The sequence below is a fragment of the Ruegeria sp. CDSC079 genome, from assembly GCF_059610505.1.
In genome coordinates this window covers 107,685-163,837 of the sequence record NZ_JBXWNT010000009.1, presented here as the reverse complement: position 1 = coordinate 163,837, position 56,153 = coordinate 107,685, and the positions used below count along the sequence as shown (strand labels likewise).

Sequence of the window (56,153 nt, the reverse complement as noted above, 5' to 3'; positions counted from 1 at the left end):
GACTTCAGGCGGGCCTCTTCGGCCTCGTCGAATTTGCCAAGCTGCCACAGAAGACAGCCCTGAATGGCAAAGAACGACGCGCTGGTCGAGGACTGGGTCATCGGCATCATGGCCATGTCAAGCTCGGGCGTGATCAGGGCAAGGCCCCGTTCAAGCTGTCTTTCGCAATCGGCAAACTCACCGCGGAAATAATGAGTATAGCTGAGCGCCCGAGCAGCAAGGACGTTTGTAACCGGATCCGGTGCAAGGCTGGCCATGCCGTCAAGAGCCTGCGCCATCTCAAGTGCGCGGTTCATCTGGCCCGACACAAAGAAATGCGTCCATCGGCAGAAGGTTGCGGCAAACAGGGTTTCGCCCGCACCCAGCGCCTGTGCAAGATGCATCGCACGGGCTGCGGTCTGCCCAACCTGTGTGGATGACCAACCGTGTATCGCCATGAACGCAGGCAATACATTCATCTGAACGCCAAGCTCTACCCCATCTCGTTCGGGACCGCCGGGCATCGTTTCGATATTGCGCAATGCGGCCTGAAAAGCGGCAATCGCCGGTAGGTTCGCAAGGCGGCTGAGGGCCTGTTCACCCGCCAGAACCCAGTGGGTAACAGCCTCGCCCTTAAGACCGCCTAGATCGCAGTGATGCGCCACGGTATCCGGTGTAGGGTTACCAAAAGCCTTGTGACCGGCCAGCAATTCTTTGGCGATTTTCAGGTGAATCTGTTCCCGGTCTTCAAGTAAAAGCGACTGGTACGCTGTGTCCTGCACCAGCGCATGGTGGAACGTGTAAGTCGGCGCCCCGGCTTCGCTGGTGATGGATACCAGACCTGCACCGATCAGTTGGATCAATGCCGATTCCACATCCGTGTCCTTGGGTGCTACCGCATGGATCATCGCCGACGTGAAGCTGCGGCCAATCACGGATCCCAACTGCGCTACAGGTCGCGCATTTTCCATCCGGTCCAGCCGCGACATCAGCGAGTCATGAAGAGTTGCGGGGATACTGAGGGTTCCCATTACCCCGGCGTCGATGGGCACGTCCTGCGGCAGCTGATCCAGAACCGCCTTGGTCATTTCCTCGATATAAAGCGGCACACCATCGGCTTTTTCGACAATCTGTCTGACCAAAGTGACCGGCAGGCTGCGCGGTACGGCAACACGGCGCACCAGTTCAGACGCTTCGAGAACCGAAAGAGGTGTCAATTCGACGATTGACGCGCGGCCTTCAAAATGTTCCGGAGGCTCGTATTCAGGGCGGTGCGTCAGAACCACAAGGATGGGCAACTGGTCCAAGGCGTCGATCAGCGCGTCCAAGGCATCCAGCGTGGTTGCGTCCGCCCAGTGCACATCTTCGAATACCAACAGCAATGACCCGCGTTCATCGCAGATGCTCCCGGCACAGCGGATCAGCAAGTCCAAAGATTTGCGGGCTTTCTTGATCGGATCGGGTTCGACCGGAGCGTCAGTTTCAAACCCGGCCAAATCCAATAGCAGCGCAGCATCTTCTTCGGTCAAACGAGAGGCGTTTTCCGCGTATTTCCTGATCGACTCGGTTACCTTGTCGGTATCAGTCTCATCCCCTGCAAACCGCCGAAGCTCGGCACGCAGCGGGTGCAGGGGCAAACTGGCAAGATGCGGGACACATTGCAGGGTCATAGGCCTTTGTCCCAGCGTTTTGCTGAGGGAATTGATCAGGCGCGATTTCCCGATACCGGCCGGGCCACCAACCAGCGCAACCTGACCCGATCCGCGCAGCACATGATCCCAAAGCCCTGTCAGGCCGGTCAGGTCGTCTTCGCGGGCAACCAATTTGACCGTGGACTTGCCGGTGCGCGCGTCGAACCGGCTGGCGGCGATCTTTTCGTCAATAACGCGGAAGACCGAGCGCTCACCATCAAATCCCTTCAATTCGTGATTGCCGCGCGGTTCAAAGTTAAAGGCCCCTTTTGTCAGGCGCCATGTCTCGGACGAGACGACAACTTCACCGGGATTGGCCAATCCCTGAAGGCGTGAGGCAAGGTTGGCCGTTTCGCCAACAATGAAATCCTGTGTTCCCAGGCTGGCAGAGGAAACAACCCCGACAACGACAACTCCGGTTGCGATTCCCGCGCGCAGGTCCAGGTTTTCACCGAACTTGTTTTCCAGATTCTGAACCGCTTCGATGGTTTCCAAAACCGCACGCACCGCGCGCTCGGTATCATCTTCAGTGGCTTTCGGATATCCGAAATACATCATGATGCCATCGCCCTGCTTATAAGCCAGGTGGCATCCGTGTTGTTTCATCGTGCCGATGGCGGTGTCCAGATACAGATTCATGATCTGCATCAACTCTTCCGGATCATGCCGCTGTGCTAATTGTGTGGACCCGACCAGATCGCAGAATACAAGCGTCAGCTGTCGCCGTTCGGCCACACGGGACATTGCGGGTTTGTCGGACGCTTCCTGAAGCTTGAGTTCTGCCTGTGTTTGCCGAAAACGTTTCCTTTGACCGACCGTCAAACCCAGATCTCGAAGTTCCGGATCTGTCAATTCGTCCAATATTACGTCGTCTATCCCTTCTTCGAGAAACCGCGCGCTGAAGTCATGTAGATCGGCGTTTTGCAGAATAGTTGAAAGGCGTGTGGATTTCCCGATGACAGTCGTCATTGATCAGCGCTTGCCCCCTGGTACTTCTTCGGCACATCGTTGCATGCCTCATTCGCGTCAATATCGCGCCGAATCCAAAAGATTGACGTGGTATCAGACCAATTTGGTAACAAGTGTGGCAGATGTCGGGCCGAATTGCTATGATATTGCGGTCAAGCCTCCCAAATGAATGGTTTTGTTGTCAAATCGGAACCAGCCCGGTGTGGTCGCACCACTCAGAGGCAATTTCGGTCGGTCCGAGGTTGATTGGCACCAGGTACAAGGCCTCAGGGGTTCAGGTTAATCCGGCCGGAAACCAGTGGCCTGACCGGATGGCCGTAAATATGCCGGTTGGTCACAAATGCGTCGCGAGCCCTTTCGCGGGCCATAGCTCTTGGATAAAAGAATAACGCGCCAGCACCGAAACGCCGGCCTTCGATGTCTTCATTGAATTACCGGGAGAATACCTGTGACGTCTTTCCGCCTGGCGAAACTCGCGATCCTTTGTCTTGGCATTCCAACCATGTCCCCTGCGCAATCCGCCGAGGACCCAAGCGCTGGGCTGTTGATGGAACTGAACAATCTGCAACAGGTCGAAGGCAACTGCCGACTGTCATTTCTGTTGCAAAATCAGACCGGTGCCGAGATTGAGGCCGCCAATTTTGAAACCGTTATCTTTAACGCGGAGGGCAATGTTGTCAGCCTGTCGCTGTATAATTTCCGCGATATTCCTGCGGGACGTCTGCGGGTGCGGCAGTTCAGCATCGCGGACATGATCTGCGGCGATGTTGGCCGGATTCTGATCAACGGATCCAATACATGTACGGTCGAAGGCGCCGAAAGCGATCTTTGCGACGAAGCCCTTACGCTAAACAACCGAACAGATGTGGAGTTTCTCAGATGAGCCCGCTTGATGCTTTGCGTGAAATTGTTGCCCTTGGCGGGCCGGTGGTTGCGGTCCTGATCGCCATGTCGATCGTGACGCTGGCCGTCACGCTGTACAAGCTTTGGCAATTCACGGTTTCCGGTGTCGGTCGGCACAAGATCCTGTCCCAGGCGCTTGCGGCCTGGGATGCCGGTGACACGCAGGCCGCAAGGGCCAAGCTGGCGGAAAGCCGCAGCTATCTTGCGCCGCTGGTCAACTCTGCCATGGATGCGCCCATCGTGCCGGGGCTGGACCAAAGGCTGGATGCCGAGGCCGGGTTGGCCCTGGCGGGCCTTGAGCGCGGCTTTCGTCTGTTGGACACCGTGGCACAGCTGGCACCGCTGCTGGGCCTGTTCGGCACCGTACTTGGCATGATCGAAGCGTTCCAGAGCCTGCAGACTGCCGGATCATCCGTTGATCCCTCGCTGCTTGCGGGCGGTATCTGGGTAGCGCTGGTCACCACAGCGGTTGGTCTGGCCGTGGCGATGCCGACCTCGATGGTTCTGTCCTGGTTCGAAAGTCGCACTGCGCGCGAACGGGTTTTTGCCGACAAGGCCTTGAGGACCGTTCTTGTTCCGGGGCGGGGATCGTCAGACTCTGCCCAGGTGGCCGCTGTCCCAACGACAGCAGATCATGCGTAATTCTGCACCATTTGTGCGACGGCCAATGTCGATGACGCCGCTCATCGACATCATATTTCTCTTGTTGCTCTTTTTCATGCTGACCTCGACATTCTCGAAATATGCCGAGATCGAATTAAGCAGCGCCACCGATGGCGCCTCTGTCGACGAAGTTACGGGTCAGCGGGTGTTTCTGCAGCTGGGATCAGAGCGCCTGATCCTGAACGGCGTTCCGGTCACATTGGACGAGGTGGTCGAGCAGGTGAACACAGGGCAGGTCCTGGTCAGCCTTGACCCCGATACAACCTCACAAAGGCTGGTCAATCTGCTGGTGCGGCTGCGTGGCCGTGACGGGTTGAGCGTTCTGGTGCTGGAGTGAGGCGATGATCCGCAATATTCGACCCCGCCGCAAACGCGATTCGACCATTGCTTTGATCAATGTCGTGTTTCTGATGCTGATCTTCTTTTTGATCACCGGAACGATAGCGCCGCCGCTGGATCCGGATCTGCAACTTGTGGATACCTCGGAACTGGAGGGTAGTGAGCCCCCCGACGCGTTGGTTCTGCACAAGAACGGATTGCTCAGCTTTCGGGGCCAGCCGATGACTCCCGAAGCCTATATGACCGGCCGCGACCCCGCGCCGGTGCGGATCGTGCCCGACCGGGATGCACCCGGCCACCGGCTGATCGAGGTGACAGGTACTCTGCGGCGGTTGGGGGCGACGTCGGTCTTTGTCGTGACCGAAAAGGCGCTGGAATGATCAGACGCTCGGTTGTCATTGCGATTATTGCGGTGCTGGTGTCGCTGTTGATTCACTTAGGCGGGTTGAGCGTGACGGCGCCCCATCTGACGGAAACCGCAGAACCCGCAGGCCCGGCCGATGCCATCGCGCTGGGCAATGAGTTCGAAGAGATTGCCGATGTCGTTGCGGACCCGGTTGAGCCCGAGCCCGCCCCCGAATCCGAACCGGAACCGGAAGAGCCACTGGAGCCCGAACCGGCACCCGAACCCGAAGAAGTGCCGGTCAGCGAAGCATTGGTCGCCTCTGATAACCCTCAGCAGGTCCCTTCACCCGATCTGGGCAAGTCCGAAATCGTGCGCCCGGTGGTGACGGAAACGGTTGAGCCGTCGGAAACCACGTCTGAGACACCTTCGGACGCAAATGAAGCCGCCAGCCAGGACGAAGATTCCACGCCTCAGGCCGAACCCAGTGAGCAGGCCGAAACACCCGAAGGAGTGCCCGAGGCCAGCCCGGTGCAAGCCGAAGAACAGGCAGCGGTTGACCCGGCCCCGGCCGAAGTTCCCACGCCCGAGCCATCGCCGGTTCCCGACATACCGCTGATAGCTGACATTCCCGACGTCGACATCCCACTTGTCGAGCCCGAACCCGAACCTGAGGCGGAGGAAGAGACAGAGACGGCACTGACCTCTTCGGTGCGTCCGAAGCTACCGGATCAACGGCCTAGTTCCAAACCGCAGGGCGTCTTGCCGGGCTCCAACGATTTCAGTGATCTGCGGTTCCCTGAGAAAGAGGTCGAATCCCCGCTGTCGCAGTACAAACGCGCGGGAATTGACCCGTTCACACGCGGCAACACCAGTGCCGGTTCAGGGGGAAGGGGGCCAGGCAATTCCACCAAAACCAATTATGCTGGCCGTGTGCTCATGCATCTGAACCGGGCGCCTTTGGTCTATGTTTCGGCGCGCGGTTTCGCTCAGGTCTTTTTTCAGATCAACCCGGATGGAACCTTGGCCTTTGTCGATGTGGTCGACAGCTCTGGATCCCCCGAAGTCGACCGTGCTGCCAAGGCGCAGGTTCGCGCGGCGTCGCCTTTCCCGTTGCCCCCTGGCGGTGTCAGCCGCAGCCTGTCATTTTTCTATAGCAGCAACTAGCATATGGTGCCGTAGCAGGATCGCATCCGACCCGAGGCGCGGCTGGGCATTATGCCGTCTGAATGGGCGTGCTCTTGGACGAGGCAATACCCGGAACGCGGAATCTCAGATTGCGACTCACCTGAAATTGGGCTGCAGTCACAACAGGGCTAGGGACCGAGAATCCCTGAATCATGCGACCTGTCAATAATTCCCGGTTTAAAGAGGTGGTCTGGCTTTTTTGCGTTCAAATTTTTGTAACGTTTCCAATGGGCGAACAAAGTGCTCGAAAAGCTTGAATATCTGCGCCCTGCGGCCTTTTTGCCCGGTGCAAAGTGGCAACACCGTTGCAGGCAGAGGGCGTGGAAAATCCCGTCTCGCTATTGTGCCCATGTTGAAATTATTCGACGAATTTAGCCGCCGCTTCGGTGGCACTACTCCTCTCAAAACTTATGGATTAACCATGAAAAACGTACTCATCGCATCGACCGCGCTGATTGCAACCGCCAGTGTTGCTGCCGCGGAAGTCAAATTCAGCGGCTATGGCCGCTTTGGTCTGGGCTATGAAGAAGACCGTTCAGCAACCACCACCACAACGACCGCGTCTGGTGCGGTCAATTCAAACAACGCCTCGACCGACGATACCATTTTGGTGTCGCGTTTTCGTCTGAACATCGACGCCAGTGCCGAAACAGATGGCGGCGTTGAATTCCAGGGCCGTGTTCGTCTGCAGGCGGATGACGATTCAAGCACCGGCGAGCAGAACGAAGCTGGCCTGAATGGCGCCCGTTTCTCGGTTATCTATGGCGGCCTGCGTGTTGACGCCGGTAACGTTTCGGGTTCGTTCGACAACCTGGATGACTACTTCGGTACCGAGCCGGGCCTGGAAGAATTCCTGGGTCAGTATTCGGGCGTGAACTATTCCTTCCTGGAATACAGCTCAACCGGCACGGGCGCGAATGCTGTGTTCTTCCGCTACACCGTTGGCGATCTGGCATTCTCGGCATCCTATGACCAGGACACGAAATTCCTGGGCGCAGGCATCACTGACGACCGTGATCGCTGGGACGTAAGCGCATCTTACACCTTCAACAACTTCACAGCCTCGCTGGCATATGGTGAAACTGATGAAGGCGCAGGCGTTGACAAGGAAAGCCTGACTGTTCTGACCCTTGGTGCAGAACTGGGCGATTTCTACGGCACCCTGTTCGTGGCTGACGATGACGTCAACAACGACGCCGAAGATGGCACCGCTTATGGTTTCTCGGTCGCCTATGATCTGGGTGCGGCAACCACGCTGCAGCTGGTTTACGGTGACGGTTCGGCTGACGACGACACCCGCAATATCGGTGTTGGCGCCATCTATGACCTGGGCGGCGGTGTATCGCTGCGTGGTGCAGTTGGCGAGATCAAAGATGGCGACGACGACGGCAAGATCCGTGCCGACTTTGGTGCTCAGTTCAACTTCTAAGCTGATCTGAACCAGATTGATCTAAGGGCGGGCCTTCGGGTTCGCCCTTTTTCTGTCTGACTATTTCTTTTCAAAGAACAAAATGACCTCACCCAGCCGGATGCCATAGCGCGAGACATAGGCCCGGTTCAGCAGCCGGTCATCGCTCAGCATCCACATCCAGTCATCGAAATCGACCCGCATGGTCCCATCCTTGACGGGCAGGTCGATCTTGTAGGTCCAGTTGAACGTATCGCCACGCTCGATCCCGCTGGCGGTGCCCAGCACGCCAGGGGCTGTGCCGGTCCAGCTATCCTTGCCGGTTTTGGTCAGGGTCCAGACGCGCTGCTCGGTTGCGCCGTCGTCATAGACGAAATCCTCGATCAGGGTCAGCGTCTCGCCATCCCATGTACCATTGATATCAACAGTGAACCGGCGTGGCACATTGCCCAGAACATCCTGAAATTGACCATAGGCCACAGTCTGACCCTCAAAGAACTCTTCCAGGTTCAACTGCCGATCGGACAAAAAGGTCTTGGGGGTTCGGGGTTTCGCGGAGCAGGCAGCCAGAACGGTCAGCCCCAGAACAACAAGGCCAGCGATGAAAACACGACGTGGTTTCATTGCAGCACCCGTGTTTCAGCGGCGGTGTCATGGCCATTCGCCCGGTCCAGATAGGCCGATTTGGTGGAGGGCGCCGGGCGCATGGTGGCGATCAGCTCGGCGACTTTGATGCCGAACTTTCGCATCTCGGATCGGTTCATGATCACGCCACTTTCCGTCAGGTACATCCAGTCGGTTACGTCCAGCGTGTGTCCCCCTGCGTCCTCGGGCAGGATGATCTTGTAGGTCAGCTTTACGGTCGAGCCCGAGACCGTGCCGCGCCCTTCGCCCACGATGTCATCTGCTGTCGCGATGAATGTGTTTCCTGTGCCCAGAGTCAGATACCATTTGCGGGCCATCTTCTTGCCGTTGGAATAGGTGAAATTCTCGGTCAGGGTGCCTGTGTTGCCGTCCCATTCCCCGACCATACGGGCGACAAAGCTGTTCGACATCTTACCGTCGGGGCCATAGATCAGCCCTTCGGACAGGATTTCCCCGTTCAGGTTTTCCTTCATCTCAAAGGCGGGACCGGTGCCGCTGTAATCCTCAGGCGATTGGGCCCGAAAGCTAAGATAGCGCCCCTTTGCAATGGACAGGGCGAAGATGATGAGCAGGGCTATAGCAAGTAGTTTCATTTGGCTGAGACCTCAGTTGGCAGCGTCAGGACCATTCCAAACGCGCCGAGTTTCAGGATGCACGGCAAAATGGCATAGGCGAGGTTGAGCGTTCGCAGCGCCTCGGCTGAATTTGCCTGTCCCGGAGTGAATCCGCTGCGTTCCAGCAATGGAAGGGTGAAAAAGGCCGCCAGGGCCAGCCCCAGCTTGCCCGCGAATGACCAGATGCCGAATGCGGCGGATGCGTTCAGACCTGCGCGTGTCAGAGCGACCGAGAACATGGCCGGCAGCACCACCATATCCGCCCCAAGTGCGGCGCCCGATGCAATGCAGATCAGGGCGAACCCGGCTAGGCTGCCGGTTGACAGCGTCGCGGCGCTGACAAAGGCCGCAATCGACAGCGGCATGGCGATCATTAGGGTCTGTTTCGGGCCAATCCGATTGCTGAGCCGCGCCCAAAGGGGCACGCTTGCCCCCGCGCTGAGGAAGAACAAGATCAACAGCGGTCCTGCCATGCCTGGCAGTTGCAGCCGGTCTTCGACAAAAAACAGAAACAGGGTAGAGGTGATGGCGACCGGCAAGCTGTTGATCAGCGCAAGAACCAGCAGGCGCAACGCACCGGCATCGCCGAGCCCGGAAAAGGTCAGGGCTTGTCCGGTTATCGGCGCGCGTCGCCAGATCGGGGCCGTCAGGACAAAGGTCAGAATGGCGATGAGGCCCAAAAACAGCCCGAACGCAGGATAGCCCTGCGCCTGCGCGCCAAAGGCGACAAACAGCGCGGGGGCACTTGCGGCAAGTATCACGCCGGTTAGCTGCCCGCCCTCGCGATAGGCGGCGAGTGTCATCAGCTCGGACGGGGTGGGCGTTTTGGCCAACGTGGCGCTGCGGCCATAGAGCAGGATGGTTCCCAGGCTGTAGGCTGAAAACAGCAGGATAAGGATGGCCACCAAACTGGCAACGGACGCGCCCTCAGACAGAGTGAACAGCAGCGGGAAGCCAACGGCCAGCCCAAGTGCGGCGAGGGCAGCAAACAAAAGCTGGCCACCAGGCCACCGGTCAATCGCCCAGCCAATCAGGGGATCCTGCACAAGGTCAACCAGACGGATCAGCAACAGGACGGCGCCGATCACCCCAAGGCCAATGCCCAGATTGACCGCCGCAAAACGCGGCAGGTGAATGTAAAGCGGGATGCCTGCAGCGGCGAGCATCAACGCATAGAGACTGACCCGGGGATACAGCATCACTGACCCTTCAACTGCCGGGTAAAGTTGGCCGATCTGGTGTTGCTGCCAAGAAAGATCGACATGAATGCGCGCGTGATGCCCGGGCTCGACAAGGTGCAGGTTCTGCTGCCATTGCGCCAGAACCCGATCCTGTCCGGCCCCTCCGGGATTGCCAGATAGCTGTCGCCTTTGCTGACGGCCTGAAAACAGGCCTGCAACTGATCGGCGGTTGGAGTCGGGTTGCCCTGTCGCACCATTTCGTCAAGCGTCGACTTGATCAGAGCCTTCTGCGCGATGGATTTGCGGTATGTCAGTTTCAGCCCGAACTTTTGATTCCAGTTAAACGGTGCGCCGCCGGGCGTATAAAGCCTGGCGTCGTAAACCGGCAAACCCAGGAACCGGAACGTAGAGCTGCCCAGAACCTTTGGATCGCCCAACCGTTCAGCCAAAGGTGACGCCGCTAAACCGCTGGGCAGCACCATCGCCAGCGCCAGAATGGCCTGGCGCAACAGCTCAAAGATCGGCCGCAACAGGGATGGCCGCGATCTGTTCAGGGGTGCCATTGTCTGCTCCGATGGTTTGCGAGCCGCCAGTGATCCGCTCGACGACATGCATGGCGCTGGCAATCCCGTCTTCGTGAAACCCGTGCCGGTTATAGGCGCCCGCAAACCAGGTGCGGTTCTGTCCCTGCATCTCGCGGATTTGCCCCTGTGCCCAAAGTGCGGCCTTGTCAAAAACCGGATGGGCGAATTCGACCTTATCATAGATCTTGTCGGCGGCGATCTCGGATGAGGCGTTCAGCGTCACAAACAGCGGGTCACTGTCGGGAATATTCTGCAGCCTGTTCATCCAATAGGTCACCCCGACATTCCCGGCCTGCGAGCGATAGGTCCAGCTGGACCAGCAGGCCCGGCGTTTGGGCATCTGCGACGGATCGCAATGCAGGATGGCCGTGTTGGGCTGATACTGGATCGCGCCAAGCGCGGCTGCTTCGGCTGGGGTGGCATCCTGGCCCAGAATGGCAAGGGATTGATCCGAGTGGGTGGCCAGAATGATCTCATCATACTGATCCGACTGGCCTTGGCTGTGAACGGTCACGCCTATCTCATTGCGCTGAACCCTCTGAACGGGGCTGGCCAGACGTATTTCGGCCCCGCGGGCACGCAGGGTGGCGTCAATCCGGCGGACATATTCAATGCTGCCGCCCTTGACCGTGTACCATTGGTGCTGATTGGCGCGGCCATTGGCCAGCAGAGCGTGATTGCGAAAGAACTGCACCAGCGACCGCGCCGGGAATTGATCCACAAATTCAACCGGGGTCGACCAGATCGCCCCGCACATGGGCATCAGGTAATTGTGCCGAAACCAGTGCCCCAACCGCAGCTGATCAACCAGCTCTCCGATGGTTGTGTCATCGTCCTTGGCTGCGTCCGGGGCCTCTCTGCCAAAACGCAGGATGTCGGCGATCATCTTGTAATAGGCCGGCCGCGCAAGATTGCGTTTCTGCGCCGTAAGAGTGCGCAGGTTGTTCAGCCCGTATTCGATGCGCCCGTTGTCGATGGTCGCACCAAAGCTCATCTCGGATTTTTCGACAGGCACGTTCAGCGTATCGAACAACCGTGTCAGGTAAGGGTAGGTGGCATAGTTGAAGACGATAAAACCGGTATCGACGGGTTGATCGCCATTTTTGCCCGCCATGACCGTGCGGGCATGCCCGCCAAGCCTGGGTTCAGCCTCAAAGAGTGTCACGTCATTGTTTTCGGAAAGATAATAAGCCGCTGAAAGGCCTGAAATGCCTGCGCCAACTATGGCGATTTTTTTCCTGCCCCTTTGGGTTTCGTCGAACATGATAGCCTCGTTACGTGACGTTTTGATAATGAATACGCAGTAGGAGCAGGATTGGATCATTCAAGACAGGGGTTTTTCAGGTGCGGCTGCAATTTAGCGGCCTCACCGCGAGCAACCGAAGGTGATCCAAACTGGCCGTGTAACCGTATTGAAATAACACAATTCAGAAATGGTCGGCATGAACAGCTTTGACGGGAAAACTTATTGGATAGTTGGCGCAAGCGAAGGTTTGGGTCGTGCATTGGCGCAAGCTCTAAGCAATCGCGGCGCCCGGGTGATCCTGTCGGCGCGAAACGCGAAACGCCTGGATGAAATCTGCAGCATTCTGCCAAATTCAAAAGCCATTCGTTGCGATGTCGCCGATTTAGACTCTGTTCGACGTGCCGCTTCCGCTGCCGGAAAGGTGGATGGCCTTATCTATAATGCCGGAGCTTATGACCCGATACGCAGCACTGAGTGGAACACCGAGGCCGCTCTTCGGATGTCCGATGTGAATTTTCAGGGCGCTTTGCGGGTTCTGGGCGAAATACTTCCTGGGTTTGTTAAGGCCGGGCAGGGGGAGATCACGCTGATCGGGTCGCTGTCCGGCTATCATGGCCTGCCATCTGCAGTCGGGTATGGTGCCAGCAAGGCGGCTTTGATTTCACTGGCAGAAACCATGCGGCATGATCTGGCGGGTTCGGGCGTCACGGTTCGGATCGTAAATCCCGGCTTTATCAAGACTCGCCTGACCGAAAAGAACAGTTTCAGGATGCCGATGCTGATGACGCCTCAGGGCGCGGCCCAGCATGTGGTTCGGGCAATGTCCCGCCACAGATTCCGCACAGACTTCCCAGCGCCGTTTTCATGGCTGATCCGCCTTGTGGGCTATTTGCCGGATTGGGTGATATATCGCGGAAGATAGGCCCTAACATTGGGGTTTTGAGCTTCTGCCAGGCTTAACCGCAGGTCAGATTCTGTATGATCCCCGAGCCGTCCACAAAGACGTTCAACCGGTCGATGCGATAATCCTGTGTGGCGATGTCATCGGGGCCTAAAACGCGCGACCGTTCGGGTAATTGCGACTGAATGGTCGATACAGGCTTGCCAATCGCATCGGCAAATGGCTCTCCTCTGCAAAAAGCCAAATCGACCGGGGCGGGTTCAAGTGGCAGTGGCGCGTCCTCAGGAGCGGGCGACTCCGTACATGCGACCAGCAAAATCAAAACAGGGGTCAAACGGCGCATTGGCGCTCCTCTTTCTGGCAATGTCGTTTCTGTAATATCAAATATTTAGCATTGCTGCCATCAAAGCGCAGTTGAAAAAACCCTGCATTTAACGCAGGGTCAGGCCAAATTTGACTGGGAGAAGTACATCATGCGCACCCGTGCCGCTGTCGCCGTTCAGGCCGGCAAACCTTTGGAAGTGATGGATGTGAACCTCGAAGGCCCCAAGGCGGGCGAGGTTCTGGTCGAGATCAAGGCGACCGGCATTTGCCACACCGACGAATTCACCCTGTCGGGTGCAGACCCCGAAGGCCTGTTCCCCGCCATTCTGGGCCATGAAGGCGCAGGTGTGGTGGTCGAGGTCGGCCCGGGCGTGACCAGCCTGAAGCCGGGCGATCATGTGATCCCGCTTTACACCCCCGAGTGTCGCGAATGTGAATACTGCCTGCATCCCAAAACCAACCTGTGTCAGGCGATCCGTTCGACGCAGGGCCAAGGGTTGATGCCCGATGGCACCTCTCGGTTCTCGACGCTGGATGGTGATCCGATCCTGCATTACATGGGCTGCTCGACCTTTGCCAACCACACGGTCCTGCCGGAAATCGCGCTTGCCAAAGTGCGCCCGGACGCGCCTTTCGACAAGATCTGCTATATCGGTTGCGGCGTGACCACCGGCATCGGCGCGGTGATCAACACCGCCAAGGTCGAGATCGGCAGCCGCGCCATTGTCTTTGGTCTGGGTGGCATCGGCCTGAACGTGATCCAGGGCCTGCGACTGGCAGGGGCCGACCAGATCGTCGGCGTCGACTTGAACCCCTCCAAGGTGGAAATGGCCACCCGGTTCGGTATGACCGATTTCGTGAACCCGTCCGAGATCGAAGGCGATCTGGTGCCTTATCTGGTCAATCTGACCAAGGGCGGCGCAGATTACACCTTTGACGCAACGGGCAATGTCGGCGTGATGCGCACGGCGCTGGAATCGGCGCATAAGGGCTGGGGCGAGTCGATCATAATCGGCGTGGCACCTGCAGGGGCCGAGATCTCGACCCGCCCGTTCCAGTTGGTCACCGGTCGGTCCTGGCGCGGTACGGCCTTTGGCGGCGCCCGTGGCCGCACGGATGTGCCCAAGATCGTCGATTGGTACATGGAAGGTAAGATCGAGATCGACCCGATGATCACCCACACCATGGGCCTGGACGACATCAACCATGGGTTCGACCTGATGCATAAGGGCGAAAGCATCCGCTCGGTTGTGGTATACTGAGAAAACCGAAATAGTTTCCGAGGGCGGGCTTTTGCTCGCCCTTTTTGGGTCTTACATTCCTCACTATGAATTAAATTTAAGGTTGAGGATTTCAGGTGACGACAGGAAAGACAGACCGTCTGGCGGTTCTGATCGATGCGGACAATGTCTCTGCAAAACATGCAGCAGAGATTTTCGAAGAAATTGCCACGCTCGGTGAGGCTGGTTTAAGGCGGATATACGGGGATTTCTCGAACGGATCACCGCAGGGATGGGAGGCCAAATCTCTGGCCGAATACGCCATCGTTCCGCATCAGCAATTCGCCAACACATCCGGCAAGAACTCCAGCGACATTGCCTTGGTCATTGATGCCATGGATATTCTACATTCGGGTCGGTTCAGCGGCTTTGTGTTGGTCTCGTCAGACAGCGACTTCACGCGCCTTGCCAGTCGGATACGCGAGCAGGGGTTGGATGTGTTCGGAATAGGAGAACGCAAAGCCCCCAAGGCCTTTGTGGCAGCGTGCAATCGGTTCATCTATATTGATAATATTGAGAAGCCAGCGGCACATAACCCACAGGCCAAAAAGTCCGAAAGCCCAAAGCCAAAGCAAGAGCTGAACCATGCCTATCAGCTTATTCGCAATGTCGTTCAGAATACCAATGAGCCGGACGGCTGGACCAGCCTTGGGATTGTCGGAAGTCAGCTGGGTAAGATGTATCCGGATTTTGATTCCCGCTCTTATGGCCACAAAAGGCTGAGCGATCTGGTGCGTGCCATAGACCGGTTTGAAAAGAGCGGCGAAAATGGTGGTCTCAGGATCAGATGCAAAGAGCCGTAAAGGCAGGGGTCATTCTCCTGGTCGCGTCGCCCCTGTATCCGAACGCGGTGAGCGAACCCGCAGAACCGGGGTGTTGGCTGAGGTGGTGTTCGACCGGCTCTCGCGCCAGACGACGAAGACACCAGATGCGATGATGATGCTGGCGCCGACGGCAACCCAGCCGTCTGGCTTTTCGCCGAAAAACGCCATGCCAAAGATCGTGGCCCAGATGATCTGGCTGTATTGGCTGGGGGCGATGACCCCCGCTGGCGCGGCACGATAAGCCAGAATAATCAGGTGTTGGGCAATGACAGAAAATACTCCGACCAGTGCCATCATGGCCAGATGCAACAAGGACGGAGGCTGATAAACGGCCGGTTGCGCGATGCTCATGACCACTATGGCCAGCAGCATCGGATAAAGGATCAGAACGGCCGAGCGTTCCTCATTGCCGATCTTACGGACCAAAACTGACGCGAAAGCGCTGCAGAACGCGGCCGACAGCGCCGCCAGATGGCCTAGCGTGATGTCCGTGGTACCCGGGCGCAGAACGATCAACACGCCGATCAGGCCCACGCCAACCGCGGCCCAACGCTGGGCGCGGACCACCTCACCCAATATGGGGATCGACAGGACCGTGACGATCAGCGGGAAAGAGAACAGGAGTGAATATACCTCGGCCAAAGGCAGGACCGAAAAGGAATAAAATGCGCAGGACATGCCTGTGACCATCAACCCCGACCGCAGCAGGACCAGCCAGGGATGGTGCGGAAGGAAGTTGCCGGTAGAGCGGTCTGTCAGGATTGTCACGGCCATCGGTACAAAGGAAAACAGCGTGGCGAAAAAGATGATTTGCATCACCGAATAGGTTCCGCCCAGCACCTTGATCAGCGCATCGTGGCTGGCAAAGACAGCAAATCCCAGAAACGCATAGCCAAGGCCCCTGAGGGTGGTGTTTTGAGTGCTCATGGGTCTGACCTTGGGCAGCGGAATGGTGGGTTCATCCGTTGCATAAACCCATTTTTCAGAGTCTGATAGCCCTTATTTTACCGCTAACATGGCAACCGGCCATGATCTGAGATCATCGCAGGATCGGTGGCGCGTCCTTTGGCTGGCGCGCGGATTGTACACCCACTTTCATCCCTACGCCGATGCGCCGGGCCAGCGCCACCCAGGGCAGCGCGGTTTCTGCGGGCAGGGTGCTATGGGCCACCTCCTCGAACAGGTCCAGCCAATGATCGAACAATTCGGGCCTGATATCGGGCCTTTCGATGTGAATACGCTGCGGATTTCCGTCATAACAACGCTCATGCAGAATGGCGTTGCGCCAGAACGCGGCGATCTTGTTCTCGTGCGGGGGCCAGTCGCTGACATGGTTTGCAAAGACCGGCGCCAGTGCCTCGTCCTGCCGGACGCGGGCGTAGAATGCGCTCACCTGCGACATGATCTGTTCAGCGGTGGCGGGAAACCTCGGAGGAATTCCTGGGCGGGCAGGAGAGGTAGGTTTGGACATGGGCGTTCCGAAACTGAATTGCGTCCCGTTCAGATCGGATTGTAGCCCGTGCTGTCAAGCCACGGCGCGTATATGTCGCGCTGTCTCAAAGAAGCGTTTGCGCAGGAAACGGGTCGGTTCCCCTCGCCGGGTCAGGCATCTTTTGTACAAAGAAGGAGACCTAACATGCACAAAATATCTGCCCTCCCCACCGCGCAGGTTCAGGCCTATCGCCAAGGCGCGCCTGATGGTTATGGCAACCCGCCCGAAAGGGCGATATCGAACGGGGAAGGAAACCCCTGCCGTCATTGCCTGACCTATATTCCCAAGGGAGAGGAAATGCTGGTGCTGGCCCACCGGCCCTTTCCAGCGACACAACCTTTTGCTGAAACCGGGCCGATTTACCTTTGTGTAGAGCCTTGTCAGCGCTATGAGGATCTCACCAACCTGCCCGAGGCGCTGACCGCCTCACCCACTTATCTGATTAAAGGGTACGGATCGGACGACAGGATTGTTTACGGCACCGGGATCATTACGCCGCAGTCGGAATTGCAAAACGCTGCCGGGGATATCTTTGCCCGCGCTGATGTCGCCTATATCCACATCAGATCCGCGTCGAATAACTGCTATCACGCGCGGATCGACCGCGCCTAAAGCTTAACCCGGTGCAATCCCCGGCGCGGCTGATCAAGATCAGCTGCCGGGACATCGCCCGCCCGGGTCGAGGTCAGGGCCAGGAACACATCCTCAAGATCTGCTTCTTCGGTGCGAACGTCCCGGATACGCATGCCCACGGCCCTGACGGATTCCAGAACCTGTTCGGCACTGGTCTGGGCACTGCGATAGCGCAGCACCAGGCTGCCATCGTCGCGCAGTGTGGCCTCGACTCCCTCGGTCGCAGGCAGTTCAGTGACGGGGCCATCCGGAATAATTACCATCGTCCGACCATCCATGCGGCCCAGCAGGTCTGCCGTGCTGTCCTGTGCGATCTTTTCGCCATGATTGATGATGGCGATCTGGTCGCACATCTCCTGTGCTTCTTCCAGGTAATGCGTCGTCAGGATGATGGTCATGCCCTGCTGGTTCAGCTTGCGCACGTTGGCCCAGAGCATTTGGCGCAGCTCGATATCCACGCCCGCTGTGGGTTCGTCCAGAACCAGCACTTTGGGGTTATGCACCAAAGCCTTGGCCAACAGCAACCGGCGCCGCATCCCGCCGGACAGGGTGCGGGCATAGGCCTCGGCCTTGTCGCTGAGGCCAACCAGTTCGAGGATTTCATCACTGCGCCGCTGCGCCTTTGGTACACCATATAGGCCAGCTTGAACCTCCAAAGCACCGCGCGGGGTAAAGAAAGGGTCCAGGTTCAGCTCTTGCGGCATAACGCCGATGGCAGCGCGAGATTGGCGCGGGTTGCGGTCTTGGTCATGACCCCAGATCGACACATGGCCTGCAGATTTCACCACCAACCCGGCCAGAATGTTGATCAGGGTCGATTTCCCAGCCCCGTTCGGCCCCAGCAATCCAAAGACTGAACCGCGCGGGATTGTCAGGTCGATGCCCTTCAGCGCCTGCTTTTCAGGCTGGCCCTTGCTGCCGCGATAGGTCTTGCGCAGCCCTTCGATCCTGATTGCCGCATTGTCCATGTGGCTCTTGCCCCCGGTTTGCTCATCGCTCATAAACGCACCTAATGCATGCCCGCGAGGCCGACAACCAGTGAAGGATCGCCAGCCGTGACAATCGAAGCGCCGGAAACCAAGATCGTCGAAACCTCTCGTGTCGCCTGTGATGGCGGCGAAGGTGCATTGGGCCACCCACGTGTTTGGTTACAGATCCCCGAAGACACCGGCTGGGTCGAGTGCCCCTATTGCGACTGCAAATTTGTCTTAAAAGGGCACGAGGCCAGCGCCTGAATGTGCAAAGCCGCGGGCAGGTTTTACCTCTGCCTAATCATTGGAGCTGTTGGCTATTTTCTGGCCGCCGCTATCGGAATGCTTCTAACCGGATCGGGAAATCGGGCGCAGGGCGATGATACGATCGAAATCGCCTGGTCAGCGGGCCGATCTACAGGCCTCCTGGCTGCCGGGTTTTTCCAACCACAATCAGTTTTAAGGCCAGAGGGCGTTTCAACGCGCTGCGAACCTGCCATGTCTGGGCCGGTGAGGTGCTGTGGGCTGCGAATGAAGACTTCGGCACTTGGGTTCCATTGCCTTACTCGATCACTTTGTCCCGCTTGATAAACCAATCAGGCAAGGTCTAACCTGCCCAACTAATGTCGTGTTCTGACGATAGCTTTGCGCCGGCTCAATGGAGGAAGTGTGTTGATGGACGCCAGTATCCAAAATACCAACCAACCGGTCTTCGGATGGATTGGTTTTAGTGTTTCCGCGATGGCCCTGTTGGGCGCCCTGTTCCTGTTCTGGGCCGGGCCATTCGCACCGCAACAATCGACTGGCGTGTCTTTGGGAGAGCTTGCAGCCGAGCTTGGAAAATCCACCCTGCGCTCGGCCGCCGGGCTGGACCAACCCGAGCCGGTGGCCCGGGTCCGTGATCTGGACGACTTTCTGCAGATCGGCGTAGCCCTTTTGGGAGGATTGGCCGTCATCCTGTCGGCCATAGGCATTCTGCGCCACGAAAAACTGCGCCCGGCCATTGCGGGTATCGCAATCGGCATCGGCGCAATCCTGTTTCAGTTCTTTGCTTTTGCGTTTTTCGCTTTCCTCGGTGTGCTGGTCATCATGGCGCTGCTCAACAGCTTTTCGGATGTATTTGGCGGCCTGTTCGGCGGATAGTTCACCTTCTGTACTGGTCACCCGTGCGCCCCTGTGGCAGAACCATCCCTGACCGACAGGGAGCGCGCGCATGAGCAATTTCGGAAAAGGGTGTCACCTTCATCTTATTGACGGATCGGCCTTTATCTTCAGGGCCTATCACGCGCTGCCGCCGCTGACGCGGAAGTCCGATGGGTTGCCGATTGGGGCCGTGTCTGGGTTCTGTAACATGCTGCAGAAATATGTCGAGGGGAACACTGGGCCAGACGCGCCGACCCATGTGGCGGTGATCTTTGACAAGGGCTCTCATACGTTCCGCAACGATATGTATGACCTTTACAAGGCCAATCGCGAGGCCATGCCCGAGGATCTGCGCCCTCAGATGCCGCTGACCCGCGAGGCGACCCGCGCCTTCAATATCGCCTGCAAAGAGCTTGAGGGCTATGAGGCCGACGACATCATTGCCACCCTTGCCATACAGGCGCGTGAGGCCGGTGGTCGCGTCACGATCGTCAGTTCCGACAAGGACCTGATGCAGCTGGTCGGCGATGGGGTCGAAATGCTGGATGCGATGAAGAACAAGCGCATCGACCGCGATGGTGTGTTCGAGAAATTCGGCGTCGGGCCGGAACGTGTGGTGGACGTGCAGGCGCTGGCCGGGGACAGCGTGGACAATGTGCCGGGGGCCCCGGGCATTGGGATCAAGACGGCGGCGCTTTTGATCAATGAATTTGGTGATCTGGAAACCCTGCTGGACCGCGCCGAAGAGATCAAACAACCCAAACGCCGCCAAACCCTGATCGACAAACGCGACCAGATTGAGCTGTCGAAAAGACTGGTGCAGTTGGATGAGAACACGCCGCTGGATTTCACCTTAGACGATCTTGAGGTGCAAGACCCTGAACCGGACACTCTGCTGGGCTTTCTGGCTGAGATGGAGTTCCGCACCCTCACCAAGCGCATAGCGGACAAGCTGGGGGCCGAGGCACCGGTGATTGCAGACGCGCCTGCGCCCGTTGCAGATGTGGCCGATGCTGAAGACATTCCATTCGACGCGTCGAAGTATGAATGCGTCCGCGACGCGGGGGCTTTGCAGAAATGGATAGACCAGGCCTACGAGCGTGGGTGGGTTGCAGTGGACACCGAGACCACCGGGCTGAACGAGATGATCGCAGATCTGGTTGGCATTTCGCTCTGCATCGAGGCGGGCGAGGCCTGCTATATCCCATTGATCCATCGTCAAAGCGCCACCGACGATCTGTTCGGCTCGGACGCGCTGGCCGAGGGGCAAATGCCGATTGAACAGGCTCTAACACTGATAAAACCGATGTTAGAGGACCCGTCGATCCTCAAGATCGGGCAAAACATGAAATACGATGCCAAGATTTTTGCCCGCTATGGCGTGGATGTGGCGCCGATTGATGACACGATGTTGATGTCCTATGCGATGCATGGCGGCGAGCATGGGCATGGCATGGACACCCTGTCCGAGCGTTATCTGAACCACACGCCGATTCCGATCAAACCGCTGCTGGGATCCGGCAAATCCGCGATCACCTTCGACAAGGTTCCGATTGACGAGGCCACGGCATATGCCGCCGAGGACGCCGATATCACCCAGCGGCTGTGGAAACTGTTCAAACCTCAGCTGCATCAGGTTCAGGTAACGACCGTCTATGAAACGCTGGAGCGCCCTCTGGTGCCGGTTCTGGCCGAAATGGAGATGCATGGCATCAAGGTTGACCGCGATGTCCTCAGCCGCATGTCCAACGCGTTTGCCCAGAAAATGGCCGGGTTAGAGGCTGAAATCCACGAATTGGCTGGTGAAAGCTTCAATGTCGGCTCCCCCGCTCAGCTGGGCGAGATTCTGTTCGACAAGATGAGTCTGGAAGGCGGCAAAAAGGGCAAAACGGGTAAGTACTCGACCGGTGCCGATATCCTTGAAGATCTGGCAACCGAGCATGAATTGCCGCGTCGGGTGCTGGATTGGCGGCAGCTATCAAAACTGAAATCGACCTATACGGACGCGCTGCAGACCCATATCAACCCCGATACGGGCCGGGTGCATACAGCCTATTCGATCACCGGGGCGAACACGGGTCGTTTGGCCTCGACCGATCCGAACCTGCAGAACATCCCCGTGCGCACCGAGGAAGGTCGTCGCATCCGCGAGGCGTTCATTGCCGAACCGGGAAATGTGTTGGTCAGCCTGGATTATAGCCAGATCGAGCTGCGGATTCTGGCGCATATTGCCGATATTCCGGCCTTGAAGCAGGCGTTTACCGATGGGCTGGACATTCACGCCATGACTGCGTCGGAAATGTTCGACGTGCCGCTGGATGAGATGACGCCGGATATTCGCCGTCAGGCCAAGGCGATCAACTTCGGTGTGATCTATGGCATCTCGGGTTTTGGTCTGGCGCGCAACCTGCGCATTCCACGGGCCGAGGCGCAGGGCTTCATCGACCGCTATTTCGAACGCTTCCCCGGCATTCGGACCTATATGGACGACACCGTCGCCTTTGCCAAAGAGAATGGCTATGTGCAGACCCTATTCGGGCGCAAAATCCATACGCCCGAAATCAATGCCAAGGGGCCGCATGCGGGATTTTCGCGTCGGGCGGCGATCAACGCTCCGATTCAAGGCACCGCGGCCGACGTGATCCGACGCGCCATGGTGCGGATGCCGGATGCGATCCATGGGTTGCCCGCGAAAATGTTGCTGCAAGTGCATGACGAATTGCTGTTCGAAGTATCCGAGGACGCCGTTGACCCGCTGATCGACGCGGCGCGCGACGTGATGGAGGGGGCCTCGGACCCAGCGGTGAAACTGGATGTGAAACTCAGCGTTGATGCGGGACAGGGCGCGAATTGGGCCGAGGCGCACTAGCGCCGCCGTTCATCAAGCCCTGCGGGCCCTCTTCGCGGCGGGTCAGCCCGGTGGTCTGACCATGCGGTTGACCATCCGTTGCACGCTGGGGCCCAGCAGTAGGATAACTGTGAACGCGATGGGCCAGGAGAAAACCCATGAGCCCATCCAGTCGCCCAGCGTCGCGGGACCGAAGCCGACGGCCTTGGCCGTGGCGATACCGGTGACGATGCAGGACATCATGCCTGACATGATCAGGCTGAACAGGGCGCGGGCATAGCGGGCAGGGATCATCCGGACATCCTTGGTCTGTGGTTGCCCTGATCTGCGCCATTTTACCGGGTAATACCAGTGTCAGTGGACAATCAAAGGTGCATCCAGCCGAGCGTCTCGGCGGTACGTTGGATCGAGGGTTGATATTCGGCACTGACCCAGCCGGTGTAGCCGCTGTCATCAATCGCTCGGAACAACTCCGCAAAATTTATCTTACCTCGACCGGGCTCTGAGCGATCCGGTGCCGCTCCGATCTGAGCATGCACGATGCGGGTTTGGAACTGCTGCCAGACCTGCAACGCGTTGCCATGGATCATCTGGGCGTGAAAACTGTCATATTGCAGGCCAACATTGGGCCGGTTCACGCTATCCAAAACCTCGGCGGCCAGATCGTAAGAGTTCAGGAAATATTCAGGCTGTGACACCGGGTTGAGCGGTTCGATCGTGAACGGCTGTTGGGGAGCGTGGTCTGCTGCCCATTGCAGGTTTTGAACAAAGCAATCCATCGCATCCGCGCCCGTGGAATATCCCGACATGATGTGGATTTTCTCGGGCCGTAACACCCCGGCATAGCGCAGGACGCGGCGGATGTCGGACTGAAACCGCGCCTCACCGCCGGGAATGGCGGCATATCCGGGGGTGCCACCGGTATAGTTGGGCGGTGGGGCGTTGATCAGCACCAACTCGAGCCCATTGGCCAACAGGGCGCGGCGGGTTTCCTTGGCGGCCAGATCATAGGGAAACAGAATCTCAACCGCTTTGAACCCGGCCTGCGCGGCGGCCTGAAACCGGTCGAGATAGGGCAATTCGGCAAAGAGCAGTGAGATATTTGCAGCGAATTTGGGCATGGATGGCCTTTGCGTGTCTGTTCGCCGGACCATATCGGTCGGGAGATTTCAGCGAAAGGGACTGAAAACGACAGATTGTCGAAAATCGGCCAGATCACCCGGTTTAATTCAGTGACGTTCGGGACAATGCGGCGAATCATTTCTGGCGCCGCTTTGACCAGAGGTATGACCCATGGCAATGAGCCCTGACCCCGTGCGCGGGACCGCTATTTCTATGTCTGCCGACCGCAACTCCGCGTTGTCTGGCAACGGGTTGGCGGTTGCCTCGATGCTTGCATGGGCCGCAGGCTTTCCGGCGGCGGAGGTCTTGTTGCAAAGCTGGTCGCCAGTGGGCTTGCTGGCGGCACGTCTGGGTCTGGCGGTTTTGGTGCTGCTGCCGATCTGGCTGATGCTGGACGGTCCCAGTCGTATTCTAAGGGCCAGATGGGGTTGGGCCATGATCGTCGGAGCTTTTGGCTTTGGCTGCCCGATGTTCCTGCTGATCCTGGCGCAAAAGCTGACCGATCCGGTAACCGTCGTCATCATCGCCTCTTGCGCGCCACTAATCGCAACCCTGCTGGAGCTTAAGGCGGGCACACGTCGGCTGAGCTGGAATTTTGGCCTGGGCGTTCTGGTTTCAATTATCGGCGGGCTGATCGCCACCAGCGCCGTCGCCCCGGCGCAGCTGGGCCTTGGGGCCTTATGCGCGGTCGTGTCGGTCGTCTTTTTCAGCTGGGGCAGCATGACCACAGCGCGCGATTTCCCCGAACTCAGCCAGACCGGGCGCGCGACGATCACGTTGATCGGGGGCTTTGCCATGGCCGTGATCTTGTGCTTTGCCGCTGGGTTGCTGGGCATGGAGGTGATGCCTGAGGTTGCCATCGACGCGCAGCAGATCGGGATGCTGGGGATTTACGCGCTGATTTCGCTGGGGCTGAGCCAGATCCTGTTCGTTGCTTCGGTTGGAAAGCTGGGCGTGGCGCTGGCCTCGTTCCATATGAACATCGCGCCATTTTACGTGATGCTGATCATGATTGTGCTGGGGGATGAGTGGAATTCAACCCGCGCGCTGGGCGCGGGCATCGTGGCGGTCGCCGTTGTTCTGGCGCAGGATCGCAGGCCGCGCTCAGCCCAGATCGGCTGAGCGGATCAGCGGAAAGAACTGACCGCCTGACCATACCCCGAACCAGTCTTCATGGTCGGTGCCGATCTCGACCAGCCGGTAAAAGCTTTTGCGGTCAATGCGCGCCTCTAGATTTGCGCGGATCAGGATATAGGGCGAGGGTTCCTGGGTCTTCGGATCAAACTCAACACGGATCGGGTGATCCGGTCCGGCCTTGGCCGTGTCACCCACATGGGTGCTGAAAGTCAAAATCTGCGCCGCGCCTGAGCCTGTGGCATCAAAGTCGACAGCGACGAACGGGACATCCTCAACCGTGATTCCCACCTTTTCGACCGGGGTCACCAGGTAATATTTGCCTTCTTCTTTCTTAAGAATTGAGGAAAAAAGCTTCACAAGCTCGAACCTGTTGATGGGCGAGCCTAAATAACTCCAAGAACCATCTTTTGCGATCTTGATGTCCAGATCGCCACAAAACGGGGGATTCCACAGGTGAACAGGGGGTAAATCCCGTGTTTTCGCGGCTTTGACTGATGCCGCAATGCCATCAGGAGAAGGTGTCACAGGGATTTGTCCGCTCATTACTTTTGCCATTTCCTTTTCGCGCGATACACTTCAACCATACTCGTCCACGGAAGGGAAAGTCATGAGCGAACCTGCCGACCTCGTATCCGAGATCGAAGCGCTGGAAACTAAACTGCAAGAGGCCAAGGCCTCGATCACCCGACGCTTTATCGGGCAAGAGCGGGTCGTGGATCTGACGCTGGCCGCGCTGTTATGCGGCGGGCACGCATTGCTGATCGGATTGCCAGGGCTGGGCAAGACCCGGCTGGTTGAGACTTTGTCGACCGTGATGGGCCTGCATGGCAACCGTATCCAGTTCACGCCGGATCTGATGCCGGCTGATATTCTGGGATCCGAGGTTCTGGATACGGCCGAGGATGGCAGTCGCCACTTCCGGTTCATTCCCGGCCCGATCTTCTGTGAATTGCTGATGGCGGATGAGATCAACCGCGCCAGCCCGCGCACACAGTCGGCCTTGCTGCAAGCGATGCAGGAACGTACCGTCACCGTTGCGGGCGAGGATCGTGCACTGGATGAGCCGTTTCACGTGCTGGCCACGCAGAACCCGATTGAACAAGAAGGCACCTATCCGCTGCCCGAGGCGCAGTTGGACCGCTTTTTGGTGCAGATTGACGTCGAATACCCGGATCGTCAGACCGAGCGGGATATCCTTCTGGCCACGACCGGTGTCGAAGAAGACGACGCTCATCAGATTTTCACCAAAGAGGAATTGCTGGCGGCGCAACTTCTGTTGCGCCGGATGCCGGTTGGCGAGTCTGTGGTCGAACTGATTCTGGATCTGGTCCGCGCATTCCGCCCCGGCGAAGCAGGCGTGTCCGATCGTGTGGCCGAAACCGTGGCCTGGGGCCCTGGCCCCCGCGCGGCGCAGGCGTTGATGATGACGGTGCGTGCCAACGCCATGTTGCAGGGGCGACTGGCCCCCAATGCCGAGGATGTACTTGAGATGGCCCGCCCGGTTCTCAGCCATCGTATGGCGCTGAACTTTGCGGCCCGGGCGCGCGGTGACAGCTTGGCTGATCTGATTGACTCGACCGCGCTTGGGCTGATCCGAACCGAGGCTGCGGCGTGAATGCCGGGCTGACCCTTCGTGAAAGATCCGAGGCTGAGGCATCTCGGTTGCCGCCCCTGTTGGCGCGGGCGGAACATCTGGCCGGAACCGTCCTGCTGGGTGACCATGGGCGTCGCCGATCCGGGATGGGCGATGATTTCTGGCAATACCGCCCGGCACAGGTTGGCGACAGCCGCCGGATGATTGACCACCGCCGCTCGGCCCGTGGCGATCAACAATTTGTGCGCGAACGCGAATGGCAGATTGCCCAATCGGTGATGCTGTGGGTGGATCAGGGCGCGTCGATGCGCTTTGCCTCGGACGCTTCGCTGCCCACCAAGGCGGATCGCGCGCGTTTGCTGGGGCTGGCAACTTCGATCTTGCTGGCGCGTGGTGGTGAGCGTGTGGGCCTGACGGGCACAACCCTGCCGCCCCGGCGCGGCAACGCACAGATCATCCGGCTTGCGCAGGCCTGGTCCGAGGATGATCAAGCCGACTATGCGCCACCCGAGCACCGCGCCATGATCCCCCATGCGCGGGCGGTGTTCATCTCTGATTTTCTTGGCCCGATGGAAGAGGTTGAACTGGCACTGACCAAAGCTGCGGATCGTGGCGTGCGCGGGGTGGTCCTGCAGGTGCTGGATCCCGGTGAAGAGAATTTCCCCTATCGCGGGCGCACCATTTTCGAAAGCGTTGGCGGCTCGGCCCGGCATGAAACGCTCAAGGCTTCTGATCTTCGTGACCGATATCTTGCGCGCCTTGCCGAACGAAAAGATGCCTTGATGCGCTTGTGTCGGGTGACGGGATGGCAACTGGGGTTGCACCACACTGGCGACAGCGCACAGGCGGCTCTGTTATGGCTGTATCGCGCTTTGGACGGGGGCAGAGTATGACGGTTTTGGCTGGGATAGGCTTTACCGCGCCTTGGGTGTTGCTGGGATTGTTGACCCTGCCCATCCTGTGGCTGGTCCTGCGCGCTGTGCCGCCTGCGCCGATCCGGCGAATGTTTCCGGCCGTAACGCTGCTGCTGGGGCTGAAGGACGACGAGAGTGTTTCGGATCGGACACCATGGTGGCTGCTGCTGTTGCGAATGCTGGCGGCGGCGGCGATCATTACCGGTCTGGCCGGGCCGGTTTTGAATCCCTCGCGGGATCAGGTGGGTTCGGGGCCGCTGTTGTTGGTGCTGGATGCCAGCTGGGCAGGTGCAAGCGGCTGGCCATCGCTTCAGGACCAGCTTGATACGCAGCTGACCGAGGCCGGACGCGCCGGACGCACGGTGGCCTTGCTCAACTTGACGGAGCCAGAAGCCCCAGTCTTTCAGGCCGCCGAAGCGTGGCGGGGTCGGCTTCCGGGGGTGACTCCGATGCCCTGGCAACCAACTCAGCTGCAGATGGATCAGGTGCTCGATGTGCTGGATCAGCTTGATGGTGGTTTTGATACATATTGGTTCAGCGACGGTCTGGAATTTGCGGGTCGGGAAACGGTTCTGGCTGCGTTGCAATCGCGCGGGGAAGTGACCGTGTACCAGTCAGGCTCGCCTGTTTATGCGATTCTGCCCGCCGGCTATCAGGATGGTGTCATTCAACTGACGGCCCAACGCGCTACTGCTGGTCCGGAAAACATCCTGACCATTTTGGCACAGGGGCGCGATCCGGCGGGCGCAATGCGGGCTCTGCAATCCGCCAATATCGTCTTTGCTGAAGGCGAAACGCTTGCTCAGGTGGAGCTGTCGCTGCCCTCGGAACTACGGGCCAGAATCACCCGCTTCGAGATTCAGGGCCAGCGGTCGGCGGGTGCCGTAACGCTGACCGATGACAGCCTGCGCAGGCGTGAGGTGGCCCTGCTTGCGGGCAGTTTGAACCGTGAAGGGTTAGAGTTGTTGTCGCCGCTACATTATCTGACGCAGGTTTTGGTCCCGACAGCGGATTTTGTCGAGGGCGGGTTGATGGATGTGTTGCCCGCCAATCCGGATGTGATTGTTCTGGCGGATGTGGCGAAATTGGCCGAAGCGGAACAACTGGCGGTGACCGAATGGGTCGAACAGGGCGGGCTGCTGTTGCGCTTTGCCGGGCCGCGCATGGCCGCCAGCGATCTGGGGCGGGATGTCGAGGATACCTTGCTGCCGGTGCGCCTGCGCAGCGGTGGCCGTTCAGTCGGCGGCGCGATGAGCTGGGGTGAGGCCAAAGGTCTGGCCCCGTTCCCCGAAACCTCACCCTTCTACGGGCTGCGCGTGCCACCGGATGTTTCCGTGACCACACAGGTCATGGCGCAACCAGACCCAAATTTGGCCGATCGGGTGATTGCATCGCTGACGGATGGTACGCCTCTGGTCACGCGCAAGGCATTGGGGCTGGGGCAGGTGGTGCTGTTCCATGTCACCGCTGATGCCGAATGGTCGAGCCTTCCCCTCTCGGGCCTGTTTGTCGAGATGCTGGACCGGCTCGCCGTTGCCTCGGCTGCGAAATCCCGGGAAGAATCGCAACTACAGGGCACGACCTGGGAACCGCTGCAGGTCATGGATGGGTTCGGAGGTTTGTCGGATGCGGATAACCTGGCCGGTGTCGATGGGGTTGATCTGGCCTCGGGCGCAATCGGGCCGGACCTGCGGCCGGGCCTGTATGAAAGCGGCAAGCAAAAACTGGCGCTGAATGTACTGGATGCGGATACGGTGCTGACGCCAGCCATCTGGCCATCTGATGTGCCGATCAAAGGGCAGGAAATCAGCGCCGAAACGCCGGTCGGGGGCATTTTGCTTAGCCTCGCGCTGATCTTGCTGACGGTGGACGTCATTGCGTCACTTCTGTTGTCGGGGCGACTTGGGCTGGCCCGGGCCGCGGCGATGGCGCTGGGTGCGTTGCTGATTGCACCTGACCTTCAGGCTCAGACGCCCGAGGAAACCGATTTTGCCCTGATGGCAACGCAAGAGCTGGTACTGGCTCATGTCATGACCGGAAACGCGCAGGTTGACGATATCGCGGGCGCCGGGATGCGTGGCTTGGCGCAAACTTTGTTCTTCCGCACTTCGGTCGAACCGGCAGAGCCCATCGGCGTTGATCTGGAACGGGACGAGCTGGCGTTTTTCCCGCTGCTGTACTGGCCGATCACGCCGGAACAGCCGCAACCCTCGGACGAAGCCTATGCCAAGTTGAATGCCTATCTCCGCTCGGGCGGCATGATCCTGTTCGACACGCGCGACGCGGATGTGGCGCGTTTCGGTGCAGCCAGCCCCAACGGCCGCAAGCTGCAACAACTGGCCGCCCCGCTGAATATCCCTTCGTTAGAGCCTGTTCCGGATGACCATGTTCTGACGCGGGCCTTCTATTTGCTGCAGGATTTCCCGGGCCGATATGCCGGTACCGAGATTTGGGTCGAAGCTGCCCCGCCGGATGCGGAACAGATCGACGGCATGCCGTTCCGCAACCTCAACGACAATGTGACCCCGGTAGTGATCGGCGGGAATGACTGGGCCGGAGCTTGGGCCGTCGACCGAAACGGACAGGCCCTGTTGCCGGTCGGGCGCGGATATGCCGGTGAGCGGCAGCGGGAATTGGCCAATCGGTTTGGCGTCAATCTGGTGATGCATGTGCTGACCGGGAATTACAAATCGGATCAGGTCCATGTGCCTGCGCTGCTGGACAGGTTGGGACAATGACCGGAACCGTTATCTTTGACCCTCTGATTCCGTGGCCCGTTCTGATGGTCGTTGCCGCGATTGCCATATCAGGCGTTGTTCTAGCCCTGTGGCGGGGCCTGTCTGGCTGGGCCTTGCGCGGGTTGGCCGCCCTGGTCGTGATCGCGGCCATGGCGGGGCCTGTCTATCAGATCGAAGATCGCACTCCGCTGACCGACATCGTGGTGATGATCGAGGATGAAAGCGCCAGCCAGACCCTGTCCGATCGCACGGAACAGACCGCACAGGCCGCTGCCGAACTGGCGGCCGAGATCGACGCGCGCGACAATACCGAGCTGCGCCGGATCCGGGTGGGTGACAGCGATGGGGATGAGGGCACACAGGTCATGGCTGCGCTGAACAAAGTCCTGGCCGAGGAACCCCGTGCGCGCATTGCGGGGATCCTCGTGCTTTCGGACGGGATCGTGCATGACGTTGATCAGGCCCCTGACCTGCCTGCACCGATGCACCTGTTGCAGACTGGGCGGGCCAGCGACTGGGATCGCCGTCTGATCGTCCGCAATGCACCGGCTTTTGCCATTATCGGAGAGCCGGTCACGCTGACGTTGCGGGTTGAGGATAGCGGCGCAGTTCCTGTTGCGGCTGCGAATGCGCCTTTGGAAATTTCGGTTGATGGCAATGCGCCAGAGCATTTCACCATTCCAATCGGTGTCGATGTCGAGCTACCGGTCAAGCTGTCCCATGGCGGGCGGAATGTCATCCAGTTTACCGTACCCGGCGTCGAAGGAGAGTTGACCGACCGCAACAACACCGCACTGATTCAGATGAACGGTGTGCGCGACCGTCTGCGGGTGCTGCTGGTTTCGGGTGAACCGCATCCAGGTGGACGGACCTGGCGGAACCTTCTGAAATCCGACAGCTCGGTTGATCTGGTGCATTTCACGATCCTGCGACCGCCTGAAAAGCAGGATGGTGTGCCTGTGGACGAGTTGTCTTTGATCGCTTTTCCGACTCGAGAACTGTTTCTGGAAAAGATCAACGATTTCGATCTGATCATCTTTGATCGCTATAAGCGGCGCGGTATTCTGCCTGCGGTCTATCTGGAGAATGTCACCAATTACATCAATGATGGTGGTGCGGTTCTGATTGCGGCTGGTCCTGATTTTGCCAGCGCCGACAGTATCTTCCGCTCGCCGCTGGCGCCGATTCTTCCGGCGCAGCCTACCGCACGGGTCATCGAAGAACGCTTTGTCCCCACAGTTACAGATATGGGGCACCGGCACCCGGTGACCACGGATCTGGGCGATTCCGAGCATTGGGGTGCATGGTTGCGCCAGGTTGATGTCCTGTTCCGATCAGGTGAAACGCTGATGACCGGCGTCGATGACCGGCCGCTGCTGGTGCTGGACCGGGTCGGAGAGGGGCGCGTGGCAATGCTCGCCTCTGACCACGCTTGGCTCTGGAGCCGTGGCTTCGACGGCGGTGGTCCGCAGCTTGAACTGCTGCGGCGATTGGCACATTGGATGATGAAAGAACCCGAGCTTGAGGAAGAGGCTCTGTGGGCCGAAGCAAATGGTCAAATCATGCGCGTCATCCGTCAAACCCTGGGGGATGACGTCGGAGCGGTTACCATCACGCAGCCCAATGGCGAAACACTTGAGGTGACGCTGAACGAAGTTTCTCCGGGGCGGTTCGAAGCTCAGATCTTCGGCCCCGAGATTGGCCTCTATCGTCTGCAAGAGGGTGAACATTCGGCGGTAATTGGGTTGGGCCCTGCGGCCCCCAAAGAATTTGAGCGCACGATTTCTACTGATCAGATCCTTGAGCCGGTTCTGGCCGAATTGCGCGGCGGTGTGATCCGGGTCGAGGACGGTTTGCCTTCGATCCGAAATGTCCGCGCTGGGCGGCCAGCATCGGGGCGCGGTTGGATCGGGCTGACCCCGCGCGATGCCTACCAGACCAGCTCTGTAACACAGGCTGGTGTTCTACCGCCCTGGCTGGTGCTTTTGCTGGCCGGTGGTTTCCTTCTGGCGGGTTGGCTGCGTGAAGGTCGACGTTAGGTCATACGACCACAACGCTGATTGTGGCCCCATTCACCAGCATCATGTCATGGTAAAGCACCGTTTGAACCGGCTTTGCTGCGTCAGGTTTGTCGTGTAATCCCACACAATTTTTCTGATCTGAGCGCCTGTAGCGCATTCAGATACAGCAGATTTTGCGTTGAGTAGGAAAAGGTAGGTACCGGCGAGGCAGGCTGTTTTGGACGTTTGCGGCCTCTGAGCCTGCCATTGGTCTGTGGCAACAGGCAACGGCTTAAACACTTTTTCACGCTCTGTCGGGATGCTGTGGGCAGATTGTACCGGGATCACCTTTGATGAGTCTTGCAACCAAATTGGCACAGGAAAGACGCGCACGGCTTGCCGCTGAACGTCTGCTGGAGATGAAACAGGCCGAGCTATCAGCGGCCAACCGGAAATTGGGCCTGCACGCGATGGCTCTGACTAAACGCATTGGTGAAACGCGGGCCGAGGTTGAGACGGTGCGCGATGAAAATGAAAAAGTTAAATCGGACCTGACATTGGCCAATGCCAAGATCGAAGTGGCGGAACGGCGGCTATGGCATTCGATCCAGACCTTCCCAGACGGGTTTGCATTCTTCGACGAAGAGAGCCGGTTGATCGGGGCAAATGCCTCATATTTCAGCCTGTTTGAGGGGCTGGATGAAGTAGCGCCCGGCATCAGCTATGGCAGAATTCTGGAAACCCTCACGCAGGAGGGTCTGATTGATACCGTGGACGAGGCGCAGGATGATTGGCGCGCCAGGATGCTGGCCCGTTGGAAGTTGTCCAACCCGCCGTCAGAAATCGTCAAGCTGTGGAACGGGCTCTATATCAAGCTGATTGATCAACGCGGTGGCGGTGGCGATGTGGTCAGCCTTGCGCTTGATATAACCGCCTCGGTCCGGCATCAGGCCGAACTGACCGCGGCGCGCGAACGGGCCGAGGCTGCAAACCGCGCGAAATCTGCATTCCTGGCCAATATGAGCCATGAAATCCGCACGCCCATGAACGGTATTGTTGGCATGACCGAGTTGATGACCGAAACCGCGCTGGATGAAGAACAACGGCTCTATCTCAACACGATCCGCAATTCCGGTGAAGCCTTGCTGGTGATCATCAACGATGTTCTGGATTACTCGAAGATTGAGGCGGATAAGCTGGTCTTGCACCCCGAACAGTTCGATTTCGAACGCTGTATCCTTGAGGTGGCGATGCTGCTGCAGCCCAGTGTTCGTGACAAGGGTTTAAGCCTTTTAGTCGACTATGACCTGTTTTTGCCAACCCTGTTCGTGGGCGATCCGGGCCGGGTGCGTCAGGTCTTGACCAATCTGGTAGGCAACGCGGTCAAGTTCACGGCGGAAGGGCATGTCTTGATCCGCGTCACGGGGGTCCCCCGCGCGGAGGCCCAGGCCTGTGATATTCATGTTGCCATAGAAGATACGGGTATCGGTATCGCCGAGGATAAAGCGGCGCATATCTTTGGTGAATTCAATCAGGTCGAGGATGAACAAAACCGACAGTTTGAAGGGACCGGGTTGGGTCTGGCCATCACCAAACGACTGATCAAATTGATGGACGGTGCCATCTGGGTCGAAAGCGAGCCGGGCCAGGGGTCCTGTTTTGGATTTCGGATAACGCTGCCGACGGTCGAAGGTCCGCAACCCGCCCCCCCGAATCTGGAAGGATGTCTGCGCCATGTGGTCGTGGTTGAAGATCTGGCTGTCAATCGAGCGATCCTGTCAAAGCAACTTGGTCGTCTGGGTGCCAAGGTTACCGAATGTACCACCGGAACCGAGGCGCTGGCTACGCTTGATGACACGGTAGATCTGGTGCTGTGCGATCACGATCTGCCGGACATGGACGGGCTGGATTTGGCGGCCACGATAAAGGGCCGGGGGTGGACGGATACCTCTGTCGTGGTCATGTCGGCCAATCCCGGCGTGATTCATGCTCATCCGGCCTGCGAGCTTATTGACGGAGTGTTGCAAAAGCCGATCCCTCGTTCAGAATTATATGCACGTCTGACCGCTCTGGGACGATCAGCGGATTCGATATCGAATGGTTCCGACACGCAAAACCCAACGGTTGCGCAGGTCAGACCGATTGCCGGGGATCAAAGGCTCATGCGGGTTCTGGCTGCTGAGGACAACAAGACCAACCAGCTGATCCTGCGCAAAATGGTCAAGGATCTGAACATTGATCTTCGCTTTGCGGGCAACGGGCTTGAGGCGGTCGCCGCCCATCTGGAATTCGACCCGGATTTGATATTCATGGATATCTCGATGCCCGGAATGGATGGTAAACAGGCCACAGGTGAAATCCGCCGCCGCGAGGTTGAAACCAATCAGCACGTCCCGATCGTAGCCCTGACCGCACATGCAATGAGCGGAGATGATCAGGGTATTTTATCGGCTGGATTGGACTACTACCTGACCAAACCGCTGCAAAAACAGAAAATCCACCAGATGATCCTTGACCATCGGCCAGACGGAACGCAACCGGTTCTTGATGACGAAACCCGAGCGTTCTAGGCTGCCGACATGACTGATGACCGTGGATTTCACCCCCGCGCGCTGGGCGAGTTTGCCATTCGCTGCGCAGATATGGCCGCTATGGTGCAGTTCTATGAACAGGTGGTCGGCCTGCAGCGTCTGAGCGGTGACCATGACAGCGCTATAACCTTCTTCCGGATAGCCGAGGGGTTTGGCGGCCATACGCAAGTTCTGGCCCTGTTTCACCACAGCACCGCGCCACGACCGGGGCAACATCGGGCCGGTGCAGAAGGTCCCGTAACAGGAGCGGGATCGTCGCTGCATCATATCGCATTGTCGCTGCCCTTCGACGAGCAGGCGGCGGTCACGAGTTGGTATGACAAGATCGGCCAACCCTATCGCGTCGAGCAGTTCGGATGGGTTGGTTGGCGCGGAATTTTCACCGAAGACCCGGAAGGCAACACAGTTGAACTGGTCTCTTACGACCCGTCGATGCTGGCTGAGGCCTGATAGGGCCGGATAAAGACCGGCTTGTCGTTCTCTGACAGGTCGGGGCGGTATTCATAGCCGCCCGAGTCGAACTCTGTCAGGCTGGCGGGATCGGACAGACGGTGTTGAATGACATAGCGTGCCATCGCCCCGCGTGCCTTTTTGGCAAAGAAGCTGACGATCTTTGGTGTGCCGCCCTTGTCTTCCATGAAGACCGGCGTGATGACCCGTAATTTCAGCGCTTTGGGGTCTACTGCACCGAAATATTCCTGACTGGCGCAATTCAACAGCACGTCGCTACCGGTCCCGGCTGCCTGAGCGTTCAGCGCCTTGCTTAGTTGGTCGCGCCAATAATCGTACAGGTTCTTGCCGCGCCGGGTCTTCAGCCTACTGCCCATCTCAAGCCGATAGGGCTGAATGGCGTCCAGCGGACGCAATATACCATACAGTCCGGACAGGATACGCAGGTGATCCTGGGCCCAGGCCAACTCTTCCGCATCCAGCGAAGTCGCTTCGAGCCCCTGATAGGTGTCTCCGGCAAAGGCCAGTGCGGCCGGGCGTGTCGCCACAGCATCGGGGGCGTCCGAAAAGGCGCGATAACGGTCGCGGTTCAGGCGGGCCAGATCATCGCTCAGATCCATCAGCTTTTTCAGGTCGCCCAGCGTCAGATTGCGGGCGGTTTTCGACAGGCGGATCGCGTCATCCTGAAAGTCGGGTTGCGTGACCTCAACATTCCGTTCTGCCCAATCCAGCCGTTTGGCCGGGGAAATCACTACCAGCATAGTCGCCCTCGTTTCTTGCCTGTTGGTGGGTATCTAGCTTGCCATACGCAGCACGTCCAGAAAGGCGGCTCCAAACCTTTCGTGACGGCGGTCACCCAGAACCTGTTCGATGGCGCGTGGGTCGTCTGATCGCAACTGCGCCACCTTTGCCAGTTGCGAGGCGGTACAGGTCAGCGGCTTGTCGATTCCATCAGGGCCGCGCGACAGTTGCGACTGAACTTCGAGCAGGCGGTCGTAAATCTCACCCTGATCGCGCCCGGCCAGTTTGCGGCGGGCCGGGTGCAGTTCTTCGACCGCGCCGGTCAGAACCTCCAGAAACGTGGCCCCGTAGCGTTCCAGCTTTTTAGCACCGATCCCGCTGATCCGGGCCATATCGTCCAGCGTTGCAGGGCGGGTTTCCGCCATTTCGATCAGGGTGCGATCGGGAAAAATAACATAGGCCGGGACCCGCGCGGATTCGGCCAGCGCACGGCGTTTCGCCTTCAGTGCGCTCAGCAGCGGTGCGTCTTCTTCGGATACCATCTCTTTGACTGCAGGCCGACGGGTTGCTTTGCGGATCGTGTCCTTACGCAGGTTGATCTGCGCCTCGCCTTTCAGGATCGGCTTGGCGGCCTCAGTCATGCGCAGCGCACCGTGGCGGTCGGGATCAGGGCGGACCAGATCATGGCCCATCATCTGCCGGAAAATCGCTTGCCACTGGGGCCGCGACCAGTCCTTGCCAATGCCATAGGTCGACAGATTGTCATGTCGGCGGGCGCGGATCTTGTCGGTTTCGTTGCCCAACAGGATGTCGATCAGATGGCCTGCGCCGAACCATTCCTCGGTGCGCAGGATCGCGGACAGGGCCATACGAACCGGGGTGGTGCCATCGAACACTTCCGGCGGGCTGTCACACAGATCGCATTTGCCACAGGGTTCGGTCTGTTCACCGAAATAACCCAGCAAAGTCTGACGGCGGCAGGCCAGCGCCTCGGCCAGGCCAAGTAGGGCGTTCAAACGGGCGTGATCGGCCATCCGCCGGTCAGAGGGAGCAAGCCCCTCGTCTATCTGTGACCGGCGCAGGCGAATGTCATCTGCCCCAAACAGGGTCAGGGTTTCTGCCGGGGCGCCATCACGCCCGGCGCGGCCGATTTCCTGATAATAAGCTTCGATGGATTTGGGCAGGTCCGCATGGGCGACCCAGCGGATATCGGGCTTGTCTATGCCCATGCCAAAGGCAACCGTGGCCACCACGATCAGACCATCCTCGCGCGCAAAGCGGGTCTCGACGATGCGGCGATCCTCGGGATCCATGCCGCCGTGATAGTGACAGGCGGTGTGGCCTTCGGCACGCAGGGCCTGTGCCAGAACCTCGGTCTTGTTACGAGTGCCGCAATAGACAATGCCGGATTGGGTTTTGCGCGCGGCGGCAAAATCCAGGATCTGTTTGCGGGGCCCATCCTTGGCGGCAAAGGCCAGGTGGATGTTGGGCCGGTCGAACCCGCGCAGAAATTTGCGCGGGGCCGTGCCGTCAAACAGCTTTTCGACAATCTCGTCCTGCGTTTCCGCATCTGCTGTGGCGGTGAAAGCGGCCAAAGGCACATCCAGCGCACGCCGCAGCTCTCCGATCCGAAGGTAGTCGGGGCGGAAATCATGGCCCCATTGACTGACGCAATGCGCCTCGTCCACCGCAATCAGGCTGACATTGATCCGCCGCAACATGCCCAGCGCCGATCCGGCGGCCAGACGTTCGGGAGCCATGTACAGCAGCTTGAGCCGTCCGGCCTCCAACGCTTCCCACACGGCATCGGTTTCTTCGGGGGTATTGCCGGATGTTAGCGCGCCGGCCTCGACGCCTGCTTCCTGCAAGCCGCGCACCTGATCGCGCATCAGGGCAATCAGCGGAGAGATCACCACCGTGACCCCATCGCGCATCAGCGCAGGCAGTTGGAAACACAGGGATTTGCCACCGCCCGTGGGCATGATGGCCAGCACGTTTTCGCCCAGCGTGACGGCATCGACGATCTCTTCCTGACCGGGACGGAAGTCGTCGAATCCAAAGACATCTCGCAGCAAAGGCGCGGCGTCAAACATGTGCGGGGGTGCCCTGTTTTAAGGTTTATCTGCTCTTAAGACAGGACAATCACATACTAAGATTCACTGAACAAGAGGTCAGACAAAATAGACCATATTGTTGATCAGGATAATACGCAGCGCATAGACACCGATCAGAACCACCAGGGGCGTCAGGTCAAGTCCGCCCATTGCAGGCAGAACGCGTCGGATCGGGCCGTAAATCGGCTCTAACAGGCGGTTCAGCCCGTACCAGATCTGCGCAACCAACTGTTGATGCAGGTTCAGCACCTGGAAATTGATCAGCCAGCTCATGATGACATGGGCCAGAATGATGAACCAGACAATGTCCAGAATCAGCAGCAGAATTTGGATCAACGACAGCATGGGGCCTCCGGATTTCACATCTGCTGAGACCTAAGCGCCCCTGCACAAAAGAGCAAGTCCGCGCCAACAGAACGCTTGCGAAATGGGCCAAAGCCCCGTCTTATGACGCCAACAATAAAAAAACGGGGCAGGTATGGCAGAGATTTCCAAGCGCAAACGTATCTGGGGCTGGTGGTTCTTCGACTGGGCAAGTCAGCCCTATCACACGCTGTTGGTGACCTTTGTTTTTGGGCCCTATTTTGCCGGAGTAGCCGCCGAGTATTATCTGAACGCCGGGCTGGGTTCCGATGCCGCAGACGCACGGGCGCAGACGGTGTGGGCGAACTGCATGACCATCGTGGGGCTGATCATCGCCTTCGGTGCCCCGCTGATGGGGGCGATGGCAGATGTTTCGGGCCGTCGGATTCCGTGGATATTCGGCTTTTCGATCATGTACGCGGCGGGCTCTGCTGCGCTGTGGTACACGTTGCCGGACGGGTCAAACATGTGGCTGATGCTGTCGGCCTTTGGCCTGGGTTTTGTCGGGGCGGAATACGCGCTGATCTTCGCCAATTCTCAGCTGCCCGATCTGGGTGATGACAGTGAGGTGGGCGAGATATCGGGTTCGGGTTTTGCCTTTGGCTATTTCGGCGGGCTTATCTCGCTGGCAATCATGCTGGCCCTGTTTGTTGAGCAGGGTAATGGCAAGACCCTGATCGGCATGGACCCTGTTTTTGGTCTGGACGCCGCAGCACGCGAAGGCACGCGATTTGTCGGGCCGTTCACCGCCGTGTGGTTCATTCTGTTCATGATCCCCTATTTCCTGTGGGTGCGCGACGATCCAGATGTCGAAAAGAAAGGCAGCGTCAAAGAGGCGCTGCAGCTGCTGGTCAAATCAGTCTCTAACCTGCGCAATCGCGTCAGTCTGGCCAGCTATCTGGGCTCGTCCATGTTCTATCGCGATGCGCTGAACGGTCTGTATACCTTTGGCGGCGTTTATGCGCGGCTGGTGCTGGAATGGGATCTGATCAAGATCGGCGTATTCGGGATTGTCAGCGTTCTGGCTGCGGCAGCCTTTGCCTGGCTTGGCGGCAAGCTGGACAAGAAATACGGCCCCAAACCTGTCATTCTGGTTGCGATCTGGGTACTGATCTTTGTCTGTATCACCGTCGTGATGATGGACCGGACCCAGATCTACGGCATCACCCTGCCCGAAGGGTCGGGCCTGCCGGATCTGGTGTTCTTTGGTTGCGGTGTTCTGATCGGCGGCATGGGGGGTATCCTACAATCGGCCAGCCGTTCTCTGATGGTGCGCCACACCGATCCCGTTGCCCCGGTCGAGAGCTTTGGCCTGTATGGCTTGTCCGGCCGCGCCACCGCATTTGCGGCCCCGTTGTTGATCGGGATTGCCACAACCCTGACCGGTAGTGCGCGACTGGGGGTGTCACCCATAGTTCTGTTGTTTATTCTGGGACTGTTCCTAATGCGCTGGGTGAAACCGGAAGGGGATCAGAGCAGATGATTTTACTACGTTTTTTCGCGGTCATTGCCGCAATCACATTCGCCGGTACCGCAGGTTCAGAGCCGCTGGCCAAGCAGTTATTCGGAGGCCAAAAGCAAAGTTCACAACAAAAACCGGCCGCTTTCGGCAGTTATTCGCGCGGCTGTGCGGCGGGGGCGGTACAACTGCCCGAAACCGGACCCACATGGCAGGCTATGCGCCTGTCACGCAACCGCAACTGGGGCCATCCGCAGGCGATCGACTATGTCCAGGATCTGAGCCGGTTTGCGGCCAAGCAGTCAGGATGGAATGGTCTCTATATAGGCGATATCAGCCAGCCGCGCGGCGGGCCGATGACATCGGGCCACCGCAGCCACCAGCTGGGTCTGGACATCGATATCTGGATGCTGCCCGGTGACAACATGCGTCTTTCCCGCAAGGCGCGCGAGAATATCTCTTCGATTTCCCTGCGCCGTTCCAATGGCGCCTTCGTCAACGGCAACTGGTCCAAACAGCATCACGCCGTCCTGCGTGCGGCGGCAAAGGACAAGCGTGTGGCGCGGATTTTCGTCTTTCCCGGGGCCAAGGTGCAGATGTGCAACGACGAAAAGGGCAACCGCGCTTACCTGCGTAAAATCCGGCCATGGTGGGGCCATCACTATCATTTCCACGTGCGGCTGGCCTGCCCCAGAGGATCAAGCGGCTGCGTGAACCAGGATCCGCCGCCCAAGGGTGATGGTTGCGCCGAAGCACAGCAATGGGTGAACAACATCCTCAACCCGCCACCGCCCGATCCAAACGCGCCAGCACCCAAGAAGCGACGCGAATACCGGATGGCCGATCTGCCCAAGCAATGCACAAACGTCTTGCAATCCAACTGATCGCGGCGCTGCTGCTGACAGGAATGGTCTGGGCGGAGGGGGTAAAGCCTGCCGCTTTGCTGAACAATTTTGCCTGGCGACATCAGGCGGATTGGTTCGGCGGATATTCCGGAATTCACATCTTTGACGGTGGCACCCGCATGATCGCGCTGAGTGATCGCGCAACGATGTTGGACGCTCGTATTGATCGAAACGAGGATGAGATTACTGGCATCGAGATCCAGCGGCACTGGCCCATCCTGTCCAGCACCGGCAAGGTTCTGGTGGGCACCGCTGGCGATTCCGAAGGCTTGGCAATCGCCCCTGACGGTGGGGTCTATATCTCATTCGAGGGGGTGCACCGGGTGGCCTATTACCCCAACCCGACAGGCCCGGCGCAGGTCCTGCCGCGCCCCAAGGCCTTTTCGGGTCTGGACCATAATGGCTCGTTCGAGGGGCTGGCCATTGACGGGGTTGGGCGGCTGTACACCCTGACCGAAAAGAGCCGCACCGTATCGGGGGACATACCGGTGTATCGTTGGGATGGTCAGGCCTGGTCGACACCTTTTGTCCTGCCACAACGGGGCAAGTTCCTGCCAGTGGCGGCGGATTTTGGCCCCGACGGGCGGTTCTATGTGCTGGAACGATCGGTGTCCCTGACAGGCTTTCGGTCGCAGCTCAGGCGTTGGGAACTGAATGGTGACACACCGCAATCCGAAGAGATCTTGCTGCAAACCGCGCGTGGGACGCATGACAACCTCGAAGGCCTGTCGGTCTGGCGTGACGATCAGGGAAGGTTGCGGGTTACGATGATTTCGGATGACAATTTTCTGGCCCTTCAGCGGACGGAACTGGTGGAATATCTGCTGCCCGATTGACAGGCCTGAAACAAAGGTCTAAACGCACGGCTTGCCTTGGGACAGTCCCTTGGCCAAGTCGCCGCTACCTTGTCAAAACGGGCATCAAAATATGCAACGCGCTTTTATTCCCGGCATCCTTGCCATGGCCACCATCGTTGTGGCTTCGAACATTCTGGTCCAGTTCCTGATCCTTGACGGGCTGTTGACCTGGGGTGCTTTCACCTATCCGCTGGCCTTTCTGGTCACCGACATCATGAACCGCGTCTATGGCGTGGCAACCGCCCGCAAGGTCGTGTTTGCCGGGTTCGTCACCGGCATCGTCTGCTCGCTGATCGGCAGCCAGATCATGCTGCAGGGCGACGGGTTCACCTATGCCGCTGTGCCGCTGCGGATCGCTGTTGCCTCTGGCACTGCTTTCCTGATCGCCCAGCTGACCGATGTCACCGTGTTCAATGCAATGCGCGGGGGTCGCTGGTGGCGCGCACCGCTGGTCTCGACCCTAGTGGGTTCGGCGCTGGATACAGCATTGTTCTTCACTATCGCCTTTTCTGCCTCGATCGCGATCTTCGGCGCCAATGCAGACGCCGCGATCAACTGGGCGTGGGAGCCTGTTCCCTTCATGCTGTCTGGCCCGATGGCACCCCTATGGGTCACGCTGGCCTTTGCGGACTGGCTGGTAAAGTTGTCGCTGGCGCTGATTGCGCTGATCCCCTTCAAGGTGATCGTTGCGCGCCTGACCGCGCAGCCCGTGTAAAAAACGCTTTGAGAATGGCACAGCTTGTGTCACCATCCTAGTTAACCGCAACAGATAGAAAAGGAGGTGATCCAGTGTCGAGAAAGAGATTGGAGAGAGGTGTTGGAACAACCGGGGGGATCGCCCGTTAGGGCAGCCCTTGGCGGAGCGCTCGCTCCGGCTGGTCGATTGATCTAACCGACCCAACCTCCTGAACTTTCGAAGGGCCGTCCTGCTAGGGCGGCCCTTTTTGTTTCCGCACAGCACTTGTAAGGTCCGCCCCATGTTGCGGATCAATGACGATATCACCCTGCAAGACTGGGAAATGACCGAAAGCTTTGTGCGCTCTTCCGGCCCTGGCGGGCAGAACGTGAACAAGGTTTCGACCGCAGTCGAGTTGCGGTTCGAAGCGGCGCGCTCGCCCTCACTGCCTGATCCGGTCAAGGCGCGGCTGAAACGGTTGGCTGGGCGGCGCTGGACCAAAGAGGGCGCGATCATCATCCAGTGCGAGGAAACGCGTAGCCAGGCTCGCAACCGCGAGATTGCGCGGGTGCGATTGGCTGAACTGATCACCCGTGCGCTGGTCAAACCCAAACGGCGTATCGCCACCAAGCCCACCTATGGCTCGGTCAAACGTCGATTGGCCGCCAAAAAGGCCCGTTCGGATGTCAAATCTCTGCGCGGCAGGGTCGACGAAGATTGATCTGGTAACTTCTTTGCGCCTTGCTACTCTGCCTTGACAGGCGACAAGGAGGCAAAGCTATGAGGTTGGAGGGAAAAACCGCAATCGTAACAGGCGGCGCGTCCGGGTTCGGGGCCGGTATCGCGCAGAAGTTCAATGCAGAGGGCGCACGCGTTATGATCGCGGATATCAACGGCGCTGCGGCCCGCGAAATGGCAGAAACGCTGGGCGCGCAGGCCATCGCGCAGCAGGTTGATGTGGCCAGCACGGCATCGGTTCAGGAAATGGCGGACACCGCCCACGACGCCTTTGGCAGGCTCGACATCCTGGTCAACAATGCCGGAGTGACCCATCTGCCTACACCGCTAGAAGACGTCTCCGAAGAGGATTTCGACCGTGTCTTCAACGTGAACATGAAATCCGTCTATCTGACCGCCCGCGCCTTTGTGCCGATGATGAAGGCACGCGGAACCGGGGCGATCCTGAACATCGCCTCAACCGCCGGGCTGTCCCCGCGCCCCAACCTGAACTGGTATAACGCGTCCAAGGGTTGGATGATCACCGCAACCAAAACCATGGCGGTGGAACTCGCCCCGTCCGGCGTGCGTGTCAACGCGATCTGCCCCGTTGCGGGCGAAACCCCATTGCTGAAATCCTTCATGGGCGAAGACACCCCCGAGATTCGCGCCAAATTCCTGTCGACCATCCCATTGGGTCGCTTCTCGACTCCCGAAGACATGGCCAACGCCGCCTGCTTTCTGTGCTCGGATGAAGCCACTATGATTACGGGCACCACGCTCGAAGTGGACGGGGGCCGATGCATTTGATCCGGACTTCATTTGGCTCAAAATATCTCCGCCAGAGGCAGCGCGCCGAGGCGCGCTTCCCTGCCCAACGTCAGAGGTTTCGATGACTCCCGGATCCAAAAACCTGATCACCGATGTCCCAGGGCTGAAGGTCGGCAACGCGCAGGACGAGGCGTTGAAATCGGGCACAACTGTTCTGACAGCGGACAAACCCTTTGTTGCTTCTGTCCATGTAATGGGGGGCGCGCCGGGCACGCGTGAAACTGACTTGTTGGCACCGGACAAAACCGTTGATCAAATCGATGCGATCGTGCTGTCTGGTGGCTCGGCTTTCGGGTTGGACGCCTGCTCAGGGGTTACGGATGGTTTGCGGGCCGACGGGCGCGGCTTTGCTGTCGGGAATGCGATTGTGCCCATCGTGCCGGGAGCAATTCTGTTCGATTTACTCAATGGCGGCGATAAAACTTGGTCCGAGAATCCATACCGCGCTCTCGGAAAGGCAGCCTACCACGCTGCCGCAGAACGTTTTGCGCTCGGTTCAGTCGGGGCAGGAACCGGCGCATTGGCGGCTATGCAAAAAGGTGGCCTGGGTTCTGCATCGTTGGTTCTGGACGACGGCATCACTGTAGGCGCGCTTGTGGCAGCCAATCCGGTCGGCAGCGTCACGACACCTGGGGATCGCCACTTTTGGGCGGCGCCATTCGAGATCGACAACGAATTTGGCGGCCTGGGGCCAGACCTCTCATCGGGTCAAGCACAGATTCAGCAAAGCCGCAAAGCTCTAGCTATGGGGCAGGTTGACCCGGACCGGGCCAACACGGCCATTGCAATTGTCGCAACTGATGCAGCGTTAACCAAGACACAGTGCCACCGCCTGGCGGTGACAGCTCATGATGGCATCGCTCGCGCGATTGTGCCTGCGCATACTTCACAAGATGGTGATCTGGTTTTCGGCATCAGCACCTCCGGTCAAGCTGTTGACCCAAGCGTGCTGCCTATGATCGCGCATGCAGCCTCGGTTTGCCTGTCGCGGGCGATCGCCCGTGCGATTTATCTGGCGTCACCCAGTGCAGGCGATCTTCTGCCCTGTTGGGCAGACGTACATGACTTAAGTTAAGGACGACCCGATCCCGGCTGTGACACAGTGCCATCGCGCGGCAATCTGCGCGTTGACTCTCTGCTGCGCCAGAGGTCCTTTCTGTGCAGCCAATTCGTATCGGAGCAAAAGTTATGAATCGTATCCTCGCGACCGCAATTGCCGGCCTACTGGCCCTTCCAGTCTATGCTGAAGGTGACACCGAAGCTGGCAAGAAAGCCTTCAACAAATGCAAATCCTGCCATCTGATTGCTGATCCCGATGGCGAGGTGATCGTAAAGGGCGGAAAAACCGGCCCGAACCTCTATGGGGTTGCAGGCCGTACTGCTGGGACGGTCGAAGGGTTTAAATACGGTGACAGCATTGTCGAAGCCGGTGAAAACGGCTTGGTCTGGGACGAGGCAACCTTTGTCGAATATGCCCAGGACCCCAAAGCCTTCCTGCAATCCTATCTGGATCAGACCTCGGCCAAGTCCAAAATGACCTTCAAGCTGAAAAAGGGCGCTGAGGACGTTTACGCCTATATCGTCAGTGTTTCGGGCGAATAACCTGGGAAACCACGCAATCGGTAAGACCAGAAAAGGCCGCAGCCCCTGCGGCCTTTCGTGCGGTTGATAACCGGATCAATAGACGCCAGTTTGGAATCGCGTGGTGCATTGCCCGCTTTGCACCACAGCCAAGCCTATCAGGCCAAAGCTATTCCGGAATTCCCGGTCGCACAGGCGGATCGGCAGCAGGAGACGACAAATGGGAATCATGATCCCGGCCTGGGTTGATGGTGAATTGACCCCCGTTGAAAAGCTTGAAGCCCATGAAAAGGGTCTGCGGCACAAGGCGGTGTCGGTCTTTGTTGTGCGCGGCACCGAGATTTTGCTGCAGCGCCGGGCGATGGGCAAATACCACACGCCGGGTCTTTGGGCGAATACCTGCTGCACCCATCCTGACTGGGGTGAGATGCCCTCGGTCTGTGCAGTGCGTCGCCTGCATGAGGAACTGGGGATCACTGGGCTGTATCCCGAATATCGTCACCGGCTGGAATATCATGCCGATGTCGGCAATTCCCTGATCGAGCATGAGGTGGTGGATGTTTTCCTCGCTCATGTCCGCGGGCCATTGAAGATCGAGCCGAACCCCGAGGAAGTGATGGATATCCGCTGGATCGACTACCACGATCTGCTGGCCGAAGTGCAGCGCCATCCCGACCGGTTTACACCCTGGCTGAAGATCTACCTGCACAACCACGCCGACACAATTTTCGGCCCCGATCTGATTATCTCGGCCAAATCCTGATGCACCTCGGCGCTTTGCGTTTCCTGATAGAAGGCTATCGAGCTGCGCGTTCGATCAAAGGGAGAGGCAGCGCAATTCGATTCAATTCGAACGCAAAGCGCTCTGGGCTTGCAAGGCCCGCCCAAGGGGCCTAAATCAACCCGTCATGGCCAAGCAGAAGACAGACCCGAATTACAAAGTCATCGCCGAAAACCGGCGTGCCCGCTTCGATTACGCGATCGAAGAGGATATCGAGTGCGGCATCATGCTGCACGGGTCCGAGGTCAAATCCCTGCGGGCAGGCGGTTCTAACATCGCCGAAAGCTATGCCACGGTTGACGACGGAGAGCTGTGGTTGGTCAACAGCTATGTCGCCCCTTACGACCAGGCCAAGGTCTTCAAACACGAAGAACGTCGTCGCCGTAAGCTATTGGTGTCGCGCAAAGAGCTGTCTAATCTGTGGAACGCGACCCAACGCAAAGGCATGACGCTTGTGCCGCTGGTCCTGTATTTCAACCACAAGGGCCTGGCCAAGATTAAGATCGGCATCGCCAAGGGTAAGAAAAACCACGACAAGCGCGAAACCCAGGCCAAGCGCGACTGGTCACGGCAAAAGCAACGCTTGCTGAAAGATCACAGCTAAAGGCGCTCGACTATCGGTTGTCAGATGGATTTGATCCTCGCGTTCTCAATCAGGCTACCGGGGCTACAGATACGGCAGATGTCAGGTTTGAGCCCAAAACAACGAATGCTGCAACCTGCACCAATGGCTGCTTCGAGATTATCTGAAAAAGCGGCCAACGAGCCTCCGCTATGTTGGCTGGGCGACGTCTATCACCCAACCAACCTGTCGAGGTCCGCGGATCAGAAGGGCGCAAACCCGTCCGATGGATCGGTCGGGACCGTCCAGCGCGCGCGCGGATCGATTGTGGGCGCGAACGCACCAGGATGCGGGATCTGGCCGTTTTGACCGTAGAGCCACAGCACGAAATTGGAGCGTTGACCTTCGGTGATCGGTTCAGACGCATGGGGGACGCTGCCGTGGTGGATCAAGGCCGTGCCGGGCTCAAAGTGCAGTTTTTCGACCCGTCGCGACGCGGGATCAATGAAGCTGACAGCGGAGCCAGAAAAGGCCTCGTCCGGTAGATTTAGATTGATATTCAGCGTGACCGATGATGCGTCTGAGTGAGGCCGGAGCGACGTGTCCTTATCTGCTTGCCACTGGATGGAAAACCCGAAGGTCTGCGTGTCGTATCCTATCACATCCGGGAACAAGAGCCGTGAGATGGGCCGCATATAGGTGTTCATGAGGTCGCGGTAGAACGTCTGGAAGGCTGAGGCCCCTAGATGCCCTTCCGAGCGCGGGTCAAGCATTGCACCGCCCCGGTTGAGGGAAATGCCATAGGGTGGGCGCAGCGGAATGCCTGCATCGGCGACGCTGTCCAGATAGCTGCGCAAAACGAACAGCCGTTCGGGGTCAAAGAACTGGGTTTTGTAGACACCGGGGAAGACCTCTTCCCATAGTTTTTTCACTTCGCCTTCGGTTGCCGGGTCTTTCCAGGCCCCCTCGACCGCTGCGCGGAGACGGTCGTCATGAACAGATGCATCCAAGGCGGTTTGATTGGTCTGCTCCCATTCCTTCCATGCGTGTTTGAACAGCTCCTGGTTGTCATTCCAGAATTGCGCGACTTGCGGGGCGCGTTGCAGCATTGCTTCGCGTGTGGGGCGTTCCACGGCGCGTGCGCGCTCTAATGCAGATTGTGTCATGTCCTGTCTCAACTTTCTGATGGTCAAGCCTGTTGCTTCCGAGACATCAGATATTACGCTTAGATTGCGTATGAATGGACATATTTTTGATAACAGAATTCGTTTTCTCTACATAACGGAGGTGTGGCGCCTAGGACCCGGCCCAAGCCGCTGACCGTCCGATCTGTTGGATCAGATAGTCCATGAAGACGCGGACCTTTGCGGAGACTACGTTGCTTTTGGGGTAGATCAGCCAAAGCGCCGGATTGTCCGCCAGTGTGTACCCGGGCAGCACCTGCACAAGGGACCCATCATTCAGCTCGCTGTGGACTGCCCAGAGGGAGTTAATCGAAATGCCGGCACCCTTGAGCGTGACACGCACTTGTGTCAGCCCGTCGTTCACGATCAGCCTGTGGGAGGCTTTGTGGAGGTCGAATGTTGCTTTGGCTCCGTCATCTGACACCAAGGCGCGCGGCTCCAGATCCTTGAAGGCGACCAGACGGTGCGCCGCGAGGTCATCCGGTGTGCCGGGCACCCCATGTGTTTCCAGATAGTCTGGTGCTGCACAAAGAATACGTGTGTCGTTTGCCAGTTTGCGCGCCGTCAGACTGCTGTCCTCCAGAATAGTATTGCGGAGGGCCAGATCATAGCTGCCCTCAATCAGGTTGAACTGGGTATCTGATAAATGCAAATCGAGCGTCAGGTCTGGATAGGCATCCATAAAAGCGGGCAACAGGGGCGCGATATAGAGCTGGGCAAAGGTGCTTGGAGCGGCAAAGCGCAATGTCCCGCTCACCTCGGCCTTGCCTTTGCCGAATGCGGCGAGGGCCGCTTCTTCCTGTTCGATCATCTCTCGGGCGTACGGCAAGAAGTCCTGCCCCTCTAGGGACACCGAGACTTTCCGCGTGGATCGATGCAACAATTCGGCGCCCAGCAGTTTTTCAAGCTTTGCGAGCCGCGCGCTGGCTACCGCCGGTGCCATCCCTAGCGTTCGGCCCGCCGCGCTGATGTTCAGCGTTTCAGTAGCAAGGACGAAGAGGCGGAGGCTTTGCGTATCCATATTGTATATTTTTCCAGAAAACTGAATTCGATTATCTACCGTTTATATATCTGCGCAGCGGTATAGGTCAAAGCTCAAGACAGAGCGGAGAGCGGAATGACTCAGACAGCGACAGTGAATTATCACGTCCACAAACCGGAGCGTCAGGCGTTCGAGCTTGATGCCGGTGGCATCGTTGGCAATCTGATCGCGCCAGAACTCACCCCAACCGAAGTGAAAGTGCGCGACGCGCGCAGGTCAGCCACAGACCCATCATTCGAGGATGACGCTGTCGCGTTTTCTTTCGTCCCAACAGCGGTCTCGTTCGCGCAAGACGATGATGCCTGGCAAGCGGAGTACGACGCAGAGCTGACGTCGCTTCTGACGACCAAGCTGGACGCGCAGGAGGTGATCATCTTTGATCACACGATCCGGGTGGATGACCCTGACGCCGCGCGCAAGCCCGCGCGAAACGTCCACAGCGACTACAGCCCTGACGGCGCAGAACAGCGACTGATCGACATTCTTGGTGCTGATACAGCGGCAAAATGGAGCGCGGGGCACTACGCCTTCATTAACATCTGGCGACCGATCGAGGCGGCGATCAACTCAGCCCCGCTCGGGTTTATCCTGCCGTCGAGCGTCGCCCCGGAAGACTGGATCCTGCTTGATCTGATCTATCCCGACCGCAAAGGACAGATCATGGGGTTGGCGGCAAACCCGAATCATCAGTGGATCTACATGTCGAAGATGACCCCGGATGAGGTCGCCTACTTCAACATCTTCGACAATCAGGGACGGCCCTCCATCGGGCACTCCGCGTTGGACATGGTCGAAGACCCAAACGTCATGACCATCCGCAAAAGCATTGAGAGCCGCACCCTAGTGCGTTTTGCCTGATCCCATCATCGGACCCACGAAACACGAGCAAACGGAGAGAGACAATCATGACCAAGACAATTCTTATCACCGGATCAACAGACGGCATCGGTCTTTTGACGGCGCAGACCCTCGCAAAAGAGGGGCACAAAATTCTGCTTCATGGACGCGGTGCAGCCAAACTGGAAGCCGCCGTCAACGAGGTCGGCGGCGACGTCGAAACCTATGCCGCTGACCTGTCGCGTATGGCCGATATCCAAACCTTCGCGGCAGAGGTGCGCGAGAAACACGACCGCCTTGATGTGCTGATCAATAACGCGGGCGTGCTGAAAGTCGCGGAGACCCAGACCGAGGCCGGCCATGATGTGCGGTTCATGGTCAACACCTTGGCGCCCTATGCGCTGACCCGCGCGCTTCTGCCGATCATTCCGAAAGACGGGCGGATCGTGAATCTATCCTCTGCCGCGCAAGCGCCGATTGATTTGGCTGCCATGCGCGGGGAAAAACAGCTTGGCCACAATGACGCCTACGCGCAAAGCAAGCTCGGCATCACGATCTGGACCCGCGAATTGGCGAAGGAGTTGACCGACGGACCCGTCGTCGTCGCCGTCAATCCCGGATCGTTGTTGGCTTCGAAGATGGTCAAGGAAGGCTACGGCATCGCGGGCAACGATCTGTCCATCGGCGCGAACATCCTGCGTGAAGCGGCGCTCGGGTCGTCGTTCGCGGATGTTTCGGGCAAGTATTTTGACAATGACAGCGGCCAGTTCGCGCAGCCACATGCGGCTGCACTGGACGCAACTCATTCGGCGCAGGTGATGCAAGGCATCGAAGATGCTTTGAAATCTCTCAGCTGATCCCACTGACGCCCGTCTGACGTCGGGCGTCTTTTACACCACCTGAAGCTGCAACCCTCCGGCGACATGCGTTGTCCGGACCCAAGAAAGGACTGACTGATGAAATACGAGAATTTTCAAACCTTTGACGTGAAGGTCCAAGACGCCATCGCAACGGTGGCATTCGATTTTGGAACAGTGAATGTGCAAGGCCAGGAAATGCTGGCCGACCTCAACAGCCTTGCCATGCGGCTGGAGCGGGACCGCGATACCAAGGTGGTCATCTTCCAATCCGCGAACCCCGAGGTTTGGGTCTGCCACTACGACACCGAGCTGCTCAAGGACATGTCGACCGAAGCTGTCTCCCGCGATGAAGCCCAGCTGCTCGATTTGCAAGCGGTCTGCGAACGCATCAGCAAGGTGCCTCAGGCCACGATCGCGAAGCTGGAAGGCTTCGCACGCGGTGGTGGCCACGAGTTGGCCCTGGCGCTGGACATGCGCTTTGCGGCGCGTGGCAAATTCAAGTTCATGCAGATGGAAGTCGGCATGGGTATCCTGCCCTGCGGCGGCGGTGCGTCCCGCATGGCCCGTCAGACCGGTCTGGGCCGCGCGCTGGAAATCATCCTGAGTGCCCGAGACTTTGACGCCGATGAAGCCGAGGCAATGGGCACGATCAATAAAGCGTTGGATGCTGATGAGATCGACGACTACGTAAACACCTTGGCGCAGCGGATTTCCAAGTTCCCGGCAGAGTCCATCAATGCCTGCAAGCAGATGGTCTACGAGTCGATCGACAAGCCTATCGATGAGGCCCTGAAGGCCGAGGCCTATTGGCTCTACCAGGCAACGAGCAAAACATCAGCCGTTAAACGCTTCACGATCGCAGACGAGCAGGGCCTAGAGCACGACATGGAAAACCAGCGGAACTGGGAAAACCTGGTCATGGATGTTCAGGATATCAACTGAGATTGATTGGATTAAGCGGACATTCGGCCTTGTGCGTCGGATGTCCGTTTTGTCCCGCGGTCCCGACATTGACCAACAGCCTTACTCGCAGCACTGACTTGCCGTAGAAATTCACCGTTCGCACGGGTGGCCCCATAAGAACCCAAGTTTGAACAAAGCAGAGCCCAAATGCGGCTGCGATCAGAACGCCATGGCCGCCTGAACAGCGCGTTGCCAGCGGTCATAGGCGGCGTCGCGTTCCTCTGCGGATAGTTTGGGTTCGAACCGGCGATCCAGCGCCCAGGTTTCCGCGAATTCCTGTTGATCAGGGTAGATGCCCGCGCGCATACCGGCCAGCCAGGCCGCGCCCAGTGCGGTGGTTTCCTGCATCACGGGTCGGTCGACCTCGGCGCCGAGGTAATCCGACAGGCCTTGCATCGCCCAATCAGATGCGCTGGCACCGCCGTCGACGCGTAAGATGACATCGGTATCTGCGCCCCAATCGCCCTGCATGGCATGCCACAGGTCTCGGGTCTGATAGGCGATGCTTTCCAGTGTTGCCTTGGCAAATTCTGCCCGCCCGGAATTGCGGGTCAGGCCAAAGACCGCGCCCCGACAATCTGGTTTCCAATAGGGCGCGCCCAATCCGGTAAACGCGGGCACCAGCACAACATGCTGGTTGGAGTCGGCCTGCTGCGCCAGCTCACCACTTTCCGGGGCTGTTTCGATGATCTGCAACGCATCGCGCAGCCATTGCACCGCAGCCCCTGCGACAAAGATCGACCCCTCAAGCGCATAGGTTTTTTGCCCGTCCAACTGATAGGCAATCGTTGTCAGCAGGCGGTTCTTCGAGGCGACCGGCTGAGGCCCGGTATTCAACAGCGCAAAACACCCCGTCCCATAGGTCGATTTCATCATGCCGGGCTGGAAACAGGCCTGCCCGATGGTCGCGGCCTGCTGATCGCCCGCAACACCCAGAATCGGGATATTTCCCCCAATCAGAGTCGTTTCTCCGAAGTCCGAGGCGCAATCCTGTACCTCGGGCAGCATGGACACGGGCACATCCAACAGATCGCAGATCTCGGTGCTCCAACAGCCTTTGTGGATGTCGAACAGCAGTGTGCGGGCAGCGTTGGTGGCGTCTGTCACATGGTTGCGGCCTTCGGTCAGGCGCCAGATCAGGAAACTGTCGATGGTACCGAACAGTAGCTCGCCTGCCTCGGCGCGGTCGCGGGCGCCGGGGACATTATCCAGTAGCCATTTGACTTTGGTGCCCGAAAAATACGGGTCCAGCAAAAGCCCGGTCTGCTGGGTTACGTCATCCTCGCAACCGGCCTGCTTGTAGCGGGCGCAGATATCGGCGGTGCGGCGATCCTGCCAGACGATAGCATTGTAAATCGGCTTGCCGGTCTGCTTGTCCCAGACCACGGTTGTTTCACGCTGGTTGGTGATGCCGATACTGGCAATCTGATCGGGGGTTGCGCCAACGCTCTGCATCACCTCGCGGCAGACACGTAGGACGCTGTCCCAGATTTCCTCGGGATCGTGTTCGACCCAGCCTTCTTGTGGGAAATGCTGCGTGAATTCATGCTGCGCGGTGCCTGCCCGTTGCATGTCCGCGTCGAACAGAATGGCCCGTGATGATGTGGTGCCCTGATCAATGGCAAGAATATAGGTCACGCCTGCGCCCCCCTTCGCATTTGGTTTTGCGAGACTTTAGCGCAAACAGTCGGTTGCGTACCAGAGTGTTCAGACGGGAATATTGTCGATTAGACGCACGCCATCCGCCCAGGCCGCGGCAAACAGGCGGGCGGGTCGGTCGGCATGTGTCAGCGGGTTCAGAGATTCCGCACAGCGCAGTTGGATATATTCCACTTGTGTAAAACCTGCGGCCAAAAGATCGGTACTGGCCTGTGCTGCCAGTGTGTCGAACGGGGCGCCGTTCTTTAGCGCGTTGGCAAGATCCAGCATGATGCGGTGTTTGTGCGCTGCAATCTCCATCCCCTCGGGCGAGAGGCGCTGATTGCGTGAGGACATGGCCAGACCCGAAGGTTCACGCACCGTGGGGCAGCCGATCACTTCGATCGGGATATCCAGATCGCGCGCCATGCGGCGCACGACCAGCAGCTGTTGAAAGTCTTTCTCGCCGAAATAGGCTCTGTCTGCCAGGGTTTGCAGGAACAGTTTGGCGACCACAGTGGCGACGCCATCGAAATGACCGGGGCGGAATTCGCCCTCCATCACATTGGTCAGGCCAGTTACAGATACGGTGGTGGCAAAGCCTTGCGGGTAGATCTCGTCCGGGTCCGGCACATAAATCGCATCAACGCCATAGGGCGCCAGTTTCTGAGCATCTTCGATTTCGGTGCGCGGATAATTGGCCAGATCCTCGGGGTTGTTAAACTGCTTTGGGTTCACGAAAATTGTCACGATAACTCGGTCGGTGCCATTTTTGGCCGCCTCAACCAGAGACAGATGCCCCGGATGCAACGCGCCCATAGTTGGGACGACGCCGATTGCCTCACCTTTCTTGCGCCAGTTGGCGGTCAAGGTGTGCAGATCGGAGAGGCGACGCAGGATCGGAGCGGTCATTTAGCTGAGCCCTGTGACGGAGCCTGATCGGCAAAGACATGTTCATCGGCGGGGAAAGCGCGTGCGCGCACTTCGGCGGCGTACTCGGCGATGGCGGCCTCGGCCTGTGGCCCCAGCTCGGCATAGCGTTTGACGAATTTCGGTTTAAAAGCGGTGAAAAAGCCGACCATGTCGTCCACCACCAGTATTTGCCCGTCACATTCGGCGGACGCGCCAATGCCGATAGTAGGGATGGCGACCTCGGCAGTGATTTGGTTGGCTAGACCCTGCGGGACCTTCTCTAACACAAGGGAAAAGGCGCCTGCATCAGCCACGGCATGGGCATCGGCCAGTACCGTCTGTGCCTGATCATCACGGCCCTGCACCTTGTAGCCGCCCAGCGTGTTGATCGACTGCGGGGTCAGGCCGATATGCGCCATCACCGGGATGCCGCGCTTGACCAGAAAGCGGATGGTTTCGGCCATTTCGACCCCGCCCTCTAGCTTGATCGCACCGGCACCGGTTTCCGCCATCAGGCGGGCGGCATTGCGGAACGCCTGTGAGGGGCTTTCCTCGTAACTGGCAAAGGGCATGTCGATGACCATCATCGCCTTGTCCAGCCCGCGAGCAACAGCCTGACCATGCAGGATCATCATCTCCATCGTCACGCCAAGGGTGGATTCCAACCCGTGTAGCACCATGCCGACACTGTCACCGACCAGAACAAAGTCGCAATGATCATCCATCAGTCGGGCCATCGGAGTTGTATATGCGGTCAGACTGACCAGTGGCTCGCCACCTTTTCGGGCGCGAATATCCACGGCATTCGGGGCTCTTTTGCGGGCGGTGGCGCTCATGCTCGCTCCTCGCGGTTCATGTTGCGGTGCGGCATAGCAGATTGGGCCGGGCCAAAGATAGCCCGGTTGCGCGAACATTTCCTTGATTGACCTAAGGTTTAAAGGGACATTGGTCCGCAGACCGGTCCGCGACATGCAGGACCACACAGTTTCAGTGGGGAGACAACGATATGACAAAGCAGATGTTTCGGTCTTTTGCATCGGCGCTGGCGATTGGAGCCAGTTTGATAGCCACCCAGGCCCTGGCCAAATCCGACATCACCATCGCAATGCAGCTTGAGCCGCCGCATCTGGACCCGACCAGCGCTGCGGCACAGGCCATCGATTCGGTTGTCTATACCAATATCTTCGAAGGTCTGACCCGGTTCATGGGCGACGGATCGGTCGTGCCCGGGCTGGCGGAAAGCTGGGAGATATCAGACGACGGCACCGTCTATACCTTTAAGCTGCGCGATGGTGTGACCTTCCACGATGGCACCACCATGGATGCCGAGGACGTCAAATTCAGCCTTGACCGGGCCCGCGCTGAAGACAGCGCCAATGCACAAAAGGCCCTGTTTGCCGGGATCGAAAGCGTTGAGGTCGTGGATCCGTTGACCGTCAGGGTCACCCTGTCAGGACCAAACGGGAATTTCCTGTTCAATATGGCCTGGGGGGATGCGGTGATTGTCGCCCCCGAAAGCATAGAGGCGATCAAGACCAACCCGGTCGGCACCGGCGCGTTTGCCTTTGGGGACTGGGTGCAGGGGGACAGCATCACGCTGACGCGAAACCCCGACTATTGGGGTGATCAGCCCGCGTTAGAGTCTGCTACATTCAAGTTCATCTCGGACCCGACCGCCGCCTTTGCCGCCATGATGGCCGAGGATGTGGATGTGTTCGACATTTTTCCGGCGCCTGAGAACATGCCGCAGTTCGAGGCTGATCCGCGCTTTCAAGTGCTTGTCGGCTCGACCGAGGGTGAGACGATTCTGTCCACCAACAACAAGCAGCCGCCCTTTGACGACATCCGGGTGCGGCAGGCGCTGGCCCATGCCATCGACCGTCAGGCAATTATTGACGGCGCGATGTTCGGCTATGGCACGCCCATCGGAACGCATTTTGCCCCGCATAACCCGGCCTATGTCGATCTGACCGGCAATTCGGCGTATGACCCCAAGAAGGCCGCGCAGTTGCTGGCCGATGCGGGCTATGCCGAAGGGTTCAAGACCACTCTGCACCTGCCGCCGCCTTCTTATGCTCGCCGCGGAGGCGAGATCATCGCCGCGCAACTGGCCGAGGTCGGGATTGAGGCTGAAATCATCAATGTCGAATGGGCGCAGTGGCTGGAATCGGTGTTCAAGGGCAAGGATTTTGGTCTGACTATCGTCAGCCATACCGAGCCGATGGATATCGGCATCTATGCGCGGCCCGACTACTATTTCCAGTATGACAGCATCGACTTTCAGACGCTGATGGAGACGTTGAACGCCACCACCGACCCTGATGAGCGTACCCGCCTGTTGGGCGAAGCGCAGCGTCTGATCGCAAATGATTACGTCAACGGGTATCTGTTCCAGCTGGCCAAGCTTGGCGTTGC

The 56,153-nt window shown here is 58.7% G+C and carries 55 protein-coding genes (2 of these 55 cut by a window edge); 34 read left to right on the top strand and 21 right to left on the bottom strand.

Going from position 1 to position 56,153, the window contains the following annotated elements:
* On the bottom strand, positions 1–2,639 hold the 5' portion of the coding sequence (locus AC2FIC_RS17070) for an adenylate/guanylate cyclase domain-containing protein (protein ID WP_496692823.1). 565 nt of this gene lie to the left of the window's left edge; only the first 2,639 of its 3,204 coding nucleotides appear in the window; the start codon lies at positions 2,637–2,639; its stop codon lies off the left edge, out of view.
* A gap of 448 nt (positions 2,640–3,087) precedes the next feature.
* Between AC2FIC_RS17070 and AC2FIC_RS17065 the strand changes: the two genes are divergently transcribed.
* The 6 genes from AC2FIC_RS17065 (at position 3,088) to AC2FIC_RS17040 (ending at position 7,504) form a co-directional block, all read left to right on the top strand.
* A complete protein-coding gene (locus AC2FIC_RS17065; protein ID WP_496692822.1) occupies positions 3,088–3,522 on the top strand; it encodes a hypothetical protein in 435 nt (144 codons plus the stop codon).
* A complete protein-coding gene (locus tag AC2FIC_RS17060) occupies positions 3,519–4,184 on the top strand; it encodes a MotA/TolQ/ExbB proton channel family protein (protein WP_496692821.1) in 666 nt (221 codons plus the stop codon). Before AC2FIC_RS17065 ends, AC2FIC_RS17060 begins: the two co-directional genes overlap by 4 nt.
* Positions 4,177–4,542: a biopolymer transporter ExbD gene (locus AC2FIC_RS17055; protein ID WP_496692820.1), complete on the top strand. Its 366-nt coding sequence runs from the start codon at positions 4,177–4,179 to the stop codon at positions 4,540–4,542. Before AC2FIC_RS17060 ends, AC2FIC_RS17055 begins: the two co-directional genes overlap by 8 nt.
* Before the next feature lie 4 nt (positions 4,543–4,546).
* On the top strand, positions 4,547–4,924 hold the full coding sequence (locus AC2FIC_RS17050; RefSeq protein ID WP_271951792.1) for an ExbD/TolR family protein: 378 nt from the start codon (positions 4,547–4,549) through the stop codon (positions 4,922–4,924).
* Positions 4,921–6,054 carry an energy transducer TonB family protein gene (locus tag AC2FIC_RS17045; protein ID WP_496692819.1) on the top strand — a complete coding sequence of 378 codons (1,134 nt, stop codon included), beginning with the start codon at positions 4,921–4,923 and terminating at the stop codon, positions 6,052–6,054. Before AC2FIC_RS17050 ends, AC2FIC_RS17045 begins: the two co-directional genes overlap by 4 nt.
* Positions 6,055–6,496: 442 nt before the next feature.
* Positions 6,497–7,504, top strand: a complete 1,008-nt coding sequence (locus AC2FIC_RS17040; RefSeq protein WP_496678480.1) for a porin — start codon at positions 6,497–6,499, stop codon at positions 7,502–7,504.
* 60 nt (positions 7,505–7,564) lie between these two features.
* On the opposite strand, the gene AC2FIC_RS17035 is transcribed toward AC2FIC_RS17040, so the two are convergent.
* From AC2FIC_RS17035 to AC2FIC_RS17015, 5 genes are read right to left on the bottom strand one after another with little or no spacing between them, the layout of a single operon-like run.
* Positions 7,565–8,107: a DUF3833 domain-containing protein gene (locus AC2FIC_RS17035; protein ID WP_496692818.1), complete on the bottom strand. Its 543-nt coding sequence runs from the start codon at positions 8,105–8,107 to the stop codon at positions 7,565–7,567.
* The gene (locus AC2FIC_RS17030) at positions 8,104–8,721 is read right to left on the bottom strand and encodes a DUF3833 domain-containing protein (protein WP_496692817.1); all 618 of its coding nucleotides are present in this window, start codon (positions 8,719–8,721) and stop codon (positions 8,104–8,106) included. The genes AC2FIC_RS17035 and AC2FIC_RS17030 overlap by 4 nt, the downstream gene beginning before the upstream one ends.
* Entirely contained in the window at positions 8,718–9,941 is a 1,224-nt protein-coding gene (locus tag AC2FIC_RS17025) for an MFS transporter (RefSeq protein ID WP_496692816.1), read from the bottom strand. Before AC2FIC_RS17025 ends, AC2FIC_RS17030 begins: the two co-directional genes overlap by 4 nt.
* Positions 9,941–10,486, bottom strand: coding sequence for a hypothetical protein (locus AC2FIC_RS17020; RefSeq protein ID WP_496692815.1), 546 nt, complete (start codon positions 10,484–10,486; stop codon positions 9,941–9,943). The genes AC2FIC_RS17025 and AC2FIC_RS17020 overlap by 1 nt, the downstream gene beginning before the upstream one ends.
* The gene (locus AC2FIC_RS17015; RefSeq protein WP_496692814.1) at positions 10,437–11,771 is read right to left on the bottom strand and encodes an NAD(P)/FAD-dependent oxidoreductase; all 1,335 of its coding nucleotides are present in this window, start codon (positions 11,769–11,771) and stop codon (positions 10,437–10,439) included. The genes AC2FIC_RS17020 and AC2FIC_RS17015 overlap by 50 nt, the downstream gene beginning before the upstream one ends.
* A 178-nt stretch (positions 11,772–11,949) precedes the next feature.
* Here AC2FIC_RS17015 and AC2FIC_RS17010 point away from each other — a divergent pair, with 178 nt between their 5' ends.
* The gene (locus AC2FIC_RS17010; protein ID WP_496692813.1) at positions 11,950–12,675 is read left to right on the top strand and encodes an SDR family NAD(P)-dependent oxidoreductase; all 726 of its coding nucleotides are present in this window, start codon (positions 11,950–11,952) and stop codon (positions 12,673–12,675) included.
* Positions 12,676–12,709: 34 nt separating this feature from the next.
* On the opposite strand, the gene AC2FIC_RS17005 is transcribed toward AC2FIC_RS17010, so the two are convergent.
* Positions 12,710–12,997 carry an I78 family peptidase inhibitor gene (locus AC2FIC_RS17005; protein ID WP_496678465.1) on the bottom strand — a complete coding sequence of 96 codons (288 nt, stop codon included), beginning with the start codon at positions 12,995–12,997 and terminating at the stop codon, positions 12,710–12,712.
* Between the two features lie 130 nt (positions 12,998–13,127).
* On the opposite strand from AC2FIC_RS17005, the gene AC2FIC_RS17000 reads away from it, so the two are divergent.
* The gene (locus tag AC2FIC_RS17000; RefSeq protein ID WP_496692812.1) at positions 13,128–14,240 is read left to right on the top strand and encodes an S-(hydroxymethyl)glutathione dehydrogenase/class III alcohol dehydrogenase; all 1,113 of its coding nucleotides are present in this window, start codon (positions 13,128–13,130) and stop codon (positions 14,238–14,240) included.
* A 95-nt stretch (positions 14,241–14,335) separates the two neighbouring features.
* On the top strand, positions 14,336–15,061 hold the full coding sequence (locus tag AC2FIC_RS16995; protein WP_496692811.1) for an NYN domain-containing protein: 726 nt from the start codon (positions 14,336–14,338) through the stop codon (positions 15,059–15,061).
* Between the two features lie 9 nt (positions 15,062–15,070).
* On the opposite strand, the gene AC2FIC_RS16990 is transcribed toward AC2FIC_RS16995, so the two are convergent.
* Together AC2FIC_RS16990 and AC2FIC_RS16985 are read right to left on the bottom strand one after the other, a co-directional pair.
* Positions 15,071–16,009, bottom strand: coding sequence for a DMT family transporter (locus tag AC2FIC_RS16990; protein ID WP_496692810.1), 939 nt, complete (start codon positions 16,007–16,009; stop codon positions 15,071–15,073).
* A 112-nt stretch (positions 16,010–16,121) separates the two neighbouring features.
* Complete coding sequence (locus tag AC2FIC_RS16985; protein WP_142638539.1) at positions 16,122–16,553, bottom strand: group III truncated hemoglobin; 432 nt, start codon at positions 16,551–16,553, stop codon at positions 16,122–16,124.
* Between the two features lie 165 nt (positions 16,554–16,718).
* On the opposite strand from AC2FIC_RS16985, the gene AC2FIC_RS16980 reads away from it, so the two are divergent.
* Entirely contained in the window at positions 16,719–17,186 is a 468-nt protein-coding gene (locus tag AC2FIC_RS16980; protein WP_496692809.1) for a DUF1203 domain-containing protein, read from the top strand.
* Here AC2FIC_RS16980 and AC2FIC_RS16975 read toward each other — a convergent pair.
* A complete protein-coding gene (locus AC2FIC_RS16975) occupies positions 17,183–18,175 on the bottom strand; it encodes an ABC transporter ATP-binding protein (RefSeq protein WP_142638697.1) in 993 nt (330 codons plus the stop codon). The two genes, AC2FIC_RS16980 and AC2FIC_RS16975, sit on opposite strands and share 4 nt — an antisense overlap.
* An 87-nt stretch (positions 18,176–18,262) precedes the next feature.
* Here AC2FIC_RS16975 and AC2FIC_RS16970 point away from each other — a divergent pair, with 87 nt between their 5' ends.
* The 3 genes from AC2FIC_RS16970 (at position 18,263) to polA (ending at position 22,190) form a co-directional block, all read left to right on the top strand.
* Positions 18,263–18,442 carry a zinc-finger domain-containing protein gene (locus AC2FIC_RS16970; protein ID WP_142638543.1) on the top strand — a complete coding sequence of 60 codons (180 nt, stop codon included), beginning with the start codon at positions 18,263–18,265 and terminating at the stop codon, positions 18,440–18,442.
* 411 nt (positions 18,443–18,853) lie between these two features.
* The gene (locus AC2FIC_RS16965; protein WP_281973333.1) at positions 18,854–19,321 is read left to right on the top strand and encodes a hypothetical protein; all 468 of its coding nucleotides are present in this window, start codon (positions 18,854–18,856) and stop codon (positions 19,319–19,321) included.
* 70 nt (positions 19,322–19,391) lie between these two features.
* Positions 19,392–22,190 carry a DNA polymerase I gene (gene polA / locus AC2FIC_RS16960; protein WP_496692808.1) on the top strand — a complete coding sequence of 933 codons (2,799 nt, stop codon included), beginning with the start codon at positions 19,392–19,394 and terminating at the stop codon, positions 22,188–22,190.
* Positions 22,191–22,232: 42 nt separating this feature from the next.
* On the opposite strand, the gene AC2FIC_RS16955 is transcribed toward polA, so the two are convergent.
* Positions 22,233–22,463: a DUF2798 domain-containing protein gene (locus AC2FIC_RS16955; protein ID WP_496692807.1), complete on the bottom strand. Its 231-nt coding sequence runs from the start codon at positions 22,461–22,463 to the stop codon at positions 22,233–22,235.
* A 71-nt stretch (positions 22,464–22,534) separates the two neighbouring features.
* Entirely contained in the window at positions 22,535–23,290 is a 756-nt protein-coding gene (locus tag AC2FIC_RS16950; protein WP_496692806.1) for a hydroxypyruvate isomerase family protein, read from the bottom strand.
* Between the two features lie 178 nt (positions 23,291–23,468).
* Here AC2FIC_RS16950 and AC2FIC_RS16945 point away from each other — a divergent pair, with 178 nt between their 5' ends.
* Positions 23,469–24,413, top strand: coding sequence for a DMT family transporter (locus AC2FIC_RS16945; protein WP_496692805.1), 945 nt, complete (start codon positions 23,469–23,471; stop codon positions 24,411–24,413).
* On the opposite strand, the gene AC2FIC_RS16940 is transcribed toward AC2FIC_RS16945, so the two are convergent.
* Positions 24,396–24,971 carry a DUF1285 domain-containing protein gene (locus tag AC2FIC_RS16940; protein WP_281973328.1) on the bottom strand — a complete coding sequence of 192 codons (576 nt, stop codon included), beginning with the start codon at positions 24,969–24,971 and terminating at the stop codon, positions 24,396–24,398. The two genes, AC2FIC_RS16945 and AC2FIC_RS16940, sit on opposite strands and share 18 nt — an antisense overlap.
* A gap of 64 nt (positions 24,972–25,035) precedes the next feature.
* Between AC2FIC_RS16940 and AC2FIC_RS16935 the strand changes: the two genes are divergently transcribed.
* The 6 genes from AC2FIC_RS16935 to AC2FIC_RS16910 all read left to right on the top strand — a co-directional run bounded on the left by AC2FIC_RS16935 (position 25,036) and on the right by AC2FIC_RS16910 (position 34,715).
* A complete protein-coding gene (locus tag AC2FIC_RS16935) occupies positions 25,036–26,043 on the top strand; it encodes an AAA family ATPase (protein WP_271951824.1) in 1,008 nt (335 codons plus the stop codon).
* On the top strand, positions 26,040–26,915 hold the full coding sequence (locus AC2FIC_RS16930) for a DUF58 domain-containing protein (RefSeq protein WP_496692804.1): 876 nt from the start codon (positions 26,040–26,042) through the stop codon (positions 26,913–26,915). The genes AC2FIC_RS16935 and AC2FIC_RS16930 overlap by 4 nt, the downstream gene beginning before the upstream one ends.
* Positions 26,912–29,674: a DUF4159 domain-containing protein gene (locus AC2FIC_RS16925; protein WP_496692803.1), complete on the top strand. Its 2,763-nt coding sequence runs from the start codon at positions 26,912–26,914 to the stop codon at positions 29,672–29,674. The genes AC2FIC_RS16930 and AC2FIC_RS16925 overlap by 4 nt, the downstream gene beginning before the upstream one ends.
* Complete coding sequence (locus tag AC2FIC_RS16920; protein WP_496692802.1) at positions 29,671–31,713, top strand: hypothetical protein; 2,043 nt, start codon at positions 29,671–29,673, stop codon at positions 31,711–31,713. The genes AC2FIC_RS16925 and AC2FIC_RS16920 overlap by 4 nt, the downstream gene beginning before the upstream one ends.
* A 314-nt stretch (positions 31,714–32,027) precedes the next feature.
* A complete protein-coding gene (locus AC2FIC_RS16915; protein WP_496692801.1) occupies positions 32,028–34,244 on the top strand; it encodes a response regulator in 2,217 nt (738 codons plus the stop codon).
* Positions 34,245–34,253: 9 nt separating this feature from the next.
* Positions 34,254–34,715, top strand: a complete 462-nt coding sequence (locus tag AC2FIC_RS16910; protein WP_496692800.1) for a VOC family protein — start codon at positions 34,254–34,256, stop codon at positions 34,713–34,715.
* Here AC2FIC_RS16910 and yaaA read toward each other — a convergent pair.
* The 3 genes from yaaA to AC2FIC_RS16895 form a co-directional block, all read right to left on the bottom strand.
* A complete protein-coding gene (gene yaaA, locus AC2FIC_RS16905) occupies positions 34,685–35,476 on the bottom strand; it encodes a peroxide stress protein YaaA (RefSeq protein WP_496692799.1) in 792 nt (263 codons plus the stop codon). The two genes, AC2FIC_RS16910 and yaaA, sit on opposite strands and share 31 nt — an antisense overlap.
* 33 nt (positions 35,477–35,509) lie before the next feature.
* Positions 35,510–37,549, bottom strand: a complete 2,040-nt coding sequence (recQ, locus tag AC2FIC_RS16900) for a DNA helicase RecQ (protein ID WP_496692798.1) — start codon at positions 37,547–37,549, stop codon at positions 35,510–35,512.
* 78 nt (positions 37,550–37,627) lie between these two features.
* Complete coding sequence (locus AC2FIC_RS16895) at positions 37,628–37,915, bottom strand: YggT family protein (protein WP_271951835.1); 288 nt, start codon at positions 37,913–37,915, stop codon at positions 37,628–37,630.
* 133 nt (positions 37,916–38,048) lie between these two features.
* Here AC2FIC_RS16895 and AC2FIC_RS16890 point away from each other — a divergent pair, with 133 nt between their 5' ends.
* The 10 genes from AC2FIC_RS16890 (at position 38,049) to smpB (ending at position 46,344) form a co-directional block, all read left to right on the top strand.
* Positions 38,049–39,416 (top strand): MFS transporter, encoded by a 1,368-nt coding sequence (locus AC2FIC_RS16890; RefSeq protein ID WP_496692837.1) that lies wholly within the window; start codon positions 38,049–38,051, stop codon positions 39,414–39,416.
* Positions 39,413–40,276: a penicillin-insensitive murein endopeptidase gene (gene mepA / locus AC2FIC_RS16885; RefSeq protein ID WP_496692797.1), complete on the top strand. Its 864-nt coding sequence runs from the start codon at positions 39,413–39,415 to the stop codon at positions 40,274–40,276. The genes AC2FIC_RS16890 and mepA overlap by 4 nt, the downstream gene beginning before the upstream one ends.
* Positions 40,249–41,133 (top strand): esterase-like activity of phytase family protein, encoded by an 885-nt coding sequence (locus AC2FIC_RS16880; RefSeq protein ID WP_496692796.1) that lies wholly within the window; start codon positions 40,249–40,251, stop codon positions 41,131–41,133. The genes mepA and AC2FIC_RS16880 overlap by 28 nt, the downstream gene beginning before the upstream one ends.
* Positions 41,134–41,224: 91 nt before the next feature.
* Positions 41,225–41,869 carry a queuosine precursor transporter gene (locus AC2FIC_RS16875; protein ID WP_496692795.1) on the top strand — a complete coding sequence of 215 codons (645 nt, stop codon included), beginning with the start codon at positions 41,225–41,227 and terminating at the stop codon, positions 41,867–41,869.
* Between the two features lie 262 nt (positions 41,870–42,131).
* A complete protein-coding gene (arfB, locus tag AC2FIC_RS16870) occupies positions 42,132–42,551 on the top strand; it encodes an alternative ribosome rescue aminoacyl-tRNA hydrolase ArfB (protein WP_142638575.1) in 420 nt (139 codons plus the stop codon).
* Positions 42,552–42,610: 59 nt separating this feature from the next.
* A complete protein-coding gene (locus AC2FIC_RS16865; protein ID WP_496692794.1) occupies positions 42,611–43,357 on the top strand; it encodes an SDR family oxidoreductase in 747 nt (248 codons plus the stop codon).
* Positions 43,358–43,439: 82 nt separating this feature from the next.
* Entirely contained in the window at positions 43,440–44,453 is a 1,014-nt protein-coding gene (locus AC2FIC_RS16860) for a P1 family peptidase (RefSeq protein ID WP_496692793.1), read from the top strand.
* 113 nt (positions 44,454–44,566) lie between these two features.
* Positions 44,567–44,980 (top strand): c-type cytochrome, encoded by a 414-nt coding sequence (locus tag AC2FIC_RS16855; protein WP_142638581.1) that lies wholly within the window; start codon positions 44,567–44,569, stop codon positions 44,978–44,980.
* Positions 44,981–45,179: 199 nt separating this feature from the next.
* Complete coding sequence (idi, locus tag AC2FIC_RS16850) at positions 45,180–45,722, top strand: isopentenyl-diphosphate Delta-isomerase (RefSeq protein ID WP_142638583.1); 543 nt, start codon at positions 45,180–45,182, stop codon at positions 45,720–45,722.
* Between the two features lie 145 nt (positions 45,723–45,867).
* Positions 45,868–46,344, top strand: a complete 477-nt coding sequence (smpB, locus tag AC2FIC_RS16845; RefSeq protein WP_496692792.1) for an SsrA-binding protein SmpB — start codon at positions 45,868–45,870, stop codon at positions 46,342–46,344.
* 221 nt (positions 46,345–46,565) lie between these two features.
* Here the strand turns inward: smpB and AC2FIC_RS16840 are convergent, their stop codons facing one another.
* Together AC2FIC_RS16840 and AC2FIC_RS16835 are read right to left on the bottom strand one after the other, a co-directional pair.
* Positions 46,566–47,468: a 2OG-Fe(II) oxygenase family protein gene (locus AC2FIC_RS16840; protein ID WP_496692791.1), complete on the bottom strand. Its 903-nt coding sequence runs from the start codon at positions 47,466–47,468 to the stop codon at positions 46,566–46,568.
* A 130-nt stretch (positions 47,469–47,598) separates the two neighbouring features.
* Entirely contained in the window at positions 47,599–48,507 is a 909-nt protein-coding gene (locus AC2FIC_RS16835) for a LysR family transcriptional regulator (protein ID WP_496692790.1), read from the bottom strand.
* Positions 48,508–48,603: 96 nt separating this feature from the next.
* Here AC2FIC_RS16835 and AC2FIC_RS16830 point away from each other — a divergent pair, with 96 nt between their 5' ends.
* The 3 genes from AC2FIC_RS16830 (at position 48,604) to AC2FIC_RS16820 (ending at position 51,167) form a co-directional block, all read left to right on the top strand.
* Positions 48,604–49,386: a CmcJ/NvfI family oxidoreductase gene (locus AC2FIC_RS16830; protein ID WP_496692789.1), complete on the top strand. Its 783-nt coding sequence runs from the start codon at positions 48,604–48,606 to the stop codon at positions 49,384–49,386.
* 47 nt (positions 49,387–49,433) lie between these two features.
* Complete coding sequence (locus AC2FIC_RS16825) at positions 49,434–50,222, top strand: SDR family NAD(P)-dependent oxidoreductase (protein ID WP_142640333.1); 789 nt, start codon at positions 49,434–49,436, stop codon at positions 50,220–50,222.
* A gap of 99 nt (positions 50,223–50,321) precedes the next feature.
* The gene (locus AC2FIC_RS16820) at positions 50,322–51,167 is read left to right on the top strand and encodes an enoyl-CoA hydratase/isomerase family protein (RefSeq protein ID WP_142640334.1); all 846 of its coding nucleotides are present in this window, start codon (positions 50,322–50,324) and stop codon (positions 51,165–51,167) included.
* A gap of 180 nt (positions 51,168–51,347) precedes the next feature.
* Here AC2FIC_RS16820 and glpK read toward each other — a convergent pair whose 3' ends face one another.
* The 3 genes from glpK to panB all read right to left on the bottom strand — a co-directional run bounded on the left by glpK (position 51,348) and on the right by panB (position 54,574).
* Positions 51,348–52,826: a glycerol kinase GlpK gene (gene glpK, locus AC2FIC_RS16815; protein WP_496692788.1), complete on the bottom strand. Its 1,479-nt coding sequence runs from the start codon at positions 52,824–52,826 to the stop codon at positions 51,348–51,350.
* A 69-nt stretch (positions 52,827–52,895) separates the two neighbouring features.
* Positions 52,896–53,738 carry a pantoate--beta-alanine ligase gene (panC, locus tag AC2FIC_RS16810; protein WP_496692787.1) on the bottom strand — a complete coding sequence of 281 codons (843 nt, stop codon included), beginning with the start codon at positions 53,736–53,738 and terminating at the stop codon, positions 52,896–52,898.
* Positions 53,735–54,574, bottom strand: coding sequence for a 3-methyl-2-oxobutanoate hydroxymethyltransferase (panB, locus tag AC2FIC_RS16805; protein ID WP_496692786.1), 840 nt, complete (start codon positions 54,572–54,574; stop codon positions 53,735–53,737). The genes panC and panB overlap by 4 nt, the downstream gene beginning before the upstream one ends.
* A gap of 170 nt (positions 54,575–54,744) precedes the next feature.
* Here panB and AC2FIC_RS16800 point away from each other — a divergent pair, with 170 nt between their 5' ends.
* Positions 54,745–56,153 carry the 5' portion of an ABC transporter substrate-binding protein gene (locus AC2FIC_RS16800; protein ID WP_281995708.1) on the top strand. The gene runs 79 nt beyond the window's last position, so 1,409 of the gene's 1,488 nt are visible here — the first part of the coding sequence; the start codon lies at positions 54,745–54,747; its stop codon lies off the right edge, out of view.

Excerpts from the sequence above, each read along its gene's own strand:
- AC2FIC_RS16980 (WP_496692809.1), top strand. The coding sequence starts at position 16,719 with ATGCACAAAATATCTGCCCTCCCCACCGCGCAGGTTCAGGCCTATCGC.
- AC2FIC_RS16920 (WP_496692802.1), top strand. The coding sequence starts at position 29,671 with ATGACCGGAACCGTTATCTTTGACCCTCTGATTCCGTGGCCCGTTCTG.
- mepA (WP_496692797.1), top strand. The coding sequence starts at position 39,413 with ATGATTTTACTACGTTTTTTCGCGGTCATTGCCGCAATCACATTCGCC.
- AC2FIC_RS17060 (WP_496692821.1), top strand. The coding sequence starts at position 3,519 with ATGAGCCCGCTTGATGCTTTGCGTGAAATTGTTGCCCTTGGCGGGCCG.
- AC2FIC_RS17045 (WP_496692819.1), top strand. The coding sequence starts at position 4,921 with ATGATCAGACGCTCGGTTGTCATTGCGATTATTGCGGTGCTGGTGTCG.
- AC2FIC_RS17030 (WP_496692817.1), bottom strand. The coding sequence starts at position 8,721 with ATGAAACTACTTGCTATAGCCCTGCTCATCATCTTCGCCCTGTCCATT.
- yaaA (WP_496692799.1), bottom strand. The coding sequence starts at position 35,476 with ATGCTGGTAGTGATTTCCCCGGCCAAACGGCTGGATTGGGCAGAACGG.
- AC2FIC_RS17050 (WP_271951792.1), top strand. The coding sequence starts at position 4,547 with ATGATCCGCAATATTCGACCCCGCCGCAAACGCGATTCGACCATTGCT.
- AC2FIC_RS17000 (WP_496692812.1), top strand. The coding sequence starts at position 13,128 with ATGCGCACCCGTGCCGCTGTCGCCGTTCAGGCCGGCAAACCTTTGGAA.
- AC2FIC_RS16945 (WP_496692805.1), top strand. The coding sequence starts at position 23,469 with ATGAGCCCTGACCCCGTGCGCGGGACCGCTATTTCTATGTCTGCCGAC.
- AC2FIC_RS16955 (WP_496692807.1), bottom strand. The coding sequence starts at position 22,463 with ATGATCCCTGCCCGCTATGCCCGCGCCCTGTTCAGCCTGATCATGTCA.
- AC2FIC_RS16915 (WP_496692801.1), top strand. The coding sequence starts at position 32,028 with ATGAGTCTTGCAACCAAATTGGCACAGGAAAGACGCGCACGGCTTGCC.
- AC2FIC_RS16985 (WP_142638539.1), bottom strand. The coding sequence starts at position 16,553 with ATGTCCAAACCTACCTCTCCTGCCCGCCCAGGAATTCCTCCGAGGTTT.
- recQ (WP_496692798.1), bottom strand. The coding sequence starts at position 37,549 with ATGTTTGACGCCGCGCCTTTGCTGCGAGATGTCTTTGGATTCGACGAC.
- AC2FIC_RS16975 (WP_142638697.1), bottom strand. The coding sequence starts at position 18,175 with ATGGACAATGCGGCAATCAGGATCGAAGGGCTGCGCAAGACCTATCGC.
- AC2FIC_RS16925 (WP_496692803.1), top strand. The coding sequence starts at position 26,912 with ATGACGGTTTTGGCTGGGATAGGCTTTACCGCGCCTTGGGTGTTGCTG.
- panB (WP_496692786.1), bottom strand. The coding sequence starts at position 54,574 with ATGAGCGCCACCGCCCGCAAAAGAGCCCCGAATGCCGTGGATATTCGC.
- AC2FIC_RS17035 (WP_496692818.1), bottom strand. The coding sequence starts at position 8,107 with ATGAAACCACGTCGTGTTTTCATCGCTGGCCTTGTTGTTCTGGGGCTG.
- AC2FIC_RS16990 (WP_496692810.1), bottom strand. The coding sequence starts at position 16,009 with ATGAGCACTCAAAACACCACCCTCAGGGGCCTTGGCTATGCGTTTCTG.
- arfB (WP_142638575.1), top strand. The coding sequence starts at position 42,132 with ATGTTGCGGATCAATGACGATATCACCCTGCAAGACTGGGAAATGACC.
- idi (WP_142638583.1), top strand. The coding sequence starts at position 45,180 with ATGGGAATCATGATCCCGGCCTGGGTTGATGGTGAATTGACCCCCGTT.
- AC2FIC_RS17055 (WP_496692820.1), top strand. The coding sequence starts at position 4,177 with ATGCGTAATTCTGCACCATTTGTGCGACGGCCAATGTCGATGACGCCG.
- AC2FIC_RS17005 (WP_496678465.1), bottom strand. The coding sequence starts at position 12,997 with ATGCGCCGTTTGACCCCTGTTTTGATTTTGCTGGTCGCATGTACGGAG.
- panC (WP_496692787.1), bottom strand. The coding sequence starts at position 53,738 with ATGACCGCTCCGATCCTGCGTCGCCTCTCCGATCTGCACACCTTGACC.
- polA (WP_496692808.1), top strand. The coding sequence starts at position 19,392 with ATGAGCAATTTCGGAAAAGGGTGTCACCTTCATCTTATTGACGGATCG.
- AC2FIC_RS16865 (WP_496692794.1), top strand. The coding sequence starts at position 42,611 with ATGAGGTTGGAGGGAAAAACCGCAATCGTAACAGGCGGCGCGTCCGGG.
- AC2FIC_RS17020 (WP_496692815.1), bottom strand. The coding sequence starts at position 10,486 with ATGGCACCCCTGAACAGATCGCGGCCATCCCTGTTGCGGCCGATCTTT.
- AC2FIC_RS16820 (WP_142640334.1), top strand. The coding sequence starts at position 50,322 with ATGAAATACGAGAATTTTCAAACCTTTGACGTGAAGGTCCAAGACGCC.
- AC2FIC_RS17025 (WP_496692816.1), bottom strand. The coding sequence starts at position 9,941 with ATGCTGTATCCCCGGGTCAGTCTCTATGCGTTGATGCTCGCCGCTGCA.
- smpB (WP_496692792.1), top strand. The coding sequence starts at position 45,868 with ATGGCCAAGCAGAAGACAGACCCGAATTACAAAGTCATCGCCGAAAAC.
- AC2FIC_RS17010 (WP_496692813.1), top strand. The coding sequence starts at position 11,950 with ATGAACAGCTTTGACGGGAAAACTTATTGGATAGTTGGCGCAAGCGAA.
- AC2FIC_RS16950 (WP_496692806.1), bottom strand. The coding sequence starts at position 23,290 with ATGCCCAAATTCGCTGCAAATATCTCACTGCTCTTTGCCGAATTGCCC.
- AC2FIC_RS16825 (WP_142640333.1), top strand. The coding sequence starts at position 49,434 with ATGACCAAGACAATTCTTATCACCGGATCAACAGACGGCATCGGTCTT.
- AC2FIC_RS16965 (WP_281973333.1), top strand. The coding sequence starts at position 18,854 with ATGGACGCCAGTATCCAAAATACCAACCAACCGGTCTTCGGATGGATT.
- AC2FIC_RS16895 (WP_271951835.1), bottom strand. The coding sequence starts at position 37,915 with ATGCTGTCGTTGATCCAAATTCTGCTGCTGATTCTGGACATTGTCTGG.
- AC2FIC_RS16910 (WP_496692800.1), top strand. The coding sequence starts at position 34,254 with ATGACTGATGACCGTGGATTTCACCCCCGCGCGCTGGGCGAGTTTGCC.
- AC2FIC_RS16935 (WP_271951824.1), top strand. The coding sequence starts at position 25,036 with ATGAGCGAACCTGCCGACCTCGTATCCGAGATCGAAGCGCTGGAAACT.
- AC2FIC_RS16835 (WP_496692790.1), bottom strand. The coding sequence starts at position 48,507 with ATGGATACGCAAAGCCTCCGCCTCTTCGTCCTTGCTACTGAAACGCTG.
- AC2FIC_RS16875 (WP_496692795.1), top strand. The coding sequence starts at position 41,225 with ATGCAACGCGCTTTTATTCCCGGCATCCTTGCCATGGCCACCATCGTT.
- AC2FIC_RS16855 (WP_142638581.1), top strand. The coding sequence starts at position 44,567 with ATGAATCGTATCCTCGCGACCGCAATTGCCGGCCTACTGGCCCTTCCA.
- AC2FIC_RS16830 (WP_496692789.1), top strand. The coding sequence starts at position 48,604 with ATGACTCAGACAGCGACAGTGAATTATCACGTCCACAAACCGGAGCGT.
- AC2FIC_RS17040 (WP_496678480.1), top strand. The coding sequence starts at position 6,497 with ATGAAAAACGTACTCATCGCATCGACCGCGCTGATTGCAACCGCCAGT.
- AC2FIC_RS16940 (WP_281973328.1), bottom strand. The coding sequence starts at position 24,971 with ATGAGCGGACAAATCCCTGTGACACCTTCTCCTGATGGCATTGCGGCA.
- AC2FIC_RS16860 (WP_496692793.1), top strand. The coding sequence starts at position 43,440 with ATGACTCCCGGATCCAAAAACCTGATCACCGATGTCCCAGGGCTGAAG.
- AC2FIC_RS16840 (WP_496692791.1), bottom strand. The coding sequence starts at position 47,468 with ATGACACAATCTGCATTAGAGCGCGCACGCGCCGTGGAACGCCCCACA.
- AC2FIC_RS16880 (WP_496692796.1), top strand. The coding sequence starts at position 40,249 with ATGCACAAACGTCTTGCAATCCAACTGATCGCGGCGCTGCTGCTGACA.
- AC2FIC_RS16890 (WP_496692837.1), top strand. The coding sequence starts at position 38,049 with ATGGCAGAGATTTCCAAGCGCAAACGTATCTGGGGCTGGTGGTTCTTC.
- AC2FIC_RS17015 (WP_496692814.1), bottom strand. The coding sequence starts at position 11,771 with ATGTTCGACGAAACCCAAAGGGGCAGGAAAAAAATCGCCATAGTTGGC.